This window comes from Maribacter sp. ACAM166 (assembly GCF_005771495.1).
Taxonomy (GTDB): domain Bacteria; phylum Bacteroidota; class Bacteroidia; order Flavobacteriales; family Flavobacteriaceae; genus Maribacter.
The window spans coordinates 57,672-112,758 of the sequence record NZ_VAUW01000013.1; the positions used below are offsets into that span (position 1 = coordinate 57,672).

Sequence of the window (55,087 nt, forward strand, 5' to 3'; positions counted from 1 at the left end):
ATGGTCCCCGCCGCCGCCGCCGCTCAACTCATCGAATCCAAGGCGGTCGAATCTTTCTTTGGCAAAAGCATAGTCTTCAATAGCTACTTTTTGTAAATTAAACTTTAGCATTTCATCATCCGCTATCATCGTTGAAGCGTAGGCTTCTATTCCCGAAAAAAGAAAATTTTCAAAAGCGCGATCATGGACCCTTACTTTTCTGCGTTTTGTAGAATCATCTTTAGTTCCTATAAAACCATCGGTCCATAAATTGGTACCCCAAGTTTGGGCACGATACCCATCATCTAGTCGGGTTTTAAGAATATAATCAAGACCCCATTTTGCCTCTTCCATTAACCTAAGGTAGAGTTCTTGATTGTTTTTCTCTTTCGCATTACTAGCCATTTCTAGTAATGAATAAGCTAATTCCCCAGTTTGTAATGTTTGTTGTGACATATCTGCCGCATCGTGCCAACCTCCATTCACAGGAAATACTTTTTCATTAAATGTACCATTCAAGTCGGCATGGCAAGCCCCGTGCTTACCAGGAACCGGATAACCACATCGTTCACAAAAGATAAAATTCAGTACTCGCCAAGCGGAATCGTCCCAAATGTTTTGGTTGATATAAAAAGGTTTGGTAGTTACCTCCCCAACCCGGATTGTATATTGACCCTCTTTTTTGAAATCACTAAAGTTGATGGTCTCAAAATCACCGATAAGGGTTTTCTTTCTATTGATTTTCCCATTGTAAACCACGTCATTTGTTGCGTGGTCAATCAACTCAAAATTACCATTGTGCTTTTCGACTCTCACAATAGCCGATTTATCACTCTGCACGCGGTATCCGGTGGTGGAGTGTATTATTCTATTTTTTGCAGGAGTCCAACCGCTGACTACTTCTGGGTTTTCAACGGTTTCTAGCGATACGGCATCAATATCAAATATCAGCGAATCGCCCATAGTTCGTTCTTTGCCAAATACTTCAATGGCGAATTTTAGTTTGGTTACTTTATCACGCGGTAGTTCAGGCATTTCTACAAAGACTTCGTTCCATTGTCCGTTGATCAAATTCATTTCATGGATACCTTCACGCCCATATTTGTCGGGGACTTTGATCTTTCCATCATTTTCTATATATAGATTCAGATAGATACTACGGTCACCTTCACAATTGGGATAGATGAACAGTCTTATCCGGTTATATTTTTCCCAGTTAGCCCCATTTACGTCGAAACTAGCCATCGAAGTGCCAAAACCTAATCCCCAATCTAAAAATTGAGGGTAGGTTGTGGGTGCTGTCAACCTCAGGCTGTTTTTTCCTGATATACTTCTCTCCTTTGTAAGTTTCAGTCCACCAATACCTTCGTGAGACCATCCATTCAGGTCTTCCATATCACTGAACAAATCACTCTTGACTACTTTTTTGGTTAATCCAAAAACTTCAAAAGACTTACTGTAATCAAGCGGTAGTGGACTATTGTGGAGATAGCCCGTATTGCGAATATCCTTTTTTAATTTTTCATCTATTTGAGCCCATAAAAAATTGGTGGCACAAAGAACCAATGCTAGTAAAATCAATATTTTTTTCATTATGTTCTATTTTTTGACATTCTTTTGTTATTCGAATACTCTGTTCACTTTATTGTTGATTATAACTGAATTCTTTGTTCAACACGCTAATTAGATAGAGTTTAGGGTCGCTGAAATAGGTCCAAAACATGGCACCTGCGAGTCCATGTTCTTGTATATAATCACATTTTAATTTTACCGATTCTTCATCATCGTACGTAATAAAATGTTTCTCTTTTTTATTAAACAGATAAGGAGCTTTTGACTCCTCATCCCAATAACGCACATACCCATTTTTATTTACTAGACTATCTTTTATAAAAGAGTAACCGCCGCCAGATTTTGGTGAAACGGGAATTTGATACAGCCCATTGTTGTCTGTACTTGCAACCACTTTTCCTTTGCCATAAAATCCTATGCCCATGACAACTTTTGAAAGATCAACACCTACTTTTTTCAGATTCTGTATAGTTAAATCTGCAGAATACAGATAGGGCCTGTTCTCTGGAGCATATAAATTTTGATGATGCGAAGACAAATTGTCGTACGTATTGTCAAAATCGTAGCTCATTACGTTTATGTAGTCGAGGTACTTTTGTGCAACCTCCATTTCGGTATGCTGTAAAAACTCTCTTGAACCACCAATAGCAGTTGTTACAAAATATTGTTTTTTGGTTTTTTTTCCCAATGCATCAAGTTGCTCACGTAAATACCTAAACAGGTTAGTGTAATTCTTTCCATCTTCTGACCTAAAAGTGTTATCATCACCCTTCATACCAGGGTATTCCCAGTCTATATCCACACCATCAAAGTTGTATTTCTCAACAATATCTACAGCGCTTTTAGTAAATTTCATGGTTAATTCATCGGTCAGCGTTGCGTCTGAGAAATGTTTGCTCCAAGTCCACCCTCCCACAGAAATCATCAGTTTCAAGTCAGGGTTGATTTTTTTAAGCTCGTTCAATTTCCGAAAATTAACCGTATCGGTCTTTTCATTGTGCAGCCAAGCAAGGTTATCTTTAATATCGACAAAGGCATAATTGATATGTGAAAGCCTTTTGGTATCAATTTTATTTGTTTCAATAAGGTTTCCATTATAACCCCCTACATAACCTATAATAACTGGTTTTTTGATGTTTTGCGCCATTAAACACTGAATACTAGACAGACCCAATACTAGGCTTAATGAAAGTTGAATAATTATTTTTTTGAAGTGCATACTACTATTTTTTGTTAGTGCTTAATTATCTTTCGTTAATCCTAAAGCCAAATATTCTTTGACTATAACCATTCTTGTAATCGCAATTTTCAATACTATTGAGCTTACCTAAAAACCATATCCAACATTCGCTGATGACACTACTTCAAAATGGCCATCTATTGAGAACTTGTATAGGTTCTGATTGTTCAACCCTATAAAGTATTTTTAAACTAAATCCGTTCTTTAGTAGTTCATCAACTATAAATTCCGAATTCACTTTATATAATCGTTTTAAAAATACGCTTGATTTTATTAGCGTTTATTGAGACTTTTGTGTCGATATGAAATGCATATCAAAAACTTAACTAGTTCTTTCCGAACCGAAAATAAGATTATTATATAGCGACAATTTTATTTTTATCTAAACTGCACATATTTGTTGATCAACGGCTCGTCTCTTTAGATAACCGTCATTGAAGGTTTGAATATAATGACATTACTCTTAAAGAATTTTGAAAACGATTGACATATCACTACTTTTCACCTAATTAAAATACACTTAATTTAATACGCTAAGGTGATCTGGAATATCGAAAAAAATATGAGACTAACCATATCTCGCAAGTACCATATCCTATTTTGGCTCCTTTATTTTGCTTTTAATTCAATTCGATGGGGCAGTTATTTTGACGATTATTGGTATTCCTTTAAATCGAATTTGATAGAGTTTCCATTACATATTATTATCGTGTATTTTAATATTTACTATTTAGTTCCCAAATTTATAATCGGCAAGAAATACAAATCTTACATTACCTCATTAATAATTGTCCTTGGAATAAACTACTTCGTAAGAATCGGCCTTGTTTACTGGCTTGTAACGACTGACACATCGCCTATAGTGCAAGGGGAGAGTGACTTATTCAGTTTTAATCATATTATTGCCATTACACTTGGAGAAATTTATGTGCTAGCATTGGTATCGGGCATTAAATTTACCATTGATTATGTCATTCAACTGAACAAGAACAATCAACTTTTAGAGCTTCAAACCGAAACTGAAATGAACTACCTAAAGGCACAAATTCAACCTCATTTTTTCTTTAATACCTTGAACAGTTTGTATGCCCTGACGTTGAAAAAATCTGAAAAAGCAGCGGAAGTGGTTTTGAAATTGTCAGAAATCATGGAATACGTTTTATATGATTTGAACAAAAAGAAAATACCTTTGCTTAAAGAAATTAACTATGTACGGAACTATATAGAATTAGAGCAGATTAGGAGGGGTGATTTGGTTGATTCTAATGTCGAAATTATAGGTGAAATAGATGATATATTACTTCCTCCATTTTTATTTCTTCCTTTTGTCGAAAATTGCTTTAAGCATGGCCAGTTGAGTTCAGGGAAAATATGTATTAAAATGACTTTTAAAAGGGATGAAAAAGAGCTTGAATTTGTATTAGTGAACAGTTATGAACAAGATAATTTTCCCAAAGTCAAGTCTGGCATAGGAATTATAAATGTAAAAAGAAGGCTTGATTTGAACTACGGAAATACGTTTCAACTGAAAAACTATCCTACTGAAAATGAATATATAGTTGTCTTAAAAATCCCCCTTAAATGAAAATAAATTGTTTGATAATTGATGATGAACCTCTTGCTATAAGTGTATTGGAATCCTATATTAAAAAACTGGATACTATGACCGTAGTAAATACGTATACCAATGCCATAGATGCCCTTCAGGATATAAAAAGCGGAAGTATTGATGTTGTTTTTTTGGATATCAATATGTCACGAATTACCGGCCTTGATTTTCTACGCACCTTAAAAATTTATCCTTTTATTATCATTACAACCGCGTATCGTGAATATGCATTAGAGAGCTACGAGCTTGATGTTCTTGACTATTTGGTTAAACCTATCCCTTTTAATCGATTTTTAAAATCAGCAAATAAACTTAGTGATAGGCTAAATGTAAGAAAAGAAGAAGTAGTACGCATGGCATCAGAACCCCATATTTTTCTTAAAATAGATAAGAAGATGGTAAAAGTCGTCTTAAATGAAATTCTCTATATAGAAAGTTTAAAAGATTATATTAAACTTCATACAACGACCGGTTACCGCATTGCATATAAAGCATTATCAAGTATTGTTGAAGAACTGCCTTCTGAAAATTTTATAAGAGTTCACAAATCATATGCTGTAGCAATCAACAAAGTAGAATCACTTGATGGTAATCGAATTGAGATCAAAAACAAAATCGTGCCTATTGGTAGAATTTATATAAAAAAGGTAAAGGAGCTAATTCTTAACGGCAATGTAATCTTTCCCAAGAATTTTATACCTCCTAAAAGCGGTGAGATAAATTGAGAACAACTGGGGAAGGACTATCTTAAATTTTTTAAACAGGAAATAGTTAGTTATGCTGCCCCAATTATTTTCTGTGATTATTGTAATCGCATCATATAAAAAAAGGGAGGCTATTTAATAATGACTTGAAACGAACAAGGTTGGTAATCCACTCTCTAGTCTTCTAACGAAGCTCGAAAAATATTTTTTTTTGCAACGTTAATCGAAGACAAACAGGATGGTTATTTACGTTAAGGAAATCATCAAAAATTAAAGTGTAATCCTTTCTAAAAAGGCGTGCATCAAAAATACTTTAGTTTGATAGCTAAGTAGCTTATCTGAAATCCGAATAAGAACGACTTAGGTCATTCATAATCTAGAAACATACGAACCTATTCATTATTACGAAAAACGAGAGAAAATCAAGTGTTGCACCTATGTTTTACCTCTAATAAAAAAGCCGAGATGTAAATCTCGGCTTTCCCTTGCTGTACTCGAGGCGGGAATATTCATTTAATATCAAATGAAACCATATGAGGCCAAATGACTGTAAATCAGTAATTTAAAATGTTAAAAATTTGCTTCGCTTTCCTTTTATTTCCTATTTTTAGATGAAAACCGTCACTCAACCGTCACTTTTATGTCTGTACAATTAAGAAGTAGAAAGCTAAAATCAGGAGAAAAAAGTTTGTATTTGGATATACACCATAATGGAGAACGATGGCGAGAATTTCTCAAAATCAGATTGTCGCCAAAAGACGCTGACCGAAATGAAAAGAAAAGGTTGGCTGACAGATTAAGGGCAAATCGTGAATTGGAAATACTATCCGATGAAACAGGTCACATACCACAGCATTTAAAAAATCAAAACTTCTTTTTGTTTGCTGAGCACTTCATCAATACGTATAAGTTTAAGGATGTTCGTATAGTGGCCAATGCGGTTGCAAAATTCAAATTGGCTATTGACAACCCTAGATTGAAAATTTCTCAGATAACTCCTTCCATAATGGAAACCTATAAAGATTATCTTATCCATAGTTCAGGACTTGCAGGAGAAACGGCTCATAACTACTTTACAAGATTCAAGAAAATTTTAAAGTCAGCTAAAATTCAAGGGTATATAAAAGTGATGCCTACGGAAGATATACGGTTCTCAAATCCTCACAAAGACGATACGTTGAGGAAGCAAGTGCTCGATGGTGAAGAATTACAGAAACTTGCCAATACACGTTGTGGCAATAAAGAAGTAAAGAAAGCCTTCTTGTTCGCTTGTTATACTTCGTTAGGTTTTGCCGAAACTAGAGAGTTGACTTGGGGGAATATCAATAAAAGTCGCCTAATTACTCATAGGAAAAAGACTGGAGAACTGATCAACAATCGATTGAACCAAACGGCTCTTGCTATAATCGGTATGCCTGGAAGGAAGAACGATTTTATTTTTAATGTTCAACATATTAGTATAAATGGCCTGAATAAAACAATCGGTTATTGGGTTCAACGAGCGGAAATCAATAAACATATTACTTTCTACTGCGCCAGACATACCTTTGCTTGTTTGCTGCTTATGAATGGTGCAAACCTAAAAACGGTTGCCGATGCTATGGGGCATAGCTCTACCAAAAGCACCTTAAAATATTTGAACTTCATCAACAAGCTCCAAGATGAGGCCATTGATAATCTTCCAGCTTTAGAGATTGCTTAATTATGAGCAGTAATCGAGCGCGGGCAAGATAAGGGCATGGAGCGTTTTTTTTACGCTCCATGCTGTTATGCGCGGTGCCGAGGGTGTTGGAAAACCTCAGGTTTTTCAACTTCCGCAGGAACATCGTGTAATAAGACTTAAGCCTTTTGATGTAAGTATTAATTAACTGTTAAACAAACTATTGCCCATATATACTGACTTTGTTGGAGTAACCAAAATGATAGTTGTAAAATAAGATTAGAAGCTATAATTTTATTATGAATGTCAAGTTTTTTGCGCAAAAAACTTGACATATCAGGCTTCTAGTTCTGTTTTTTAAAAAAAGAATTCAAACTGTAACTGTAAAAAAGCTACATATGTGATGCAACTAAAATTATCATAACTTATTAAAAAATGTCCAGTTTTTTAATAAATAAACTGGACATTTTAAATATCTTTGTAGAAACAATTTCCAATGAAAACCTCTGAATACATTGAAGATAAGATTAATAAGTTGCCCAAGGGGTATGTATTCACCTATATAGATTTTATGAATGAGGTGGCCAAAAGGGAAGCCGTGATCAAACATCTGAATCGAATGGCCACTTCCGGCAAGATTTATAAATTATCCAAAGGCAAATACTATAAACCCCAAGAAACGGTATTCGGTACTTTGTTACCTGACCAGAATCAAATTGTAAAAGATTTATTGGAAGAAGACGGCAAACTTGTGGGGTACATTACGGGGTATAGTGTTTATAATTCCCTAGGCCTTACCACACAAGTTAGTAATACGATACAAATTGGTAAGCGGGAAATAAGACCCTCTTTTAAAAGAGGCCGTTTTAGAATCTCGTTCATCAAACAAAAAAATACGATCAATAAAGAAAACATTCCGCTATTGCAATTATTGGATGCCATGCGTTACGTAAAGAAAATACCGGATAGCAATATTGCTAAAAGCTGCATTCGATTTATGGTATTGTTGCGCGAACTGAATAGTAGCGAACAAAGAAAAATCATAAAATTGGCTTTTAAATATTCCCCGGCAACAAGAGCATTATTAGGTGCGCTGCTAAGAGAGATTGATTGTAAGGCAGAAACTGAAATAAGAGATCTTCAAGATACATTAAACCCCATAACGGTTTATAATCTTGGCATTTCTGAAAAGGTGTTGTCAAATGCTAAATACTGGAATATAAAATGAAGTTGCACGAAAACGAAGAACTTTTCAGACAAGCGGTACAAGCAACCGCACAGCGGATGGGTATTTCAGATATCTACATCGAAAAGGACTATTGGGTATGCTATGCTCTAAAACTCATTTATGAAAGTGCCATCAAAGATGAAGTCATATTTAAGGGAGGCACGGCCTTATCAAAGTGTTACACGTACATCGACCGTTTTTCTGAGGATATTGACTTGGTCGTTTTGCGAAGAGAAGAAGAAACAGGGAATCAATTAAAAAACAAACTCAAAAAAATAACAAGGGAAATAACCGCACCGTTTACCGAAGTAGCTATGGAAGGAATTACCAATAAATTGGGGATGATTCGGAAAATAGCGTATAACTATCCCAAGATTTTCAAAGGTACTTATGGACAAGTAAGGCATGTAATTATCATAGAGGCGACATGGCTCGGCTACTTTGAACCTTATTCTAAGAGAGTCCTGAATACCTATATCTTTGATATGATGATGGCTACCAACCAAACAAGCATCGCTGAAGAATATGCACTATTGCCTTTTGAGGCTCTTGTGTTGGATTCCAGAAGAACATTTTGTGAAAAAATAATGAGTTTGGTTCGGTTTTCACACACCAAAACCCCTATTGTAGACTTGAATGCAAAAATCAGGCATATATATGATATTCATCAGCTACTAAAAGATGATACGATTCAAGCGTTTTTCTCTTCGGATGTTTTTGATAGTATGCTGCTAAAAGTAGCACATGACGATGTGCAAAGTTTTAAGAACAATAATGACTGGTTACAATACCATCCCAAAGAAGCCCTAATTTTTAAAAAACCTGAAGAAACGTGGAATAAGCTTAAAGATACCTATCAGAATGACTTTAAGTTTTTGGTTTATGGGGAGTTGCCAAATGAGGAGGATATTTTGATGACGATTATGAAAGTGGGAGAACGATTGCGAACGATTACTTGGATTGTTACTTTTTAGTATTGAGTTATTAAGAATTTATAATGCTAACGCACAATTTATACTAATTCCGATACATGGAAATTAATGAAAACCAACAGAATATATGTATATATAGCGGTTTAAAAAGTATTGGAGAAAAGATATCATCCCTTTATATGAATTCATTGAGCATTCTTCATAACAAATCCTTTAAATTCAAATTACAACTATAAGCACATCTTTTGCGTGAAATAGATGAAGAATTAAGGGATATTCTTGCCCCAACAATTGAAAAGGTAAAAATACTCAAGGACTTTTCACTAACAGATCGTGGAAATGAAGTTTCAATATTGGTTGCTTTAGATTTGCCTATTAATGAATTGAATTTAACCAGTAATAAAAGAATTATAGTAAATATTTTAAGCTATAGAAATTTCCTACAACCTTAATGAAATAAAGACAATTATTTTACTATAATTGACAAGTACTGTTCAAATTTAAATAATAAATAATTATTTAAATAACTGATTGTCAATAATTTAAATAATAATATAATAATAAAAATTTTGTGTTTTCAATTCTTTTTTATCCTACATTTAACTCACCTAATTTAACCTATGTAAGACGGTATCTCTTTTTTGAACGCGTAAGCCAGCTTTTGGGAAAAGCAGTGCTTACTACTTTTTTTCAACCTAAAAATAATTTAAATGAAAACAAGATTACTATCAATAAAGCTCTACTAATTCTATATATCTTCTAATTAGGAATAGAAGCTTGAGTTGTTTAAGATGCAGTTTTTGCTAAAGCACGAATTAATTTCAACTTTATTGTGATTAGATAAAAATTGATATATAAATGAATATAAGTCATATAGAGAAAGTGGCTTCATGAAAAGCCTTTTATTGGATAGAAAACTTGCCTCCACAAATCATTAAATCACCAACTAAATGAATATAAAAAATTTAAAATCTTTGGCGAATACCCTTATTAAACTGCTCCCTATTTACTTTTTATTTTTTGCAACAACAGCAAATTCTCAAATAACCAAAGGCAATTGGATGTTTGGCGGTGACGCCTCTTTTTCTAACAAAAATAGATATCAAAATCAATTTAAAGAACTTAGTAAATTAAAATTTACTGAATTTGATATTAATGCCAATGCAGGGTATTGTTTTGTAGATAAGCTTCAAGCAGGGGTTAGGCTTGGGTATTCGGATTATAAGGTACAAACATATACCGGAACAGACAGACATTTGTTGAATTATGGTATTTACTCAAGATATTATTTTCTAAAACCTGAAAAGTTGGTGAATATTTTTCTTGATGGAGAATATTTCCTTGGAAGTAAAGCTGTTGCTAGCGGTGAGCTTGAAGATAACATACATGGGTATGCAATCAGTGCCGGACCAACTATCTTTTTAAATAGTTCTGTGGCTATGGAATTGGGCCTGAATTATTCTTCCACAAAATTTACAGGGGTGAATGATACTACCGAAAACAACTTTCAAGTTAGTTTAGGCTTTCAAATATTTTTAACTAAAAAATAAAATCAAAAAATCATGAACCACATAAAATTACTTTTCGTGTTGTTTATCTTAACAATAACAACTTCTAATGCACAACTTGTGACATTAGATTATGCAACGTTTACACCAAATCCATCAACTACTTGTGACGTATTTGGTGTACTAATTCCTGTTCAAAATATTTTTCACGAAACTAAAAGAGGAGATGTAACCAAAAATTCTGGTCAAGGTGCTCTCGAGCTAAAATTTAATTATAATACTGGTGGAACAAATCAGAAAGGAACGGAATTTGCGATAACTGGTACTTTTAAAAAAGATTATAAGTATACTGTAAAAATAACTGCCAAAAACAATAATACGTATAACGAGCCAGCAGGTCTTAAATGTAATTTTGACCCAAGTGGTATCGATCCAGCATGCGATGGATTAAAGTTTGTAAATGCCAATAACGGCACATTCTCCTCGAGTAGTAGTAATTGGTTCAAAATTGTAAATGGTGCTACAGATTTCACGGAATATACATTTGAATCAGACTTTTTAAGCGCTGCACAATCTAGTTTAGGCATTGGCACTTTTAGTTTAAACAACATAATTTCAAGTTCACAACATTTACAAACAATTTACATCAAAAAAATTCAAATTTTTGAAGTGCCACCGCCACCAACATTTACGTTAACATCGAATGTTAATAGTATAGCCTGTGGTGTAACAACACCAATTGTGTTTACCGTGAATAATGTATACAATTCACCGGGCACTATGACCTATCAATGGGGCTACCCCGGTTGGTCGGGTACAGTCAATACCTCTATGAGCTCCGTATCCCTAACACCGAATTCCTCAACTACCTTACCTGGCACCGTTACGGTGACTCCTTCTTTAAATGGAGTAGCACAACCCACGCGAACTTCTGTAGTATCCCGTAGCGCGTTTACAAGTAATGCTTCGATATCGGGCAGTAGTACAGTATGTTCTAGTTCAACATATACCATGAGCGGTTTGCTGGCCGGGCAATCCGTAACCTCTTGGGTTGTATCTATCCCATCAAAAGCAACCTTGAGTACCACTTCCGGTAATTCAACGACCGTAACCAAAATTGGAAGCGGCCCCATTACGCTAACCGCCACAATTACGAATTCGTGCAATCAAACCATAACTAAATCTATAGATTTTCAGTTAGGTATTGTCAATGTTCCAGGGGCCATTTCCGGGCCAGCTTCAGTTTTGACCGGTGCGCTAGTAAACTATAGTGTTGCAAGTGTTCCAGGCGCTACATCCTATATTTGGTGGCTGCCCTACCCTTATGATACCTTTACCAACTTTAACTACTCGGGACAGAATTGGCAAAAACGTACGAATTATAGTTCTTCTAATTCCATACAAGTATTTACAGGTTTGGGAGGCAATCCAGGTCAAATTCAGGTAATGGCCGTAAATGCTTGTGGTACAAGTGGGGCAAGGAAGTTAAGTGTTACGCACGGTGGTGGCGGTGGAGGAATTCCAAGACCGGCCGGATCGGGCACTCAGATTTATCCGAATCCCGCCAAGGATTTTATCAATATAGAACTGAGCAACCAAGAAATCACAACCAATTCTGATATAAGGGCCATAATCTACGATACGAACGGTAAGGAACTGAAAAGTATCAAAATAATTAGTTCAAGCACTACGATCGGTATTGAAGATATTCCCTCAGGTATGTATATTATTGAAGTAAACATTGATGGGGAAAAGGAGAGCCACAAAATATATATGAACTAAAATAACCGTTTGCACCATAGCTAAAGCGGTTCTATAAAATATAGGACCGCTTTTTATTTTGTAAAGGGCCATAATAGGTTTTGAAGATTTAAACGGTCATGTTCAACTTTGTGACATAGCTACAACGATTGCCTAACATGTACTTTAAGCCATGAAATTGCCGAATTTATATAATAATCGGTTGATGAAAACACTGAACATTTTAAAAATCAGATTGATTGAACGAACTATGGTCGCCACAGATGAAGAATTATTACCTGCTATCGAGAACATACTCAATTCGACCGAAACGGCTGACCAATTAATACTAGATTCTCATCAAATTGAAATGCTTATATTGAACGAAACTGCTATTGCGAACGGTAATTTGATATCCGAAAGTGACCTTAAAAAAGAGGACTCTGAATGGATGGTCTACTAATATTTTAGACACAAATTGCGAAAATACAAAGAAACTACATTTTCAATTAGTGAAACAAGTGGAATAAAAGCAATCAATACGCTCAAAGATTGAACGTAGTGATTAGAGAGCGAACGTCATTGTTAAAGCAGTTTCCTGAAATGGGAAAGCATACGGACCTTAAAGATACTTGAGCTTTAATTTTGGCCCATTATAGTATTCTCTATCAAATTCAACAAGCCCAAATAATAATCACGGGATTTTGGAACAACAGGCAAGAGCTTTATGGACTTTTAAAATTTTTAAATATAACATAAAGAGGAGCAACATTTGATTTCCTATGAAAAGCACATGTCTCCAATGCGATGGTTTTAATAAACGGCTCTTTAATCACATTGCTTACCCAATTATTTAAAGAGATACATAGTTCTTAGAAAAAGTATTACCACGCTGCCCATAACGTTTAAATAACCATGATTCCATTCAACTAAAATTATAGTGTATCAAGCCCAGCATTAATCCGACTTTCAAATAAATTCCAAATAGTCATAATTGGTAGAAGCCCCCAAATCTTACCAAAACTTACCTGCGCCTGGATCCTGGCCGGTTTTTGTAGTGTTCCGGCAGATAAGCGTAAAGCAAAAACCGGATAGGGCGCATGCTACTTTTTGCTTTTGGGTTCTCTCCATTCTTGATAGCGTGCGCTTGCCTCCGGGCTGGCCTCGAGGAACGCCTTGAAATGCCCGACGGCCTTTTCTTCTCCCTGTCCATAAGCTTCCTGTTTTATATCGGAGATCCGTGAAACCTTGTAAACGGAGAAGCCCAACACCAAAACGATACAGGCGAACAGTCCACAAAACAGCTTTATGGCCCATTTCGGAATCGTCATGGACTTTTTAATGTAGGATACCACGTTCGCCATCAGTTTATGTTGGTCGTCAATGGCTCTCTTTTGATCGTCATTGTATCGCCTCAAAATAAAGTCGATATCCGAAGTGTCGGGCTTGATCTTGTAGTTCATCAGAAAAGCTTGCAGCTCTTCCATGCGACTGACCGAGTTTTCAAATTCTTTGATTTCCTCCGTTAACAATTCTGCTATTTCTTCTAGTTTTGCCATAGTTTTAGATTTCCATTCCTAATCCAATTGTTTTTTTGATGGCCAATTTAATCGCCTTTTGTGCAATGTTCGCTGCCAAGTTGGGGGAAACTCCGACTGTTTTGCCCAATAACGGCATGGTGTTTCCGTTACCTATTTTTTGAGCAGCATTTTTATCAAATCCGATTCGCTCCGCTATTCGCCCCATCGACATCGAACGATGTACGTCACTTCCCTTTAGGTTCTGACCTTGGTATTCAAATCGGAAACCCCGAAGCTGATTCGATTTACCGATGCTTGGAATGACTTCAACATTTTTTTGTTTCATGTACTTGATATACTGGTCAAAATCTTTGGGCTTCATTTCGGTAATCACCTTTTCATGGACTTGCTTTATTTCCTGGCGTACAATTTTCACTTCGTTCAATTTCCCCTGTTGCACTTCCCGTACCGTGGTCAACCCCATTTGCTTTGCTACTTTCTCGGCGGCCTGTTGGCTCCGCTTTCCGATATAGCTGTCCTTGTATGCCTTACCGTCAAAGTCGATGCGGTTTACGTATAAGTGGATATGCCGATGGCTTGTATTCTGATGCACAAAGGCAATGGCCTGTCGTTCCTGTAGTTTCATTTCTTTGATGAACCGTTCCGTAATTTCCTTCAGTTCCTTTTCTTTCAATTCCTGTCCATCTTCTATCGTAGGACTAAGGACGAAACTCAAGGTGTTCTTTTCACATCGGTGGTTCTGGGATTGTATGATCTTGAATTCCCGAGTGATCTCTTTGGGATCGTCCCCTGCCAGATATTCGCGATAGACCACCTTTGCATCTTTCTCCTCGTTCCAACCGTACCCCATGGAAGCTCCCGTATGCGATATGGATTTTCCCATGCCTATCATTTCTTGAAATTGTAAAGATGTTCCCGTATTTCAGTTGCCAACTGTATCACTTCATCGGCCAGTTTGGGATTTCGTTTTCGGTACATATTCCCGATACGTTTAAAGTTGACCTGATATTGGACCAGTAATTTGTACACCTCGATCTGTTCATCTGAAAACCGTTCGACGATCCGATGATCAAAGGCAGCACGACGACAATATTCACTTATAGAAAGTCCGCTCTTTTTGGCCTTGATCTTGAGCAGCTTTTTCTCATAAATGGAACATCGAAATTGTACAAATTCTTTTTTCACTTTGTGCTTTTTTATTCTTTTTCAATCGAAGTAGTCTTTTCTAAATCATATATCAAAAACTCATTTAATAGTTCCTATCCTTTTGCGACCAACGGGAGAAAAAGCAAGATTTGTCATGACAATGACACATCTTGAATTCTTACTCAGATGGGATTTTACCGTTACATTCCTTTTTCTCTTTTTCTTGCGATATACATCTCATTTATATCTTTGTACTCTTTATAAAAATAGGATCTGTCGATGCAGTATTCATGATTTTGCAGTAACCACTTCGTAGCTTCTTTTCCTGCCTTATCATTGTCCAGATACAGTTCTACATCCTTAAAAAATTCTATATACCGCATGGCACTTTTAATAAAGGACAGGGAATTTAAAATGAGAAAGGATTTGTTATCGTGACAAAAATTCGTGACCGATAGAAAATCGAACATTCCTTCCGTCACTACCAATTACTTACATCCATTGAACAGAAATGTAATATCCTTTGGGGAGGATGCACTCTTGAAATATTTATTGCGAAGTTCCCATCCACCGGAATCGTTCTGTAGTCCGATGCCGAAATAGTGGTTTCCCTTGCACGAATAATGTACTTCCTTACAGTATTTTTTAGCGGTTTCCAGTTTTACGTTCCGCTCGTTCAGGTATCCTTTTAGACCATAGTGCCAAATGGGATTTACACTTTTGACGACCAAGCCGTTCAAGGATTAAAATAGTGTCCATTGTTTTCCTTTTTTAGGGTTGTTAAATGAACAAAAGCGCTTTTGTTTTCTTTTGAAGAATTCCTTGGATAAAGGTAAAATAAAGGAAGGGTCGGAGCTTGATATATTGCTTTTAGTTATTCACAAAAACTTGATATACAATGTTTTATATCAAATCAGTTCATATGAAACCAAATAAAATATAGAAAAGTAAATTTGGTCTCAAATGGATTCAAATGACATCATTTGATTTTAGTCGAATGTGGAAGAATTTTGAGTTATTAACAATTTAAAATTGCAAATACAAAAATGTGAGTTTAAAAAGGGTGGAATATATTGTTTTGGGAGTGGTCGATTACATAATAATTATTTCACGTTTAAGACCAAAACGAGGGGCAACCCCATTTTGTTGGTCTATTTTATCCTCCAACAGGTTCGCCGCAATGCTTTTTAAAGGTCTTACCGAACGGGTGACGTTTTCCAAAGAATAATCGTCCAACTCATATTCAATGTAATAAGGAAGGTCGTTCGTTTGGATTTGGCCATAAAATGAAAAGCTAACGGATAAAATAAGTAGTGGTAGTAGTCTATTCATAACAAAAGTATTTAGGTTAAACGATTTTAAAAGTTCTACACGCTTAACTAAAATACAGTGCTATGCCTTAATCTTTTTTCAAATGCATATACTCACCTAGCTCATATTGAATTATCAGCGTGTCCGTTTTTATAACATAGGTCAATTTATAATCTTGATCAACTTCATCATAGGATTGCACAAGGGATTCCATAAACTTTCTGCCCCAATCAGATTCGGCAATTTCCGTAGTATTAAGCATATTCAATGTCAATTTATTCGATTCAACGGAATACGAACCAAAAAATTGGTTCCTGCCTGTTTCTCCACTAAAGTTGTTTTCTTCAAAGTTTATCATTACGGTTTCATCACCATTAAGAAAATCAACAATTACATCAGCATCGCCCTCGGCATAGCCGATTAGTTTCCATGTCCCTAATAGGTTTTCAACCTGTTTGGCAGTATCATCGTTAGAGCAGGATAGTCCCACAAGGAACAGCAGAAAAATCGATGTATTTAATATTGTACCTCTCATATAATAAATATATCAAAAAATGAATTGCATAGCTAAATACTTACGTTATTCTAAAGATAATTCTACTTTATTATAAAACTTCCAAGAACTTTTTTTGTTTTAGATGTTTTCTTTGCTTTTTTGTTGTCACTTTTTATTTGTTTTCTAGTGGTAGATAATCATTGGACATTACCCCTTTGTTTTACAACCCCTATAACGATTTTAGTATAGAAGTTCTGAGCTGTTGAAAGCCCAGTGTTAGCTTGGCCTTATCGTGCTAAAAGACTAGAAGTCCCATAGTATGAACTTACCTTTCTATCACTAACACATTCCGAGTATGGTGTTACTGGGCTCGTGATGCAAAATTTATCGTGATCTAAAATAAAACCGTCACGCACCACCAAATTTTTTGCGCAATAGAATTTTTAAAAACATCCTAAAATGGTTTTTTTTTGAGATTGAGATAGTTATTTGACGCTTAAAATTATCATTCATAAATCCTATGTCAATAAATTTCATGGAAAATCAGGGTAAAATTATTCTAGCTACAATTAAATTCTTAGCTGTCTTATTAGATAGTACCGTAAAATGGTCAATTTATGAAATGGGTTCAGCAAAGTACCAAATTTCGTAGTGGAGTGTTCCATTCTTGGTCTTTTAAAGTATTCTTGTTAATAAACCTTTTATGGAACACTCGCTGACAAAAAAAACCTTGTAAAGGCTTTAACCAATATTCAGATTCAACTCAGGAATCTAATTAGCCGCTACCTTCATTTTTCATCAATAAACTTGGTTTAGATTTCGATTGTTCCAATTTAGCGATAACTAAGGTGTTTAATATTGTGTGAACATCGGCACTATTTTATAGTTGGATTAAATAAAATAACTATAATCAGCCTTAATTTTCCTATCTTCCACTAAAGAAAACAAAAGGTGAAAATAGGTTCAATATTCAGAAAACCGTCACTAAACCGTCACTTCAAAAAACACAAAACCCTGTTAATCAATTGATTAACAGGGTTTAAAAGTACTCGAGGCGGGAGTGTCATTAATTCCTTTCAGCCTCGTATTCACAGGCCTTTGAAAGCATTGAAATTGGAGTGCACCCGAATCTGCAACCTTTAACATTATTTTATGTTCTTCTATTACAAACTCCAATAAAACACTTAAAATAAAATTTAATTTTTTTGAAAGTCTGATAACCAATTATAGCGGCTCGTCATAATTTTTAACCACTACGCCCTTTGTATTATTTAGATAGCCAGAAATTGGCCTAGCTGCTTCGTGTCTTATTTCATAACCATTCTCAACAATATTTTTAGCTTGCGATTTCCAGTTTCTAACGTTTAATTCCCTTTGTAATTTCCATTTTCTCGCATGGTAATAGGCGTAGAATTTTCTACCCTCCATTTCAGGCCAATTATTTTCTTTAAAAAAAATTAAAACGGCCAATTCATTTTTTGGCTTGGCTTGTTTATTTAAGTTTTCTTTTGTTTTAAGTTTATAAAAAGGTACCAGATTTTGGCCTGGTTCTGGGACGCTGTTGGCCATTTTTTGATACGCAGGTGTCCCAGAGCTTGTACCACTAGCTGTCCCGAATATGGACATCTTCACTTTTGAACCTCTTGCTGGGTGAAAAGATGGAAAGTAGTTTAGGTAGCCCCAATCATTCAAATCTTTCAGATAATTATGATAGGTCGTTTTTGACTTGAACTTTGCTTTTTCCATAATGAACTGCCTATTGATGGTAAGCGTCTTTTTGAAGAATTCACGATTCCATTTCTGAAAGAACGCCAGGTATAATGTGATATGGCCTTGTTTGATTCTCTTGTCATTGTTGAATCTTTCGAAGACGGCATTTAGGTGGGCGATGTAGTTTACTTTTTCCATCGGTTCTTAAGGATTTCGTTATCACTATTTTTTTCACGATACTGCACTTGCTTTTTCTCCGTGCTATACTTTTTCTCTATGAGCAATGCCTTTTTTTCTGGGACTGATTGTTCGAAAAGTGAATACAACATTGCTGCAGTAGGTTTGGTCTGAGATTTTTCAATATCCTTTAGTATGGCAATCATTCCGTTCATACGTTTCTTGATAAGTAAGGACATTCTCATTTCCAAGGTCTCCATTCGCGGTCCCAAAGATTCTGCAGGAGAAATTCCATTCTCCTCAAAAAAGTCCAACATGAGCATCAAAGTCATGGATTGTGACTTTGACATTTTCTTACAGAATTTTCGAAATCTGGTTGCAACCGAAGTCTTTATGCCAAGCTTCTCAAATCGCTCTTTTCTTAATTCTTTATCCATTTTTTCTGAAATTTTATACCGTTTTTATTGGGTTGTAAGCGTTTTTTCTGAAAATCGGGCTCAAATACCAAAATTCCCAAAAGAGACAATACTCCCGAAACCCCTATTCTCATTGCTGATGGAGAAAAAAATCAAAACGAAACATCGCGCCAGCGTGTTACCCTCTTGCTTCTCCATCCCTTCATTTCATTTCGGGATTTCGAACTTTTCATCTTAAGCTAAAAAGCGAATCGAAAAATACGATCCGACCACTTTTTTTAACATGGCATATATCTGTTTTTGATGAATCCTTCGTGTTCAAAAGAAAACGATGATATTTATACAGCTTTTTACAGTATTGAATTACCACAAAATCGAGGCCATATTCAATGGTCTATTTTGGTGTCAAATAGTTGCCAAAATGACATTTATCCAACTACTTATTATATCCTGAGCGTTTTCCTTTTCATTTTTTAAAAAGGCAGGAGGGTATCTTTGAATTGTATATTTTTTGAAATACGACAGAATTAAAAATGGGTGTCCATCTCTTCCAATTACTTCCCATAGAGCCTTCGCTGTTACCTTTTCTGTAACGACACCTAAAATTTCGATTGCGTAAGGACTTATAATAGAGAGCGAGCGAACGGTTATGCAGTCCGTCTCGAGCTAAATTTTAAATCTTTGTAAAGAAAAGTGGATAGTCGGTTATTGTTTTAGCGAACTTGATTTCGGATGTTTACTTGGAAATGGAATGTTTCTTTCAAGCGCAGCGGAAAGAATTAATGAAATGAAAAGTCCAAATTTAGGATTGTATTCAAAACCTATTGTAGTGAAGCTCGTTTCATGTAATGGAGCTTTTCAGCGAAATGAAAGGAAATGTGCTGAGCGGTATTTAAAAATCCTTAAGGTGCTTAAAATTTAATGGAACATAATAAAGTTCAAATAAAGGTGGAATTAGAGCAGGTTTTAAAGCGTAGAATCGAGATAAGAAAGAATGCACTTAGTGAGTTTTTAGTGAATAGAAAGCAAACTAATGAACAAGTATAAATACAAGGATGCTTAAACCTAATTAGCATTGAGAAATATTGTAAATCTTACTAAGCCAAAAGACGACTAGTTTGATAGTTTTCATGGTTCTGTTTGCTGAACATATACTTTTTAATAGAAAACTGTAATTTGTTAAATTCCTTTAATTTTCTTGAGAACGTAGTAAAAATCTACTTTTCTTACAAAAAATTACCTATATTTAAGTAATCTTGATGTAAATACGTTAACGTTATTTTTACTCGTAGTTGATTCCCCATTGACACAAATAGATGCCACCTATAAATCCTATAATTGTTTGTTTGGCAATCGCAAAACTTAACCAATCTTAAAATCAATTATTAAACCCTAAATAGAATGATGTATCTATGCAATGGTCCATGAAAGACCTTCTCTTTACTAAGAAGTTTCGCATCCCAATTGATCTACTGATAAAGCACATTGTATAAGAACGGGGGTTCACTAACATCCTAATTTCTGCTTCCCATTGTAATAATCGATGGGACTAATTTAGGGTTAAGTACCTGAAATTTCTATCAACAAAAAGAATTTATTCAAATAAACAACAAACTCTAAAATGAAAATAATATTCACTCAAAAGCTAAAGCAAAAAACTAGAATTTTTTTGCTGACTGTAACATTATTGTGTTTCGGTCTGGCGAAAGCACAAACAATATCCGGAACCGTTTCGGATGAAACGGGACTATTACCTGGCGCCAATGTTTTGGTCAAGGGAACCACCACAGGTACCCAAACAGATTTTGATGGCAATTATACACTACTCGATGTGGGTAGCGATGCCGTTCTTGTATTCAGTTTTATTGGTTACAAATCAGCCGAGGTGGCTGTTGATGGACAAACTACCATTGATATAACCTTGGAACAAGATGCCTCTAAATTAGATGAGGTTATTGTAACGGGATATGGAACACAAACTAGGGGTGAAATTACTGGAGCGGTTGCATCTGTAGACGTAAACGAAGCCGTGAAAGTACCCGTTCAGAATGCCGCGGAATTATTACAAGGAAGAGTTACGGGAGTAACTGTTACACAATCAGGTACGGCAGGTGATGCACCCAAAATTAATATTCGTGGTTTTGGTTCTAGTAACAATACTGACCCATTGTTTATTATCGATGGTGTTCAAACAGATAATGGTAATGTGTTAAACAATATTAACCCTGCCGATATCAAGCAAATGACCGTTTTAAAAGATGCCGCTGCAGCGATATATGGGGCAAGAGCTTCTAATGGTGTTGTTATAATTACCACCAATGGTGGAGGTTATAATATGAATAAGCCTATAGTTTCTGCTGATTTCTACACAGGTTTTGCTGAAATCACGAATTCGGTAGATTTATTGAACGTAGACCAACATGCAGCTGTATTATGGGAAAGTCTAGAAAATCAACAGGCAATAAATGGCCTTACCACACCTCCTTTTCACGCCCAATACGGTGGAGCAGATGGTAACTCAGGGCCAGTAGTTCCTGCCACTGTGCAAGGGGCTACCATAAATGGTGTGCCATTTACAACCACAGTTAAACCCAATGGAGGTACTGACTGGATTGAGGCTATCACACAAACCGCGGCAGTAAATAATGCTTCTTTTTCTGTATCTAATGGTGGAGAAACTGGAAAATACTATTTGTCCAGTTCGTTTTTACAACGACAAGGGGTTATTAGAAATACTGACTTTTATCGAGGGAGTACAAGATTAAATTCTGAGTTCAGAGTAGGTAAAAATAAAAGACTGACCGTTGGGGAACACATTAATGTATCTTACACAAAGGCTTCAAGAGGTACAACTACTGCTACTGAGTTGGCTATGAGAATAACACCCTTGATACCGGTTCGAAATGATGCTGGCGAATTTGCAGGGACTGAAGGTCCAGAATTAGGAAATTCAGGTAACCCAGTTGCTGATTTGTTCAGGGCTAGAAATGATTATGAAAAGAACTATAACTTTCTTGGTGATATTTATGCAGATTATAAAATAACAGATAAATTAAGTATTAAAACTGTAGCTGCAGCAGGTTTAAATATTTTAAATACAAGACAATTTGTAGCAGTTAATCCTGAAGCCAAAGAATCTCGTGACAACGCGACGCTAACAGAAGGAGATGCAACAACGTATAACTGGTCTTGGACTAATACAATAAATTATAGAAACACTTTTGGAAAACATTCGATAAATGCTCTTGGTGGTGTTGAGGCAATTCAGGAAAGAGGAAAAGGAAAAAGAATTTCAAGAAGTACTTTCTTAAATGAAGACGTGAACTTTGTTTTGCTAAGTAACGGTATTGCAACTGCGAATGTAGATGAAGCTGTAGATGGCTCGACTACCTTGTTCTCTATTTTTGGAACGGCCAATTATGATTATGATGGTAAATACTTTCTTACCGCTACCGTGCGTAACGATAAATCATCTCGTTTTATAGGTGATAATCAAAGTCAAACGTTTCCATCGGTAAGTGCAGGTTGGGAACTAACCAAAGAAGATTTCTTTAACGCCGATGGCTTTCTCAATAGGCTTAAATTAAGAGCATCTTATGGTGAATTAGGTAACCAAACATTACCAATTAGAAACCCAGCGCAGAACGGCTTTTTTCAATCTCAGCAATTTGCAGATTATGCTTTTGACGGAGGACAAATTCGAGATGGGGTTTTATTAACTCAAGTAGGTAATCCAGATTTAAAATGGGAGACTTCAACCTCTTTAAATCTAGGTGTAGACTTTTCTATCCTTGACAGTAAACTGTCTGGTTTTGTTGAATATTTTAATATCGAGACTAAAGATTTAATTGTGAGAGACCTTAATGCGGTAAGTTTAACTGCAATTGATGCAGGTGCACCCTTTGTGAATTTCGGAACCGTGCGAAATAAGGGAGTAGATATACAATTGAATTGGAACGATAATATCGGTGAAGATTTTAACTATGGTATTAGCGCAAATCTTTCTACGGTTGATAACGAGGTAACCGAATTCAAAGCACCGCTGCAAGGAAATTCAAGTGGAATTAGAAAAGGACAGGTAACCAGGACAGAGGAGGGAGATGAACTTTCTTATTTCTTTGGAAGAAACGTTATAGGTCTTACTGCTGAAGGTAGGTTCATATACGAAGATGTGAACGGAGATGGCGTAACAGACACCGCTGATCGTACCAAAATTGGATCACCCCATGCTAATTTTACCTATGGTGCCAATTTCAATGCAAGCTATAAGAATTTGGATATTTCGTTCTTCTTTCAAGGATCACAAGGTAATGATTTATGGAATTACAATAAAATATTTACCGATTACGGGTTCTTTTTTAATGGAAATAGAAGTACCAGAACATTGGATGCACGTTCGGCAAGTAATCCGAACGGTTCATTTGTTGCCTTATCAGCAACTTCACAAAACAATGAAGACGAACCCAACTCCTCTTATGTCGAAGACGGTTCATACCTTAGGCTTAAAAATTTAACTATTGGTTATACCTTGCCTAAGTCAATCCTAGAATCTGCTGGAATTTCTTCTGTACGGCTTTACGTAACAGGTACAAATTTGTTTACAATAACCAATTATACAGGATTTGATCCAGAAGTTATTCCAATTGACAACTTAACCTTAGGATTGGATAGACAAATTAATCCACTTCAGCGGGTCATAACTCTTGGTGCTAATTTAAAATTTTAATAATATGAAAAGAAAAATAATTTATTTTGCAATGCTAATAGGAATTTTAGCTTGCAGTGACGATTTTACTGATTTACCACAAATTGGTGCATTTGAAGAAGAATTTCTTCAGACGGAAGAGGGGGCTAATTTATTCCTTGCCTCTGCCTATTCTATGCTTACAGGCCGTTCTAATCTTTCAGTGGGCGATAGCCGTATGAGAAGTGGCGATAACTGGTTTCATGATGTTTTAGGTGGTGATGCCCACAAAGGGAGTACTGACAATGATCTATCTAGTTTGTTACGACTTGAACTAGGCGAGTGGGATCCTAGTAATGAACAACTTCCTCGAAAATGGGCTACACTCTATGCGGGTGTTAATAGGTCTAACGCTGCGATCAATGCCGCCCTGGCAGGAGGTTTGATTCAGGTAGAAGCGCAAGCACGGTTTATACGTGCCATTTACTATATTGAATTGACAAAAATGTGGGGTAATGTTTCTGTGGTATCGGAAGAAAATTTTGCAGCACTAGAGTTTAACCAACCAAATTCTGGTCCTGCATGGGCAGTGATTGAAAGCGATCTTCAATTTGCTATAGCAAATTTACCTACTAGAGTGAACCAACCAGATGCTGGTAGACCAAGTACAGAGGTGGCTATGGCATTTTTAGGCAAGGCACAGTTATATCAAAGTAATTATACTGGAGCTTTGGCATCTTTTAATTCGGTAATCAATTCGGGTGCTTACAGCTTAAACGCTAATTATCTTGATAACTTTAGGTTGGAAGGTGAGAACGGCCCAGAATCTATTTTTGCCATTCAATTTTTGGCCGATGGCGGCGCGTCTTTTAATGCTAATCCATCAACTTTAAATTTCCCTAGAGGTGGCGGCCCATTTACCTGTTGTGGTTTTTACCAACCTTCTCAAGATTTGGTAAATGCGTATCAAACAGATGCTGCTGGGTTGCCCTTATTGGATACCTATAACCAACCTGGCAATGATGTAACGAACGATCATCTATTAGCATCTTCAGATGCTTTTACACCGCATACCGGACCTTTAGATCCTCGTTTAGACTATACTGTTTCACGAAGAGGATACGACTTCAATGGTTTTGGAATACATACAGGCCAGGATTGGATTCGTGCGCAAGATTCGGATATCTCTGGCCCTTATATCTCCAAGAAAAATATCCATCAGGCAGGAGATGGAAATGTATCACCTGTTAATAATCGTAATAACGGGGTTAATTATAATATGATGCGGTATGCAGATTTACTGTTGATGGCTGCCGAAGCAGAAATTGAAGCTGGCTCGTTGGAAAATGCTTTTGACTATGTAAATCTGGTTAGAATGCGTGCAAAAAATGGTGAAAAACTTCAAGCTGATGGTGTAGATGCGGCAAATTATGTGGTAGAACCTTACACTACTGCATTTGCTGATCAAGCGTTTGCTCGCAAGGCGGTACGTTTTGAACGCCGTATTGAGTTAGGTATGGAAGGGCATCGCTTTTTTGATTTGGCCAGATGGGGCGTTAGCAAAGAAGTTTTGGATGCATACTACGAAAACGAAGGTAGAACAATACCTAATTTTGGTTCAAAAGTTGCACCTTTTGATGAGGCCCATGTTGTTTTTCCAATTCCCACAGCTGCCATTGATTTAAGTGAGGGTAATTTAACACAAAATCCAGGATATTAATTTTAATTCTGTAAAATTCAGGAATCACAAATACAGGCTGTTAAGAGTTTATAATAGTTTTGTTAGTTTGAGTTAGTTTTTTAAAAAGCTCCTACTTAATCCTAGGAGCTTTTTTCTTTGTTATAAGCTAGTATTTCGAATTATGCACTTTCTTTAAATTATCAAAGGTTTAAAGGAAGGATTAATAATCTAAGATGTTTTCACTCAACAATGAAAGATGTAAATATTAAACTCGTACTTGAAGGTAAACTTTTCGAAATACCTTAATAATTGAGAAACTAGAATCCTTAGAACAACCATGACCCATTTGTAAGATGCAACCAACTAATAGAAACCAAAGACTTTATTCACTTGATGCACTTCGAGGCTTTGACATGTTCTGGATTATAGGTACTGAAGAAATCTTTCATAAGCTTGCTGAAATTAATAGGACACCATTTTGGGAGGGTCTGGCTGAACAATTCCAGCACCCGGCCTGGCATGGGTTTGCTTTTTATGATTTAATTTTTCCTTTATTCCTTTTTTTGGCAGGCGTGGCCACACCTTATTCTATCGGGAAACAAATTGAGATAGGTACGAGCAAACAGACAGTATTACTTCGAATTATCAAAAGAGGATTGATTCTTGTGCTCTTAGGCATTATTTACAACAACGGTCTTGAAATTCGTCACTTAGAAGAAGTTCGCTTTGGAAGTGTTTTAGGCCGAATTGGATTGGCCTATATGTTCGCCAACATCATCTACCTATATACTAAACAACGAGGGCAATATATTTGGTTTGTCTCACTCCTATTAGGCTACTGGTTTTTACTGCTATTCAATTCCGCACCTGGGTATCCGATGGGCGACCTGACTATGGAAGGAAATTTTGTTTCATACCTTGACACTTTGATTATGCCTGGTAAATTGTATCGGGGTATACACGACCCTGAAGGTCTAGTATCTACTATTCCTGCAATCGCGACAGCCCTGCTCGGTATTTATGTTGGAAATATATTAAAGAACACCCCAGTTGAAAAAAACAAAGCTACCGCTATCCGATTAATGGTAATTGGTATTTTACTTATTATAGTGGCCCAACTTTGGAACTTAGTTTTTCCTATTAATAAAAACTTGTGGACGAGTTCCTTCACCTTGCAATGCGGCGGTCTGAGTATCATCTTAATGGCTATCTTTTACTATGTCATCGATATCCTTGGACACAAAAAATGGGCATTTTTCTTCAAGGTAATTGGCATGAATTCCATATTGATCTATATGTCCGTTGCTTTTATTGATTGGTCGTATACGACATTGTCGGTATTCAAATGGTTAGGTCAAATTGTTGGAGAACCTTACAACGTGGTTGTTTTGGGTTTTTGCGGCCTAGCTGTTCAATGGGCCTTTTTGTACGTTCTTTATAAAAAGAAAATCTTTTTACGCGTTTGAAAATTTAGAGACTGTTATTATTTTTATAAGATGATAGTGAATTCATTATTTTGGGGGAAGTTCAAAAAAAAAAAATGATACATTTTGTTTCCATAGAATGCGTCATCTTTATATTCTAAATCATATTAATTGTTAACAAAAATCAATGAGCTTTTGGTCTAATTCGAGACAGAATTTTAGGTAGTCAATTCCTGAAATCTGAAAAGCAAAAAACTAAATATCATGAAAAAAATAATAATTAGTATTATCAGCTTTTTATTTATGGCAAATACTGCATTTTCGCAAGATCAAAAGATAAATGTAATTGTCTTTGGAGCGCATCCTGATGATTGCGACCAAGATACAGGAGGTACTGCGATACTTTTTGCGCAGCTAGGACACAGAGTGAAGTTTGTTTCGCTTACCAATGGAGATGCTGGCCATTACGCCATGGGAGGCGGCGAACTTGCCAAGATTAGAATTGCCGAAGCTATGGAGGCAGGAAAAAGGTTTGGTGTCGAATATGAGGTTTTAGACAATCATGATGGCGAACTTATGCCCACCTTGGCCAATCGATTAAAAGTGATACGAGAAATTCGAAAATGGAACGCTGACATCGTAATTGCCCCCAGACCCAATGATTATCACCCTGATCATAGATATACTGGTATTCTGGTTCAAGATGCCGCCTATATGGTGATTGTTCCGAATGTTGCTCCCGAGGTACCACCTCTAAAAAAGAATCCTGTTTTTCTTTACTCGGAAGACAGATTCCAAAAACCGAACCCTTTTGAACCAGACATTGCCGTAATCATCGATCCGGTTTTTGACAAGAAAATTTACGCCATGGCAGCTCATGAATCGCAGTTTTTTGATTGGCTTCCATGGACTTCGGGTAATCTGGATAAGGTGCCGAAAGATGAGAAAAGCAGACTAGATTTTTTGGCCAAATGGCGCGCATTTACCCCAAATGAAACCACTTTAAAAACTTTAAAAAAATGGTATGGAGACAAAGCAATTGGTGTCAAACATGCTGAAGGGTTTGAAATATGCGAATACGGAAAACAGCCATCTGATGAAGAATTAAAAAAGCTTTTTCCGATGCTTAGAAAATAATTAATTAGAACTGAGCGACTTCTAAAGTTTAAATAAAAAATCGATTTCACCTAAGTCTGCTATTTCGAAATGTATTTTGAACCCTGTGGATACAGATTTATTTATTTCGAATGCTATTCAATTCTGCCAATAGCTCTTTTACCAGTTCTGGTTTTTCATTATATAAATTAGTGGTTTCCGATGGGTCGTCTTCCAAATTATAGAGCTGCCCTTCCGGCTCTCCTTCTTGTGGTTCCACTTCCACGGGACTAGAAAAACCGCCCGAACCTCTTTTTTCGATGAGTTTCCAATCTCCTTTTCTTAATGCAAAAAAACCTTTTGAAGAGTGATGTACTATAGGCATAGCTTCCGTTACCAAATCTTCATTTTCTAAAAGTACAGTGAGAATGCTCTGGCTATCTTCTGCCGTGTCATCATTCAATGTAACCCCCATCACATCAGCACAGGTCGCCATTAAATTGGTAAGTGTTGTTCTGAAATTACTCTTACTTCCTGTTTTCACCTTTCCCGGCCATTTAACTATAAACGGAATCCGGTGTCCTCCCTCATGGATATCCGCTTTCATACCTTTGTACTTATCAGCAGCCTTATGATCAAACCGCTCTATAAAATCAGGCTTCCAGAAGGGGCCATTATCACTAGCAAATATCACAATGGTATTTTCTGAAATACCACTTGCATCCAAACTCTTAAGAAAATCCCCTACTTGGGCATCTACCATTTGCACAAAATCACCGTATTGACCGGCTCCAGAACTTCCATCGTAATTTTCTTTCGGCACCCATGGGGAGTGCGGCGCTGCCAAAGGTAAATATAGAAAAAAGGGCTTTTCATTCTTCGAATGGGATTGGACAAATTTTTTGGCCTTATCAATAAACTTTGGTAAAACCTCATAGAAATCAAAGCCTTTTGCAATACGTCCTGGGCGCCAAAATGCACCTGTAGCATACGACCCTGTAGCAAGGTCATTGCCCGGTGTATGTTCATTTGGCAACGCCGTTAAAACATCATTTTCTAAGTAGCAATAGGGTTCCATATCCAAGGAGGCTGGCAAAATATAACTATAATCGAATCCATGATTTAGAGGCCCGTCAGTAGGCTTTTTAGTGAAATCCACCCAGTCCCCATTCATTTGAGTGACCATACCATATTCATTGACCGATGTAGTCTTATGGTTTATTGAATCTTTGAATTCATCCTTTAGTACCCAGTCCAATCCAAGATGCCACTTGCCAACAACTCCTGTGGTATAGCCATTCGCTTGCAAAAGTGAAGCAACTGTTGTTCGCTCCCTTTCTAATAACGCCTTCCCATATCCCCTCAGCACACCTTGCGGCAATCTGCTCCTCCAGCAATATCTTCCAGTAAGGATACCATATCGAGTGGGTGTACAAACTGAAGAGGGAGAATGCGCATCAGTAAATTGCATTCCTTCGGAAGCGAGCTGGTCGATATGAGGTGTTTTTATTTTAGAGGCCGAATTGTAAATTGACACATCTCCATAACCCAAATCATCTGCCAAAATATAGATAATATTGGGATTCTTTATTAGCTCTTTGTCCTTACATGATTCACCCAATACTCCTATGAGTACCATTAAAGTAATCATTCCAAATATTTTTTCTTTCTTCATTGAGGTGTAATCGTAACGTGTTAATTTTAAAACCTTTATAAGCAACATATTTTCTTTCTTTGAAATTAACTTAAAAAAATATACTTGACTTATATTTTGTAATTATATTTTATATTGATGATAACAATGAGGTTTTTTCATTCTATATTTTTACGATTCAATTTTAATAACGTAATGCAGATGGAAATTTTAGACTGGATACAGAATTGGTTTAAGGATAATTGTGACGGGGATTGGGAACATGGTGATTGCATCTAAATAAGCACTTTAGACAATCCAGGGTGGGAAATAAAAATCGACATTTCGAATACTTCAATAGCTAATATCAATATAAATTGGATACTTAACGAAAATGGAAAACAAGATTGGTATCGCGTGAAAATTGAGAACCAAAAATTTAATGCTGCAGGAGACACTGGAAAATTGAAATTTATATTAGGCTTATTCAAAGAGATGATTGAGAAAATCGAAAATTAATACAATTGCGAACAAAGAACTGACCTAAAACCAAAATTCAAATAAACGATGAACGAACCACAGATGAAAAGGGAAAAATTCTTAATCAAAATATTGACATGGACACCTTCGTTGGTATTGATCTTTTCTATATTCCAAACGCATTGAATAAATTGCTTGACCCAAGTTAAACTGGTAAGATTGTTGAAAGTAGTGCTGTGATGATTACAGCTAGTGTTTTTATATTGGTTGGAACCGCTCTATTCCTATATAATAGAACAATGCTGATTGTAACATCAATGTTAGTCCTCTATATGATTTCTATTGTATTGGTTGACATCTATAGAGGGAAACCCTCTGTAGATCTAATACTAATTCTTATTGCAACTGTATTCGCGGCTTACATGAGAAAAGGCCCATGCTGCCTTTAGAGGAAGGTAAGCTTAACTGATTACATTTTTTGTAAAATTCCAGTATTTTTAGTATTTTAGTCTAATATTTTATTATAAAAAATCAAGTTATGCTAGACATTGTTTACAATTACCAAAATCTACTTGATAATATAGACACTTATATAGAAGCCAGTAAGTTCAAAAAAGAATATCTCATAGAGCAGCTTGGGGTCTCGAGAGCTACTTTTTACAATAAAGTCAAGAAGAAGAATTTTACCATTGATGAAATGGTCGTATTGAGCACGATCCTTTTTCCAGAAGAAGCTAAGGTCTTTGAAATTAAGGAAGCACTAAGAGAAAGTCGAGAGGATAGTAGGTTTGGAAGAACTAAGAGCCATAAAGATGTTATGGGCGATGTTCGTAAAAAACTGCGTGCATGAAAATAATATGGACTAGAAAGGCCAATACCTCCTTTAATGGTATAGTTGATTATCTGTTAAAAATCTGGACGATGGAGATAGCTATCAATTTTGTTGACATTGTGGATCATACGATTATCTTAATCGCTAAAAACCCAGAAATGTTCAAGGTCTCCGAATATGACAAAATAAGTAGAGCGGCATTCATTACCAAGCACACGACTATGTTCTATAGAATATTGGACGATACTATTGAGATTGAATTCTTCTGGGGGAATTTCGATAATCCAGAGAAAATAAACGAATTGCTAAAGTTTAAATAAAGGATGGTTTTATTTTTTCTAAGACCCGTTTATATTTGCTAGTACATTTTCATTTTCAAACCTTAATCTAAGATTTTTCATATCCTCTGAAAGTTTAGTATCCAAAATTTTGGCGTAGTGTTGCGTAGTTTTCAATGACCTATGGCCTAGCATTTTACTAACCGACTCGATTGGAACACCATTGGATAAAGTTACTGTAGTTGCAAAAGTATGTCTAGCCATATGAAAGGTCAATTTCTTAGTTATCCCAGTTAGGTCTGCTATTTCTTTCAAGTACCCGTTTGTTCTTTGATTACTATAAACTGGAAGTAGCTTAGTATCTGTCCTTGGCAGGTTGGCATATTTACTTATAATTTGTTCTGCAATTGGTAAAATTGGAATACTACTTAAAGATTTAGTCTTGGTTCTTTTCACTTTTATCCATCGTCTACTATCCATACCAATAACAATATCGTCTTCCTTAAGTTTTGCAACATCAACATAAGCTAGACCCGTGTAACAACTAAAAATAAAAACATCTCTAACGTGTTCTAATCTGGGGATAGAAAAATCACTTTGTATGAGTCTAACAAGCTCATCATTATTTAAAAATTCCTTATCGATAGTTTTTGGACGAAGTTTGAAATTGTAAAATGGATCTTTCTCCAACCATCCGTTCGCATAGGCAACCCGAACAATTTTCTTAAAATAAGCGACATATTTCAAAGCTGAATTATGTGAAAGGCTTTGTTCTGCTTTTAAAAAATAAATAAATCCATTGAGATATTTGACATCTATCTTCTTTACCGGGTAATCATTTGAACCAAAGTTAGTACTGATATATCTACCAAGGTGCTTCTTAGTTGTCTTATAGCGCTGAAGCGTCCTAAAAGAAAAATCTTTTCCCACCAACCTTTCCATTCTTAGATTATGTTCTTCGAACAGCTCTAAAATTAGTTTCCGATTAATATTTATCCCTACATATTCATCTCTTATACTTGCTGCGGATACAACATCCATATCTTCATGTAATAGATTTTGATAAATATCATAAATCTTATTTTTAATAACATCTAGATGACGATTAGTTTGCCTTGCTTCGGTGGAGTATCCTTTTACCTTGTTGGCTTTTGCATTCCATTTAGATAGAGGCACTTTCCTCATCGTACTAACTTCTGCTCTTTTCCCATTAACAGTTATTCTGAGATAAATAGTGCCCGTGGCTGGATCACTAATCCCCTTTTTTCGAATATAAAACAGTACGGACAGCAAATCTTGCATGATTTTTTGAATTTTTGACACTTAAATGTAAGAAATAAATATCAAAACATAACGACATAACATGCTGAAAATAAGATAATTAAAATCAATTCGGGCGCACTAAATTATATATCGGTAGTGCGCCCTAATTAGACACCTTTTAGATAGGTTTAGATGATGCCAATTGACTTCATTAAAAATGAAAAACCCTATAAACGCTGCCATTTATAGGGTTTTGATTCAATTTGATAGTTAATTAGTACTCGAGGCGGGAATCGAACCCGCACTCCGAAGAACTGGATTTTGAATCCAGCGCGTCTACCAGTTCCGCCACTCGAGCTTGATCGCCGTCAGGGACAGCATTTCAAAAGATAAGACTGCGAAATTAAAAAATTATTTCCTTTCTATCACCAAAAATATGAACATTTATGCATTAGCAATCAAATTTAATTTTTAGATTTGCACCTCCTTAAAAAACAGGGACTTCTGTGTGTTAATTAGAACAACTGTTTGGAAAACAACTAGAAAGCCATGGCATACCAAGTTCCACAACCGAAAATATTTGCATGTACTCAAAGTACGGTTTTAGGACAAAAAATTGCCAAGGCCTACGGTACTAAGCTCGGTAAAATATCATTTTCCCGTTATAGTGATGGAGAATTTCAACCCTCTTTTGAAGAATCAATACGAGGAACACGAATCTTTATTATCGGTTCTTCTCATCCAGGTGCAGAAAATTTAATGGAAATGTTATTGATGATTGATGCTGCAAAAAGAGCATCGGCACGTCACATAACAGCCGTTATGCCATATTTTGGCTGGGCAAGACAAGATAGAAAAGATAAGCCTAGAGTGCCTATCGCAGCAAAACTTGTTGCTAAAATGCTAGAAACAGCTGGTGCCACTAGAATTATTACAATGGATCTACATGCTGATCAAATACAAGGATTTTTTGAAAAACCGGTTGACCATCTTTTTGCCTCTACCCTATTTTTACCTTACTTGAAAAATCTTGGTTTGGACAACCTTACCATAGCTTCCCCAGATATGGGTGGTTCTAAAAGAGCCTATGCCTACTCTAAAGCGTTGGATTGTGATGTTGTTGTTTGTTACAAACAAAGAGCTAAAGCTAATGTTATTTCCCTTATGGAACTTATCGGTGACGTACAAGGCAAAAACGTAGTGCTCGTTGACGACATGGTTGATACTGCTGGAACATTGACAAAAGCTGCAGATTTAATGATGGAACGTGGTGCTGTTAGCGTAAGAGCAATTACAACGCACGGTTTATTATCTGGCGATGCTTACGATAAAATTGAAAAATCTAAACTATCGGAATTAATCATTACCGATTCTATTCCAGTAGAAATAAAAAGTAACAAAGTAAGAGTGCTGAGCTGTGCTGAGCTATTCGCTGATGTAATGGATAAAGTACATAACAACACCTCTATTTCTTCCAAATTCTTAATGTAGTTACGGAAGAAAAAACATACCAAAGAATATTAATTTTTAATACATATAATGAAGTCAATTACAATTAAAGGATCAGAAAGAGAAAGCGTGGGTAAAAAGGCAACGAAGGCCCTACGTAATGCTGGAAAGGTACCTTGCGTAGTATACGGAGGGGATAAACCATTACATTTTTCAGCAAACGAACTAGCGTTCAGAGACTTGGTTTACACTCCAAATGCACATACAGTCGCAATTGAATTGGATGGAGGAGCTTCTCTTAAAGCAGTTATGCAGGATATACAATTTCATCCTGTAACAGACAGCATCATACACATTGATTTTTATCAATTATTTGATGACAAAACGGTTACTATGAATATTCCTGTACGATTACAAGGAAATTCACCAGGAGAACGTAACGGTGGACGCTTATTATTTAGAAAACGTAAACTAGCTATCAAAGCATTACCTGACAAATTACCAGATTTCTTTGATGTTGATATTTCCAAATTGAAAATTGGTGCGAATATTACAGTAGCATCATTGCTAAACGATGATTTTACCATCTTACATCCAGACACTACAGTTGTAGTACAAGTTTTAACTGCTCGTACGGCAGTTCTTGATGAAGAAGATGAAGAAGGAGAAGAAGGAGAAGAAGGTGCTGAAGAAGCTGAAGAAGCTTCTCAAGAATAAACATCGTATTCTAAGATTTACTTTAAAGCATCTCGATACTTGTATCGGGATGCTTTTGTATTTTTAAACCCTTAATTAAGTTTACCATGCTCGGTTTTTTTAAATCACTTTTTATAAAACAGCGTAGTATCCCTGAAGAGAAAGACCCCATGAAAAAATATTTGATTGTCGGCCTTGGCAATATTGGAGACGAATATGCAGAAACGCGCCACAATATCGGCTTTAAGGTGTTAGACGAACTAGCAAAAATAAAAGAATTCACCTTTGAAACCGCTAAACTGGGAGCTATTGGGTCATTTAGGATTAAGGGCAGAACAGTCGTCTGTCTCAAACCATCTACCTACATGAACCGCAGCGGTAAGGCGTTGAAATATTGGATGGATAAAGAAAATATTCCACAAGGGAACATTCTAGTAATTACAGATGATATCAACTTACCCTTTGGCACCATTCGAATAAAGACCAAAGGAAGTGATGGTGGGCATAATGGACTAAAGGATATTCAGCTATTTCTACAAACCATTACCTATAATAGATATAGATTTGGTGTTGGTGCAGATTTTGGAAAGGGAAGGCAGGTCGATTACGTGTTAGGGCAATGGAACGATGATGAAAAGGAAACTATGCCAGAGCGCTTAACCAAATCAGCAGAGGTAATTAGTTCATTTGTTCTAAGTGGTATAGCCCGAACTATGAATCAATATAATAATACCTAGATTACAACACTTTAAAATTATATATTCCTGAGTTAGATTTGTTCCCTTCAGCATCTATTACGACAACACTCCAATAATACATCGTATCTGAAGTGACCGATACTTTTATACTTTTTATGGCTGGTTGAAGCGCTCGTATCAAATCGACTGGTGGAGTCTCAACAGAGAAATATACATCATAACGTACAATATCTTCATCTAAATCAGATGCTGACCAAGATAACGTTACCTCATTATTGATATCCTTAAATACATTTTCTGATGATGCCGGACTTACTATCGTTGCCGGAAATGGAGCAAAGGTAGTCCTAGAACCCGCATTATAAAAATTCCAAATCTCACTAGAAACGGTCTGTTCTACTTCACTATTTCTTGAACGCACCAACCACGAAAACTGCTCTCCTTTTGCCAATGGTAATTTTGCCGTCGTATTTGAAGAAACTATAGTCTGTACGGCACCACTAGTAGTGTTGGTGACCCTAAGTTCGTATGTTTTGGTGTTATTAGCTGCAGACCAATTAAATTCGACCTGACTGGTTTCCTTTCCTAAACTCTGACCAGTAGTACACTCAGAATTTTGATTGGGGAAAATTAATTGTACAGCTTCGGGCGGCTTAGAATCGCTTTTCTTTTTACAGCCCATAAAGGCTATACCTAAACATATACCTAAAGATAGTGAGCGTATCATTCTTTAATTACTTTTGAGGTTCCCTTTATTGTCTCACCTGCATATTGTATGTAGTAGATACCTGTAGACATCGAACTAAAATCTATCTCTATTTTTCCTTCTTGTGGCGCAATTGTCGAACTTGAAATCCATCTACCATCTGCACTAAATATACGTACCTCAACATTTTCTTGCGTAGGTCCAAAATATACATGAGCAATATCCCTAACCGGGTTTGGAAATACGATTGGTTCTTCAAAAAAGACGACTTGCTCTTCATAAACACCTTGACAGGGAATAGTAGTAAATACCTTTAACGTATTCAGTCCTTTTTCTAAATCTAAAACAACATTCGCTACCTCAGTCTGCACTGAAATACCATTAAGCTCAATCGTATATAGAGATGACCCATCTAATAAAAGTGATATTTGACTACCATCTAAGCCTATTTTAGAGGTAACATTAAGTGGTAAAGGTTCCGTTATCTGAATTTCGACACAATATTCTTCATACGTAATCAAGCCATCGGTACCCCTAATGCAAAGCGAATACATACCCGAAGCTAAATTCGCCAAATTAAAGGAATTTGAAAAATTTTGAGTAAGGTCAACACCATTACCAGTAACCGTAACTTGATAATCTAAAACAAGCTTAGGTGTCAATAATAATGCACCATCATTATTAGCTCGACAGGTTTCACTTTCTATACTCACACTAAAGTTTTCACTGGGGAATCGATAAATAGGGCAGCCAGAGGCATTAACTTCTTGCCCCACTGGGGTATCAAGACACAGGTCATCTCCATCATCAAAAACACCATCTTTATCTGTGTCGGGTCTAAAATCACCTTCCACACAAACTTCAAGAGAGAAATTCTTCAAACGCCCCCCATCAGAAGGAGCATTATCCTCAATTTTTAATATCCATTCTCCTAATATTGATTCACCATTAAAAGAACTTAAGCTACCTAATGGCTTGACCTCACCACTTATACCTGGATTAATAGCGCAATTAAACAAGGGGCTGTCATCATCAAAAGTGGCGATTATATTACGTGATTCTCCACATGAACTTGAAACCAAGGTTACGGTTGTACCGGATGGTGACGTAAGACTTATAACCAAATCTGCTAAAAAGGTATGCTCGAGATCTATGATTACATTTATATCAGCCACCGGCAAATCCTCATAAAATATAATTTTAGAACTCACGATTGGTGTACCGCTACTAGAAATTAAAATAGGCAACCCAGTTGCATCCTTGGTGGTACAATTGAACTCTATCGTGGAAAAACTAAAGGGACTACTAAAAACACCCTCCCCACAATCATTTTTCGGCTTAACCCTCCAGAAATATTGACTATTATTATTTAATAGGGAAGGCGGGTATGCATTGGTGTTAACGTTAGCAATTTCTACAATTGTGGTAAAACTGACATCTGTAGCGATTTCTACATCATATGACGTATTTCCGATTTGGTCATTCCATTGTAAAACCAGATCTTTAGAAGCATCCTCGAACCCGTCTACAGGAGCCGTTAACTGTACAACATCAAAAGTAGTATCGTAGACCCTTAACTGCAGTGTAATTTCTTTCGAAACGGTTGCCGCACTAGCCAAGACCCGAATTGGATAAATGCCCACGGCTAAATTGGATATACCTTGAAAATCAAGAACAACCGGAGTATCTGTTGATGTAGCTGTCGTTGGGGTAAACAATGCAGTTAATCCACTTGGTAAGGAAAGTGCACTAAATGTACTTTCCTCATCAAACCCCAAGTACGTTTCATACTTAAAAGGAATACTAATATCGTTAGGCTTGCATACATCAAATTCTACTTCCTCAAAATTTAATACTATTTCTGATGGGGTGATGGTAAAACTGGCAGCATTGACTGCAAAGAAAATATTTTCATCAGCCTTTACCATAATACGACCAGTACTGGTATCAATACTTGGTACAATAATACTTTGACTACCATCATTCAATATATTTTCTGCTACTGCAGTAGGATACGTGAGTCCACCATCTGTAGACAGAAATATAGAAACTGTTTCTGCACCGATTGGAGCTAGATTTGTTTTAGCCACGTCCCAAGATATAGTTTGTATTGTTCCGGCAACAAATGATTCTGGGTTACTTTGTGTGGTTACAATAAAAGGACCCGCTTCATTTATTACGGATACTCGTAACTCGTCTGAAATCGATTGACCTCCATTTAAAGCATTGTCACGAACGGTTAATGAAAAGTTCATGCTACGACCAATATTTGAAACCGTCTCCCATGAATCACCTGTTGTGGGTTGGGTTTGAGTCAATTCTCCGTTTAAAATACGGTTCAAGTTTGGAAAATACCGGTATGGCGTTAGGCTTGGCGGGAACGATCTAAAATTAGCACCTGCCGGATTACTGGGTCCGAACGTTGCCTGAGTTACTACACCATTATCAATTTGATCCCAAGTATAACTAAGAATATTGAAGGTGTCGACATCATTTGCTTCACCATCTAAGACGAAAGCGGTTGCTATTGGTACGTTATAATCTAACAACGATGTTATCGTAGGCGGCGTATTAGTCAACACTTGAGATTGCCCACAAGAAACCGTTTTCAAATAATCTCTAATCTGCACCACACTTACATAATGGAAATAATCATCACTATTATCGGCCACATTGTTATCCCCCGTTATACCAGCATAGCCCATTATAGTGGTGCCACTAGCTGGCTCTACTTGTACGGTCGTGCCTTCTGATATATGCGAAAACGAATGGTTTGCCCCAAATTGATGTCCCATTTCATGGGCTACCAAATCAATATCGAACGCATCTCCTGTGGGTGAAGATAATGTAGTGTATGCACTACCCTTTCTACCGTCTTTACATACAGCACCTATAAAACCAGAATTTCCATCCAACGTATTATCCTGTTGATTGAACAGATGCCCAATATCATAATTTGCTTCACCGATAACACTCGTAAGCGTGTTTTGAACTTGTGAGCTTAAACTACCTGTGTAAGGGTCATTTTCAGGATCTGTATAAATCACAAAATCAGTAGTGTCAATTAATTCGAGGTTGATTGCCAAATCACGTTCAAAAACACCATTTACTCTCGTTAAAGTGGCGTTGATTGCGGCAAGTGCATCTGCTTTTGCTCCTCCATGAAATTGAGTATATTCGCCAGATGCTGAAATGGCAACCCTAAAAGTTCTCAGGGTTTGATCATCAACCAACTTTGCCGTTCTATTCTGGGAATACTCCATCACACTTGGCATCGTTCTACAGATAAAATCTAAATCACGCTTCTTTTGCTCTGTTCTTCTATACAAAACATAGCTATCATCTGCCGCTTTCTGCATAAACAAGGCGCCCTTTTCGCCTACTTTATTAAACATACTTTGAACCCCTTTATGTGATACACTAAAACGCACTTGAATTGCGACATCATGTAGTGCTGATCCTTTATACGATTTAATAGAAGGATATTTTTCTGCTAGTTTTTTAGAAAAAAGATGTGCATCTTCTATTAGAAATGGAATCTGATTGCCCTGCTCATTTGGAAAATAAATTATCTTAGTATCTCCTTTTACTGAAAGGGCTTCAAGAAATTGTTCTTTATTCAAGATAAAGGCCTTTCCTTTTTCAACCTGTAGACGTTGCTTGGAAAATTGTTTACCGAGTGCATTTAATTCCGTATTTTTCCAATATGTACTTTGAGCCACACCGGAAAAGGAAAGAAATACTATGGTAATTGAAAAAACTAGGCGTAATTTTGCAACCATTAAGGGGCTTTTATCTCAGAATCAAATATAAGTCTTTTTATTTTCTATCATAGGTGATCACAGTACGCAACATTTCCAAATACAACGAAGAATATCCCACCGTCATTACTATCGGTACTTTTGACGGAGTGCATATAGGTCATCGGAAAATACTTGATAAAATCATACATCATGCCAAGGGTACAGAACTTAAATCTTCAGTACTAACTTTCTTCCCACATCCTAGAATGGTTTTACAAAAGGATGCAGACATCAAACTTTTGAATACCATTGATGAAAAAATCATCATTTTAGAAGGACTAGGCCTCGATGTTTTAATTATTCATCCGTTTACAAAAGACTTTTCTAGGCTATCTGCCACAGCATTCGTGCGTGATATTTTGGTCAACACCTTAAATATAGAAAAGATTATTATTGGTTATGACCATAGATTTGGTCGAAATAGAAATGCCAATATAACAGATTTGATAGCATTTGGTACTGCCCTAGATTTTACGGTAGACGAAATACCCGCTCAAGAAATCGACGATGTTTCTGTAAGTTCTACCAAAATCAGAAAAGCATTAGAAGAAGGAGATGTTCAAACGGCCAACAGCTATTTAGGTTATGAATATATGCTTACCGGTGTAATTGTTCGAGGAAAGGGAATTGGCAAGCAATTAGGCTACCCTACAGCGAATCTATCAATTGCAGAGAACTATAAATTAATACCTAAAAATGGTGCCTATACTGTTAAAAGTACTTTAGACGGAAAAACGGTTTATGGAATGATGAATATTGGGTACAACCCTACTGTAAGTGGCACCGAGAAATCTATAGAAATCAATTTCTTTAATTTTGATGCTGACTTATATGAAAAAAAAATACAAGTAGCTATTATAGCCCGATTACGTGACGAACACAAATTTGAATCGGTAGATGCTTTAAAAGTTCAATTGGGCAGGGACAAGGAAAATTCACTTAAATATATTCAACGATAACATGTTGAACAGGTTATTATTTCAGCAGATAGATAATAGCCCATTAATCATTTTCCGTATTTTCTTCGGTATTCTTATTTCACTCGAGTGTTTTGGTGCTATTGCCACAGGTTGGGTAAAAAGAAACCTCATAGATCCCAAATATAACTTTCCTTTTATTGACTTTGACTGGCTTCATCCCTTACCCGGTTCGGGCATGTATTTTTATTTTATTACTATGGGAATTTTGGGACTGTTCATCGCCTTTGGCTTTAAATATAGGGTCAGTATAATAACATTTACACTCTTATGGACCGCCACTTACTTAATGCAAAAAACCGCCTATAATAATCATTATTACTTGCTTATTTTAATTTCCTTTTTAATGTGTTTTTTTCCGGCTCAGAAAGGTAAATCGATTGATGTAAAATTGAATTCGCAACTTGAAACAGATTCAATGTACAGTTATATAAAATGGGCAATTGTTCTTCAACTATTTATCGTTTATGTATATGCATCAGTCGCCAAAATTTATGGCGATTGGCTAAATTTTAGCATGATTAACATATTGATGCAGCCTAGAAAGGATTATATTTTGGTTGGCGAACTATTGCAACAACCTTGGGTACATACCATTATAGGAACGGCAGGTATACTTTTCGACTTACTCATAATACCCGCATTACTCTGGAAACCAACTCGTAAGGCCGCCTTAATATTATCCATCTTTTTTCATCTATTCAATTCTATTATCTTTCAGATAGGTATTTTTCCTTATTTGGCACTAGCGTTCAGTGTGTTCTTTTTTGACCCTGAAACCATTCGCAGTATATTTTTTAAATCAAAAAAACCATTTGCCTCAACCAAACTTATTTTCCCTAATTATAAAAACAGTTTACTTTTAGGGGCAGCACTATATTTTAGTATTCAACTACTCTTACCTGTACGACATTTTGCCATTGAAGATGATGTTTTATGGACGGAAGAAGGGCACCGAATGAGCTGGAGAATGATGTTGCGAAGCCGAATAGGGAAAGGGAACTTTAAGGTAGTTGACAATACTACTCACGAAGTGTTTGAGATAAAACCAAAAGACTATCTAACTCCTGGCCAAGAACGTAAAGTATTTACATACCCAGATTTCGCATGGCAATTTGCTCAGTATTTAAGAATGGAATTCCGAAAAAAAGACAAAAACGTTTCCGTGTTTATAGAAAACTCCAAAGTGAGCATTAATGGCAAGCCATATGTTCCCTTTTTAGACTCCAAAATAGATTTAGCCTCAGCATCTTGGAAACCACTACAGCATCATACATGGATTCTACCTTCAAATTTGAAGCCGAGCAATAAATGATTTTACTAGAATTTAACGGCACGCTGGCATAGTTGAAGCGGCATACCCCAAGGGTCACGTAACATTACCAAATGACTACTATCTTCCTTTAAAACTTCTTCAAAAAAACTAGCCCCAGCCTTGAGCAATCGTTGTTTGTCCTTTTCTGCATTTTCAGAAACAAAAGCTACATGGAACGTTAACGGGTGCCTTTCCCTAAAATCTTCAGCTAATGCGTCTTCACGTTTATAGAATTCAATTACGACCCGACCTGTACTATCGGCCAAAAAAGTCATAAACGGAGATTCTTTCTGCTGGTTTGCTATTGTTAGTCCTAAATGGCTACAGTACCAATTGACTACCCCATTAATATCAGCAACATTTAATGCAAAGTGTTCAAAAGTCATTTTAATCGATGATTAGACCATAAAAGTATCTAATTTAAATCTAAGATTAACGTAAATTTACAGCCAAATACAACCTAAAATGTTACAATTACAGACCATACGTGAACATAAGGAAGAAATTATTCTAGCCCTTGGAAAAAGAAATATTGACGCCGAAACTCTCTTAAACAATGTTCTTCTATTGGATGAAAAAAGACGAACCACCCAAACGCAATTGGATAATGTTTTGGCAGAATCCAACACCCTTTCCAAAGAAATTGGTGTATTATACAAAACAGGTAAGGCGCAAGAAGCAACTGTTTTAAAAGAGCGAACGGTCAATTTAAAAGAGGAGTCCAAACAATTGGGTGAAGATTTGAATACAGCAGCAGAAGAACTTCAAAGCTTATTGTACCAAATACCTAATGCTCCCCATATTTCTGTGCGTAAAGGCAGTAGTGAAGAAGATAATGAAGAGGTATTTAAAGAAGGTAAAATTCCTACTTTAGAGGCCACTGCACTACCGCATTGGGAGTTGGCAAAAAAGTATGATATTATAGATTTTGAATTAGGAGTTAAAATTGCAGGGGCAGGCTTTCCTGTATACAAAGGAAAAGGTGCCCGTTTACAACGAGCATTAATAAATTACTTTTTAGATAAAAATACTGAAGCAGGATACACGGAAATACAGGTTCCCCATTTAGTGAACGAACTATCTGGCTATGGAACGGGGCAGTTACCTGATAAAGAAGGTCAAATGTACCATGTTACCGAAGACGACCTCTATTTAATACCTACTGCAGAAGTGCCCGTAACCAATATTTTTAGGGATGTTATCTTAAACGAAAGTGATTTTCCAGTCACCTACACGGGCTATACACCTTGTTTTAGGCGTGAAGCTGGTAGCTATGGCGCACATGTACGTGGCTTAAACCGTTTACACCAGTTTGATAAGGTGGAGATTGTACGCGTAGAGCACCCAACTAAATCTTATGAAGCTTTAGACGACATGGTAGAACATGTAAAAGGCATTTTAAGAGACCTAAAGCTCCCCTACCGTATTCTACGTCTATGTGGTGGTGATTTAGGCTTCACGGCAGCCCTAACCTTTGATTTTGAAGTGTTTTCTACCGCTCAGGATCGTTGGCTTGAAATTAGTTCTATTTCCAATTTTGAGACCTACCAGGCCAATAGACTAAAATTAAGATTTAAAGACGAAAACGGAAAAAGTCAATTGGCGCATACTTTAAATGGTAGCTCTTTAGCCTTACCTCGGGTATTGGCTGGCATATTAGAAAATTATCAAACTCCAGACGGTATTAGGGTACCAGAGGTATTGGTGCCGTATTGTGGATTTGACTTGATTAATTAATTATTTGGCGTTCTCGAGGCCACGACAACAAATCTAGTAGACTTTCAATATTCGCAAGACTTCGGGTGTAACTTTTGTCTACACCTGAGTAGTCTTTGTAGAGTCATGCCTCAACCACTTGTGAATAAACCTCATATCTGTACTGGACTCCAACAGACCGATAGCGTAGCTATGAAGCAAATACTTTTAGGTATGCGCGTATTTTCATGACAGTCTAAAGATTTCCTGAACACTCCCTTTAGCCTACAGCCCAACGCATTGGCCTTCCAATAAATATGCCTTAGGCTTAATTGTGTATACTATTACCTTAGCTTGGGTATTACTTAAACGGGTAGTGGCACCATTTTATGCTTTTTTCACTTGCCCTTCTGCTACATGCGCCACCATTCGACAACTATCTATACGGTTCAATTTAATGGACCGTATTTCAGAAGATCTAAGGTGTTTTAGGTTGTTTACTTACGCAAACTAACGAAATACTTCTTTTTTACTTAGCACTTTGGGTAAAGTAACCGGTTTTTAGGCCTTGGTATATCAAAAAAATATTTATCACCTATGTTCTACCTTTTCAAAATAAAATTTGACAGTATTAATCTTACTGTTTATTTTACGCTTGCCCAATTTTCCTTAATAGACACAATAGAGAAAAGTAATCTTTAAGGCTTTTGGCAGAAAATTCGTTTACCGGATAGTCTGTAATTAGCTTCTATAAATGCACAAATTCGACAACATAAATACCTATAACAAGTTTGCTATAAATATTTAGTCATAATTGAGCATGAAATTGAATTAATGCTGCTCCCCTTTTGTGGACTATTTGTATTCGGTATTTATGAAAAAAACAATAATGTCATATGTATCTCATTTGCTGTCTTTACTAGTTTTGAAGAAGTGAATCTTTAAGTAAGAATCTTAAAAGAGCATGCCGATTGTTAAGTTAATCTGTGGATTTTAAGACAGTATTAATAAGGTTTCATTCTTAAACCTGTAAACTGCCGATTAACAATTAAAACAATTATATATGAGTACAACATACTTGAATACAAAGTCAAGAGGGATAGCCAAAACAGTAGCTGAATTCTCCAAACAAGATGGTCAGAGTAACAGGGAGTTCCGAGAATTTATCAATGAACAAGTGGTGAAACATAGAAAAGAGGGGATGGACGTATTCAAGTCTCCAAGACCAGGAGATGACCAAAAGAACGAATAACTTCCTATCCATAACGGAAAAAGGAGTACATAACAAAGAACTAAAAGGCTATTTAGGAAATCTAAATAGCCTTTTAAATACTTATGTAAAAAAGCATTAAAAACTATAAAGTATGACAAATTAATACTGCCAAAACTGTTTCTGAAGAAAAAATAAGGAAAGATTTTTTCACCTTTCAAATTACCAAAACCTTGCAAAGGTTCTAATCTCATAATACCATAATTGAGCTACACTTATGGAAATCAGAATGAAAAATACATCTCAATTCAGGATATAGGAAGCATCATTTAGAACGTGTTTTATAGAAACGCATTTTGAGGTTTCTGTAATGAAAAGAATATCAGGAACAAACAAGTATCGATAAGGATATGTCAAAATATGGTATAATCTATCTGCCTTAACGAAAATCCAAAAAAAATATCAGCAGGTATAAAGAAATATAATATTTCACAAAATATGATTAATAAGTTCCTGCAATAAAAGGTGAAGATTCTGATTCCAAAAAATAGATTAAAGAAGGAAAATTAACTACTTGGTGTTTATTGATTAATGAAACAATTCAATACCTAACTCAAGCAAATTCAAATAAGAGATTCTTATGCTCAATTTATGCCTGAACCATAGCTTCCCTTTTCATCCACATGTAAGTTTAAATCTGCGAGTTTAAATGCAACATTCGCATACGAATCCTGACTTGATTTAATGTTCGGTTCTTTCGTACTCGTGAGACCTCTAGGATACTGCCCTACCTTATTTCGTGGAAACACAACGACCTTGGCTGACTTATCTACTTTACCACCCCGTGGATATAGAGACCGTGCCAAATAATAACATCTTCTTTCTCTCAATCTCTACCGTATCTACATAAGCCCCCTTTTGCTGTTTAATTCTAAAATTTATCTATATTTATAAAGTCCGCAAAATCAGTTTATTTTGCTTTGAGACAAAAAAACAAAATAAACTGTTTTGCTAGATATATAGCTGAAAGTAATCGCATTTTTGCTCCCGCACTACTTTTAGCTTTGACATTCTAAGAAACATTTAATATTCAAATCATGTTCTTAGTAAGATTACAGAAAATAAAAAATTTTACACTCCTCTTCCTTATAATAACAACGAGTACTGTGGCACAGGATTTTAACGCTACAGCAAAAGGAGACGACAATGCGATTTTTCAATCTAAATTCTCCTCAGAGGAGTTAAAGAATGCTCGTGTAAAATTGATTCCCTTTCCACAAAATGTTCAATGGGGAAAAGAACAATTGAACATTAATAATCTTCAAGTAAAACCTTCTAAACTTTTTACCAGTCTTTTAAATGATGAGCTGAAAGATATCTGTGCAGAAAGCGGAATTCAATTAATTGATGATGCCGATTTTCAATTAAAATTCTCCTTCAATCAAGAGATTCCTGAAGAAGGTTATGAACTGGATATTACGAAAGAAGGAATTCATATTTCGTCATCGACGGAAACGGGTAATTTTTATGCGCTTCAAACACTGCGGCAGCTAATAGAAATCGATAACAATTCTCGCAAAATTCAACCGTGCAAGATTCGAGACGAACCGGCATATCCAATAAGAGGATTCATGATCGATGTTGGGCGTAATTTTCAAAGTATTGCCTTACTGAAAAAACAGCTCGATATAATGGCAAAGTACAAAATGAATACATTTCATTGGCACCTTACCGATGATCCAGCATGGCGCATAGAAAGCGTTAAGTACCCTCAACTTGTTGCTTTTGAAAACCATTTGGTCACAAGAGATCCCGGCAAATATTATACTTACAATGAGATTCGAGAACTGATTTTGTATGCGAATAAAAAGAAAATCTCCGTAATACCTGAAATTGATATGCCTGGACATAGTGACTCTTTTACTAAGACTTTGGGATATTCAATGGAATCGCCAGAAGGAATGAAGGTTTTAGAGAATATACTAAATGAATTCTTTAAAGAAATTCCAAAAGAACTTGCTCCTATCATCCACATTGGTTCGGATGAAACGCATATTAAGAATCCAGAGGAATTTATCACGAAAATGGTGTCGATAGTTGAAGGCGATAATCGAAAAGTGATGATATGGTCACCAGGGCTAGAAGCTAAAAAAAGTGTCATCAGACAAACTTGGGGTTCGGCCGATGCTGTTCAAGGTGATTTTGAAGAAATAGATTCTAGGTTGAGTTACATTAATGCAGGTGAACCAATGACCCAAATTAATCGGTTGCTATTTAAACCTATAGGAGCAGATTCAAAAAATAAAATACTTGGTGGGATAATATGTTTATGGCCAGATGTTAATGTTCACAATGAAAATGATGTTTACCAGCAGAATCCTGTTTACTCATCATTATTAACATATGCTTGGTCTACGTGGACGGCTGATATTACATCATCGCCTGCGAAGTATAGATTTCAAGTCCCACCCATTAGTACAGAGGCAGGAGCATATTTTAAAACCTTCGAGCAGTATTTACTAGCGCACAAACATCGGTACTTCAAGGATGAGCCATTCCAATATTTTTCCCAAAATGATAAACATTGGCAACTAATAGGGCCATTTAACGGGAATGATGGAGACAATACTTTGATGAATCAAAAAAGTGAAACCTATTTGTATAAGAATCAAACTTTAGCATGGATTCCAGCAACTGGTAATACGCTTATAATGAAACAGCGGTGGGTGAATACTGGGTATTTTTCCGAATCAGAGCCTGGTCAAACAGTGTATGCTCGAACATATGTGTACAGTGATACGGAAAAGGTCATTAACGCATGGATTAATTTCGAAACGCCAGCACGCTCAAACCGGGTATATTCAGGAATTCCAAAAAACGGTGAGTTGGATGCCAATGGCGGAATGATATCTATAAATGGAACGCAGATAGCTGGTCCAAAGTGGCAGAATCCCGGCTGGAAAACAACACGGCAACAAGGATGGGGTTTACCTATTGAGCAAGAAACTCCTTGGGCGAATGAAGAACTTTATTGGCTAAGAAAGCCAACTAGTCTACATCTTAAAAAAGGATGGAACAAAATTTTTGTAAAAATTCCCTATAAGACAGAATTCCAGAATTGGATGTTTACATTCATTCCGCTGGATATGGATGGGTTATTATTTTCAATTCGAGAGGATTGATATTTAAACTACATTATATTACTATGATTGGTTCATTAGTTACTGAAACACTGAGTGTGATCTGGAATCATTACTAGACATCCTATTTATACCTTTGAAATTGTAGTGACTCTCAGGAGCTTGATAATCAAATGTTATATCGGATAAAGGTGATAGAAAAACTAGTTATAATAACAAAGCTTTCCTGCGGTCAATATGACCGAGCATGATTACAGATTTTAATTACACCCCATCGGTGGTCACTTTTCATAACTATGGGGATTGGTCTGTTGCAGGCGGGTGATTATGGAGCAGCACCTTGATAAACTGAATCCAGAATTCAAAGACGCGATTAAATATCTCACCCTTGGTCGTTAAAGGGGTTATTTATTGTATTTCACCAAAACAGTCAGCAACTAAACTCTCAAGAATTAAAAAAAACGAATTTACCACGGTAAAGGTCTAAAGCATTCTATTTCCGTACTTTCAAAACGAATACCAAATTGTGACGATTCACACAAGCAACTTGCAAGTACGCAATAGTCAGTTTACATAAGTTGTTGCGATCTACTTAACATCACCTTATAGCATTCTACGTATCTTTGAATATGCGTAATCTTCTTTTTTTTGTTTCGTATATATCGATGGCAACTTTTGCCTGGGCGCAAGATGATTTTTTGGCGAAACAATATTTTGCTGATGGTGATTTTGAAAAGGCCGTGGTATTCTATGAGAAATTGGTAGAGAAAAATCCCCGTAGAACAGCATACGTACAAGATTTAGTAGCATGCTATCAGCAATTAGAACGCTACGAAGAGGCAGGTGATTTCCTTAGAGACAAATTAGAAGACAAAAACCCCTACCCTACTTTGTTCGTTGATTTAGGGTATAACCATACACTTCAAGAACAGAAGGAAATGGCCCAAACCAATTACGAAAAAGCTTTGGGCGTCATTCAAAAAAATCCGAATTATGGCTATGCTATCGGACTCCAATTTCAAAAATACAGCTTGTTAGACCTAGCAATCAAGGCATTCGAAAATGCTATGCAATTGAATCCCGGGTTAGATTACAACTATCCATTGGCGCGTATTTATGGAGAAAAAGGCAACGTTGAAGCTATGTATAACGCCTATCTCAATTTGCTTAGCGATGGTAAGACCTCCAAGTCGAATATTCTTAGAAGTATCGATGATTTTATAACCGAAAATCCTGAGGATACCAATAATATTATTTTAAAGAAAGTATTGCTTGAACGGGCACAAAAAAATCCCAATATCATTTGGAACGAACTACTCAGTTGGCTCTTCGTACAGCAAAAACAATTTAGCAGTGCCTTTAGGCAAGAAAAAGCCATTTTTAAACGTATTGAGGGCAGCTATACCATACGATTAGAAAATTTAGGGGATTTTGTCCTTCAAGATGAGGAATATGAAGTAGCGAAAGATATTTATCTATATATCATCGAAAATACGAGCAATGAAGTTACCAAATTGGATGCGGAACTAAACTTAATAGACATTCACCTTATAACCTCATCGGGAAGCCAGTTAGATGCTATTCAAAAAAAATACGAAGAACTCATAGATTTTTACGGATATAAAACACATACGTTACAACTTCAGGTAGCCTATGCAAATTTTCTAACGTTTAAAAAGAATCAACCTGAGCCTGCAGAAAGACTTTTGAAAAACAGTCTTGACCTACCTCTTAACCTACGAGGAACAGCATATTTAAAATTAGCTTTAGGCGATATTTTAGTGTATGACAAAAAGTTTAATGAAGCACTTATTTATTTTTCACAGATACAGCAAAAATTAAAAAATGATGTTCTAGGGCAAGAAGCCCGTTACAAGGTTGCCCAGACCAGTTTTTATAAGGGAGATTTTGATTGGGCCTTAACCCAGTTAAAGGTACTACGAAGTTCAACTTCACAATTGATAGCAAATGACGCCATGCAATTGAGTTTATTAATTTCTGATAATTCATTGGAAGATTCAACCCAAACCGCCTTAAAGAAATATGCAAGAGCAGATTTTCTTGCGTATCAGAACAATACCGAAGATGCCATAACTGCCTTGAACGATATTATTGAAAACCACAAAGGCGAAAAAATAGAAGATGAAGCTTTGTTGAAACAAGCGCAGTTATTTGAGTCACAGAAAAAATATAAGGAAGCTCAATTCAATTATGAAAAAATAATTACGTTTTACAGCAAAAGTATCTTGGCAGATGATGCCCATTTTGCAATAGCAGAATTGTACAGGAAAGTCTTCGATAATCCGTCGAAAGCTAAAGAGCATTATGAAACTATCATCTATAACTACCAAGACAGTTACTATTTCCCTCAAGCAAGAAAGAACTTTAGAATTTTAAGGGGAGATGCTATTAATTAAAAAATTATTCAAATAACTTAATTTTCAGGCCATGTCAAATTAACTTTTAATTTGATATAAAATCTTAACCTTGAACTAGAATTACACACATGTATATATACAACATTACCACCAATATTGAAGAAGCTTCCCATCATGCTTGGGTAAAATGGATGAAAGAAATCCACATTCCAGAAGTACTCTCTACAGGCAAATTTTTAAGTGCAAAATTCTCGAAAGTTTTGGTAGAAGAGGATATGGGAGGTGTTACCTATTCCATACAATATACCGTGATGGACAAAGCCACTTTGAAGCGCTATTACGAAGAGGACGCTCCTAGATTAATAGAAAATGTTCAGAAAAATTTCGGAAGTAAATTAGTTTCCTTTAAAACAGAATTAGAAGTCATTGATGAGTATTTTGTTCAACGGGCAACCGCAACTCATTATATGTTCACCTACGGAACGTTACAAGAGACAGAGGTACAATTAGGTGTCTTCTCTAGACCTTTAGTGGGTTTTGAAGATGAGCTACGCAAGTATATGATTGCTGATAAAAAAATAGCAGATTTATATCCTACAGTGCAGCATACCGGGAAAGAAGACGATACAATAAAAGGGCAAGTTTACACCCTTTCTAACCAAGAACTGCATAAGGCAGATGTTTACGAAGGCGAAGCATATCAACGCATTCAGATTCAACTTAGCTCTGGTAAAAATGCATGGGTGTATATTTCAAAATAAGCTTGGCTTTAAAAAGATAGTATGGGTACGGAAAAGAATAAAGGAGATAAATATATGCATAACAAGCATTACGGCAAAGGCCCCGTAAAAGCAAAGAAATATCTCGGTCAACATTTTTTGAAAGATGAAGATATCGCCAAACAAATTGCCGATACGCTTTTACAAAAAGACTACAAGAATGTTATTGAAATAGGATCAGGTACAGGAGTGCTAACCAAATATCTGCTATCTCGAGATATCAATTTGGTTGCGATGGACTTAGACCCAGAATCTATAATTTACCTTAATGACACATTTCCTATAGAGCATCATACGGTATTGGAGGGAGAAGGTTCTTTTAAAGTCATTGAAGCCGATTTTTTAAATTATGACCTACAAACTTTGTTTGGCAACGAACAATTTGGGATTACAGGTAACTTTCCCTATAATATTTCTACCCAGATTGTATTCAAAATGCTGGAACTACGAAATCAGATTCCTGAATTTTCGGGTATGTTTCAAAAAGAGGTGGCGCAACGAATTTGTGCAAAAGAAGGTAGTAAAACATATGGAATCCTATCCGTTTTAGCTCAAGCCTTCTATGATGCGGAATATCTTTTTACCGTACAGCCCGAAGTATTCGACCCACCACCAAAAGTACAATCGGGTGTATTGCGACTTACTCGTAAAACCAACTTTCAACTTCCTTGTGACGAGCAATTATTCAGAAGGGTAGTAAAAACTGCTTTTAACCAGCGTAGAAAGACGTTACGCAACAGTTTAAAAACGTTTGACCTATCTGATGTTCTCAAAGAAGATACTATATTTGACCAACGACCGGAACAACTGTCCGTAACAGATTTTATAGCATTGACGAAGAAGATAGCAGATGAAACCCTTTAAACTTACAGAAGAACTTGTAAAAGATATAGAACAGCATATTGAGAATCAAAATAATGCTGAACTCACTACCTTGTTTCAAGATGTCCATTATGCGGATATTGCTGAAATCATCAATGAGCTAGATGATGATGAAGCTACTTATCTGATTAAATTATTAGATAGCGACAAAACCTCAGATATTCTTACAGAATTAGATGAGGATGTACGTGAAGCCATATTAGGCAATCTTTCTTCAAAAGAAATTGCAAGTGAACTTGGAGAACTTGATACCGATGATGCTGCAGATATTATTGGTGAGCTACCAAAGGAACAGGTACAAGAGGTTATCTCTAAAATTAAGGACAGGAAACACGCCAAAGATATTGTAGACCTTTTGCGTTATGCAGAAAATTCTGCTGGAGGACTTATGGCAAAGGAGCTCGTGAAAGTGAACGAGAATTGGAACGTGTTAACCTGTGTTAAGGAAATGCGGGCACAAGCGGAAAATGTAACCCGTGTTCATTCCATATATGTAGTAGACGCTGAAGACAAGCTTAAAGGACGGTTATCTTTAAAGGATTTATTAACTACTTCTACCAAAACGCACATAAAGGATGTTTTTATTAAAAACGTAGATGCTGTTAATGTCAATGAAAACCCTGAAGAGGTTGCTAGGATTATGAGCAAGTATGACCTGGAAGCGATACCTGTAATTGATGAAATAGGAAGACTTGTCGGGCGCATTACTATTGACGACATTATTGATGTTATCAAGGAAGAAGCTGAGCGTGATTACCAAATGGCGGCAGGTATATCAAAAGATGTTGAGGCCGATGCCAGTATTTGGGACCTTACACGCGCACGTTTACCATGGTTAATTTTAGGACTTTTTGGAGGTGCGGCAGCAGCCGTAATCATGGGCGGTTTTGAAGAAATGTTTCGTGAGTATACCGTTTTATTCTTATTCACGCCTTTAATTGCAGCGATGGCTGGTAACGTAGGTGTTCAATCTAGCGCCATTATTGTACAAGGTTTGGCAAATGACGATATTAAAGGCAGCATAGGTAAACGTTTGATAAAGGAAATGTTACTGGCCTTATTGAATGGCTTTATTTTATCATGTTTATTGTTGGTTTTTACATGGGTATGGAAAGGTGACTTTTTAACCTCATTGGCAATTTCCATATCACTTATTGCTGTGATTGTTGTAGCAGGCTTTATTGGCACTTTCGTACCGTTATTTCTTCATAAACGTGGTATAGACCCTGCAATAGCAACCGGACCATTTATCACTACAAGTAACGACATTTTCGGAATCCTGATTTACTTTTCAATAGCAAAGCTCATTTTAGGAATCTAATAAACAAGCAATCCTGTTTTTAGAATTCTATCACTTTACGTATCTTCATTTGGGGAATAAAACAAATCGATAAGCAATTCAAAGTGATAGTCTAGCTTTTGACATATACTATGGTTTTTAGGTTATAAATAAAAATAATGAAAAGCATAAACCTTAAAGAAAAATATGAGTTGGTTGATGCCTATTGGCATCCACATCAAATTGGTGTTGTAGATAATATGCAGGTCTTATTGGCCAAAATAAAAGGTGAATTTGTCTGGCATGCACATAAAAATGAGGACGAACTTTTTCAAGTAGTTAAAGGCATTTTATATATGCAATTTCGAGACCGAACCGAAGTAGTGAATGAAGGTGAAATTATAATAGTACCTAAAGGTGTTGAACATTGCCCCATCACTAAAAATAGCGAGGTCGTACATGTTTTGTTATTCGAAAAGTTAACGACCTTACACACTGGTTCTGTCGAACATGAAAAAACCCAAACCGTTTATCCTAAACTATAATTACCCAGAAAATGAAAGTATTACATGTCGATATTAACCACCCTTTAATAATTGAACAATTCAGTGAATTGGGTTTTCAGAATGATGAAGATTATACCTCGTCAAAACAAGAAATTGAAAACAAAATTGAAAACTATGACGGCCTGATTATCCGAAGTAGATTTACTATCGACTCCCAATTTTTGGAGAAGGCAAAGAACCTTAAGTTTATTGGTCGCTTAGGCGCCGGTCTAGAAAATATTGATATCAAATACGCCAAATCACTAGGTATATTTCTTGCCGCAGCACCAGAAGGAAATCGAAATGCTGTAGGTGAGCATGCACTGGGTATGTTATTATCCCTATTTAATAAATTAAACAAAGCAGACCGTGAAGTAAGAAGTGGCAAATGGGATCGCGAGGGCAATAGGGGCATCGAATTAGAAGGTAAGGTCGTTGGTATTATTGGGTATGGAAATATGGGTAAGGCCTTTGCCAAAAAACTAAAGGGATTTGATGTGAATGAAGTTATTTGTTATGACATACAAGGCGGCGTTGAAGATGAGAATGCTCGTCAGGTTGGCATATTAGAACTGCAAAGTCGTACAGATGTATTGAGCCTACATGTACCACAAACAGAACATACAGTCGGCATGATTCATACTGATTTTTTAGAAAAATTCCAGAAGCCCATTTGGATTTTGAATACTGCAAGGGGTAAATGCATTCAAACAATAGATTTGGTTCAAGCCTTGAAATCTGGCATAGTACTAGGAGCGGGATTGGATGTTTTGGAATATGAAAAAGCTTCTTTCGAAAATATGTTTTCAGAGGATAATCTACCCGATGCTTTTAAGTATTTAATACACTCAGATCAGGTCATACTTTCACCGCACGTAGCCGGTTGGACTGTAGAAAGCAAGATAAAATTAGCACAAACTGTAGTCGATAAAATTAAAGCTAAATTTATAGTTTAATACCAATCCTGTCCTAAACGTTTTCAAGAATGAATAACTTTACTGTTTTCATTGACCTAAAGCTACCGTTTTGGTTTTTTTCAGAATAGAACCCCCTGTACGATATTTTGTTTAGGCGGCGGATGGTCTTGAAAAGGGTGGTCGAGCCATTTTTGGAGGTCTACCTTAACAAAAAGGTTGAGTCTTATAAAAGCGACCAGATTTGATAAGTACCATTTGTATTTTGCCATAGCTTTCAGT

At 36.2% G+C, this 55,087-nt stretch carries 47 protein-coding genes and 1 tRNA gene (1 of these 48 running past the window's edge); 30 read left to right on the top strand and 18 right to left on the bottom strand.

All coding sequences use genetic code 11. The annotated features are described in order from the left end of the window. A protein-coding gene (locus tag ES765_RS10920) for a glycoside hydrolase family 9 protein (protein ID WP_138114195.1) crosses the window boundary here: on the bottom strand, positions 1-1,572 show its 5' portion. Its footprint begins 876 nt before the window's first position; 1,572 of the gene's 2,448 nt are visible here — the first part of the coding sequence; its start codon is at positions 1,570-1,572; its stop codon lies beyond the left edge, outside the window. A gap of 49 nt (positions 1,573-1,621) precedes the next feature. Further along, positions 1,622-2,770: a glycoside hydrolase family 18 protein gene (locus tag ES765_RS10925; RefSeq protein WP_212744234.1), complete on the bottom strand. Its 1,149-nt coding sequence runs from the start codon at positions 2,768-2,770 to the stop codon at positions 1,622-1,624. Between the two features lie 583 nt (positions 2,771-3,353). Between ES765_RS10925 and ES765_RS10930 the strand changes: the two genes are divergently transcribed. From ES765_RS10930 to ES765_RS10970, 9 genes are all read left to right on the top strand, one after another. After that, the gene (locus tag ES765_RS10930; RefSeq protein WP_138114198.1) at positions 3,354-4,376 is read left to right on the top strand and encodes a sensor histidine kinase; all 1,023 of its coding nucleotides are present in this window, start codon (positions 3,354-3,356) and stop codon (positions 4,374-4,376) included. Further along, positions 4,373-5,125, top strand: coding sequence for a LytR/AlgR family response regulator transcription factor (locus tag ES765_RS10935; RefSeq protein ID WP_138114201.1), 753 nt, complete (start codon positions 4,373-4,375; stop codon positions 5,123-5,125). Before ES765_RS10930 ends, ES765_RS10935 begins: the two co-directional genes overlap by 4 nt. A gap of 619 nt (positions 5,126-5,744) precedes the next feature. Further along, positions 5,745-6,806, top strand: coding sequence for a site-specific integrase (locus ES765_RS10940; protein ID WP_138114204.1), 1,062 nt, complete (start codon positions 5,745-5,747; stop codon positions 6,804-6,806). A gap of 454 nt (positions 6,807-7,260) precedes the next feature. After that, the gene (locus tag ES765_RS10945; protein ID WP_138114207.1) at positions 7,261-7,992 is read left to right on the top strand and encodes a DUF6088 family protein; all 732 of its coding nucleotides are present in this window, start codon (positions 7,261-7,263) and stop codon (positions 7,990-7,992) included. Then, entirely contained in the window at positions 7,989-8,966 is a 978-nt protein-coding gene (locus ES765_RS10950; RefSeq protein WP_138114210.1) for a nucleotidyl transferase AbiEii/AbiGii toxin family protein, read from the top strand. Before ES765_RS10945 ends, ES765_RS10950 begins: the two co-directional genes overlap by 4 nt. 203 nt (positions 8,967-9,169) lie before the next feature. Next, positions 9,170-9,376 (top strand): hypothetical protein, encoded by a 207-nt coding sequence (locus ES765_RS10955; protein WP_138114213.1) that lies wholly within the window; start codon positions 9,170-9,172, stop codon positions 9,374-9,376. Positions 9,377-9,874: 498 nt separating this feature from the next. Next, positions 9,875-10,474, top strand: a complete 600-nt coding sequence (locus ES765_RS10960) for an outer membrane beta-barrel protein (RefSeq protein WP_138114215.1) — start codon at positions 9,875-9,877, stop codon at positions 10,472-10,474. Positions 10,475-10,486: 12 nt separating this feature from the next. Next, positions 10,487-12,214, top strand: coding sequence for a T9SS type A sorting domain-containing protein (locus ES765_RS10965; RefSeq protein ID WP_138114218.1), 1,728 nt, complete (start codon positions 10,487-10,489; stop codon positions 12,212-12,214). 184 nt (positions 12,215-12,398) lie between these two features. Next, positions 12,399-12,635 carry a hypothetical protein gene (locus ES765_RS10970; RefSeq protein WP_138114221.1) on the top strand — a complete coding sequence of 79 codons (237 nt, stop codon included), beginning with the start codon at positions 12,399-12,401 and terminating at the stop codon, positions 12,633-12,635. A 640-nt stretch (positions 12,636-13,275) separates the two neighbouring features. Here the strand turns inward: ES765_RS10970 and ES765_RS10975 are convergent. From ES765_RS10975 to ES765_RS11015, 9 genes are all read right to left on the bottom strand, one after another. Continuing rightward, positions 13,276-13,731 (bottom strand): DUF6730 family protein, encoded by a 456-nt coding sequence (locus tag ES765_RS10975; protein ID WP_138114224.1) that lies wholly within the window; start codon positions 13,729-13,731, stop codon positions 13,276-13,278. Positions 13,732-13,735: 4 nt separating this feature from the next. Continuing rightward, positions 13,736-14,605 (bottom strand): relaxase/mobilization nuclease domain-containing protein, encoded by an 870-nt coding sequence (locus ES765_RS10980; RefSeq protein ID WP_138114227.1) that lies wholly within the window; start codon positions 14,603-14,605, stop codon positions 13,736-13,738. After that, the gene (gene mbpA, locus ES765_RS10985; protein WP_138114230.1) at positions 14,602-14,898 is read right to left on the bottom strand and encodes a mobilization protein MbpA; all 297 of its coding nucleotides are present in this window, start codon (positions 14,896-14,898) and stop codon (positions 14,602-14,604) included. The genes ES765_RS10980 and mbpA overlap by 4 nt, the downstream gene beginning before the upstream one ends. 161 nt (positions 14,899-15,059) lie before the next feature. Beyond that, positions 15,060-15,341 carry a toprim domain-containing protein gene (locus ES765_RS10990; protein WP_138114233.1) on the bottom strand — a complete coding sequence of 94 codons (282 nt, stop codon included), beginning with the start codon at positions 15,339-15,341 and terminating at the stop codon, positions 15,060-15,062. 6 nt (positions 15,342-15,347) lie between these two features. Beyond that, the gene (locus tag ES765_RS10995; protein WP_171017286.1) at positions 15,348-15,599 is read right to left on the bottom strand and encodes a hypothetical protein; all 252 of its coding nucleotides are present in this window, start codon (positions 15,597-15,599) and stop codon (positions 15,348-15,350) included. Between the two features lie 352 nt (positions 15,600-15,951). After that, positions 15,952-16,191: a hypothetical protein gene (locus ES765_RS11000; protein WP_138114239.1), complete on the bottom strand. Its 240-nt coding sequence runs from the start codon at positions 16,189-16,191 to the stop codon at positions 15,952-15,954. Between the two features lie 67 nt (positions 16,192-16,258). Next, on the bottom strand, positions 16,259-16,705 hold the full coding sequence (locus tag ES765_RS11005; RefSeq protein WP_138114242.1) for an META domain-containing protein: 447 nt from the start codon (positions 16,703-16,705) through the stop codon (positions 16,259-16,261). Between the two features lie 1,185 nt (positions 16,706-17,890). Continuing rightward, positions 17,891-18,574, bottom strand: a complete 684-nt coding sequence (locus ES765_RS11010) for a hypothetical protein (protein WP_138114245.1) — start codon at positions 18,572-18,574, stop codon at positions 17,891-17,893. Continuing rightward, positions 18,562-18,990, bottom strand: coding sequence for a BfmA/BtgA family mobilization protein (locus ES765_RS11015; RefSeq protein WP_138114248.1), 429 nt, complete (start codon positions 18,988-18,990; stop codon positions 18,562-18,564). Before ES765_RS11015 ends, ES765_RS11010 begins: the two co-directional genes overlap by 13 nt. Before the next feature lie 1,600 nt (positions 18,991-20,590). Here ES765_RS11015 and ES765_RS11020 point away from each other — a divergent pair. From ES765_RS11020 to ES765_RS11035, 4 genes are all read left to right on the top strand, one after another. After that, positions 20,591-23,695, top strand: coding sequence for a SusC/RagA family TonB-linked outer membrane protein (locus tag ES765_RS11020; protein WP_138114251.1), 3,105 nt, complete (start codon positions 20,591-20,593; stop codon positions 23,693-23,695). A gap of 4 nt (positions 23,696-23,699) precedes the next feature. Next, positions 23,700-25,373, top strand: coding sequence for a RagB/SusD family nutrient uptake outer membrane protein (locus tag ES765_RS11025; protein ID WP_138114254.1), 1,674 nt, complete (start codon positions 23,700-23,702; stop codon positions 25,371-25,373). A 314-nt stretch (positions 25,374-25,687) separates the two neighbouring features. Then, positions 25,688-26,800 (top strand): acyltransferase family protein, encoded by a 1,113-nt coding sequence (locus ES765_RS11030; RefSeq protein ID WP_138114257.1) that lies wholly within the window; start codon positions 25,688-25,690, stop codon positions 26,798-26,800. Positions 26,801-27,022: 222 nt separating this feature from the next. Continuing rightward, entirely contained in the window at positions 27,023-27,895 is an 873-nt protein-coding gene (locus tag ES765_RS11035) for a PIG-L deacetylase family protein (RefSeq protein WP_138114260.1), read from the top strand. A 97-nt stretch (positions 27,896-27,992) separates the two neighbouring features. On the opposite strand, the gene ES765_RS11040 is transcribed toward ES765_RS11035, so the two are convergent. Then, complete coding sequence (locus ES765_RS11040; protein WP_138114263.1) at positions 27,993-29,528, bottom strand: sulfatase family protein; 1,536 nt, start codon at positions 29,526-29,528, stop codon at positions 27,993-27,995. A 258-nt stretch (positions 29,529-29,786) separates the two neighbouring features. Between ES765_RS11040 and ES765_RS22295 the strand changes: the two genes are divergently transcribed. The 3 genes from ES765_RS22295 to ES765_RS11060 all read left to right on the top strand — a co-directional run bounded on the left by ES765_RS22295 (position 29,787) and on the right by ES765_RS11060 (position 31,118). Next, positions 29,787-30,005 carry an immunity 53 family protein gene (locus ES765_RS22295; protein WP_262710683.1) on the top strand — a complete coding sequence of 73 codons (219 nt, stop codon included), beginning with the start codon at positions 29,787-29,789 and terminating at the stop codon, positions 30,003-30,005. A gap of 499 nt (positions 30,006-30,504) precedes the next feature. Further along, the gene (locus tag ES765_RS11055) at positions 30,505-30,816 is read left to right on the top strand and encodes a helix-turn-helix domain-containing protein (RefSeq protein WP_138114266.1); all 312 of its coding nucleotides are present in this window, start codon (positions 30,505-30,507) and stop codon (positions 30,814-30,816) included. Continuing rightward, positions 30,813-31,118, top strand: coding sequence for a type II toxin-antitoxin system RelE/ParE family toxin (locus ES765_RS11060; protein ID WP_138114269.1), 306 nt, complete (start codon positions 30,813-30,815; stop codon positions 31,116-31,118). Before ES765_RS11055 ends, ES765_RS11060 begins: the two co-directional genes overlap by 4 nt. Positions 31,119-31,136: 18 nt before the next feature. Here the strand turns inward: ES765_RS11060 and ES765_RS11065 are convergent, their stop codons facing one another. Together ES765_RS11065 and ES765_RS11070 are read right to left on the bottom strand one after the other, a co-directional pair. After that, positions 31,137-32,378 carry a site-specific integrase gene (locus tag ES765_RS11065; protein WP_138114272.1) on the bottom strand — a complete coding sequence of 414 codons (1,242 nt, stop codon included), beginning with the start codon at positions 32,376-32,378 and terminating at the stop codon, positions 31,137-31,139. A gap of 239 nt (positions 32,379-32,617) precedes the next feature. Next, positions 32,618-32,697: transfer RNA gene (locus tag ES765_RS11070), tRNA-Leu, on the bottom strand. A gap of 191 nt (positions 32,698-32,888) precedes the next feature. Here ES765_RS11070 and ES765_RS11075 point away from each other — a divergent pair. From ES765_RS11075 to pth, 3 genes are all read left to right on the top strand, one after another. After that, positions 32,889-33,830: a ribose-phosphate pyrophosphokinase gene (locus tag ES765_RS11075; RefSeq protein WP_138114275.1), complete on the top strand. Its 942-nt coding sequence runs from the start codon at positions 32,889-32,891 to the stop codon at positions 33,828-33,830. Positions 33,831-33,878: 48 nt separating this feature from the next. Further along, on the top strand, positions 33,879-34,505 hold the full coding sequence (locus ES765_RS11080) for a 50S ribosomal protein L25/general stress protein Ctc (RefSeq protein WP_138114278.1): 627 nt from the start codon (positions 33,879-33,881) through the stop codon (positions 34,503-34,505). An 86-nt stretch (positions 34,506-34,591) separates the two neighbouring features. Continuing rightward, entirely contained in the window at positions 34,592-35,221 is a 630-nt protein-coding gene (pth, locus tag ES765_RS11085) for an aminoacyl-tRNA hydrolase (RefSeq protein WP_138114281.1), read from the top strand. A gap of 1 nt (position 35,222) precedes the next feature. On the opposite strand, the gene ES765_RS11090 is transcribed toward pth, so the two are convergent. Both ES765_RS11090 and ES765_RS11095 read right to left on the bottom strand, forming a co-directional pair. Continuing rightward, positions 35,223-35,909 carry a hypothetical protein gene (locus ES765_RS11090; RefSeq protein ID WP_249356329.1) on the bottom strand — a complete coding sequence of 229 codons (687 nt, stop codon included), beginning with the start codon at positions 35,907-35,909 and terminating at the stop codon, positions 35,223-35,225. Continuing rightward, positions 35,906-39,670: a reprolysin-like metallopeptidase gene (locus ES765_RS11095; RefSeq protein WP_138114284.1), complete on the bottom strand. Its 3,765-nt coding sequence runs from the start codon at positions 39,668-39,670 to the stop codon at positions 35,906-35,908. Before ES765_RS11095 ends, ES765_RS11090 begins: the two co-directional genes overlap by 4 nt. Positions 39,671-39,723: 53 nt before the next feature. On the opposite strand from ES765_RS11095, the gene ES765_RS11100 reads away from it, so the two are divergent. Together ES765_RS11100 and ES765_RS11105 are read left to right on the top strand one after the other, a co-directional pair. Then, on the top strand, positions 39,724-40,650 hold the full coding sequence (locus ES765_RS11100; protein WP_138114287.1) for a bifunctional riboflavin kinase/FAD synthetase: 927 nt from the start codon (positions 39,724-39,726) through the stop codon (positions 40,648-40,650). Between the two features lies 1 nt (position 40,651). Further along, a complete protein-coding gene (locus ES765_RS11105) occupies positions 40,652-41,983 on the top strand; it encodes an HTTM domain-containing protein (RefSeq protein ID WP_138114290.1) in 1,332 nt (443 codons plus the stop codon). 5 nt (positions 41,984-41,988) lie between these two features. On the opposite strand, the gene ES765_RS11110 is transcribed toward ES765_RS11105, so the two are convergent. Next, on the bottom strand, positions 41,989-42,369 hold the full coding sequence (locus ES765_RS11110) for a VOC family protein (RefSeq protein ID WP_138114293.1): 381 nt from the start codon (positions 42,367-42,369) through the stop codon (positions 41,989-41,991). Between the two features lie 79 nt (positions 42,370-42,448). Here ES765_RS11110 and serS point away from each other — a divergent pair, with 79 nt between their 5' ends. After that, positions 42,449-43,720: a serine--tRNA ligase gene (serS, locus tag ES765_RS11115; RefSeq protein ID WP_138114296.1), complete on the top strand. Its 1,272-nt coding sequence runs from the start codon at positions 42,449-42,451 to the stop codon at positions 43,718-43,720. A gap of 1,021 nt (positions 43,721-44,741) precedes the next feature. Next, positions 44,742-44,930, top strand: a complete 189-nt coding sequence (locus tag ES765_RS11120) for a hypothetical protein (protein WP_138114299.1) — start codon at positions 44,742-44,744, stop codon at positions 44,928-44,930. A 602-nt stretch (positions 44,931-45,532) separates the two neighbouring features. Here the strand turns inward: ES765_RS11120 and ES765_RS11125 are convergent. Then, a complete protein-coding gene (locus tag ES765_RS11125; RefSeq protein ID WP_138114302.1) occupies positions 45,533-45,778 on the bottom strand; it encodes a hypothetical protein in 246 nt (81 codons plus the stop codon). A 276-nt stretch (positions 45,779-46,054) separates the two neighbouring features. Between ES765_RS11125 and ES765_RS11130 the strand changes: the two genes are divergently transcribed. The 7 genes from ES765_RS11130 (at position 46,055) to ES765_RS11160 (ending at position 54,847) form a co-directional block, all read left to right on the top strand. Further along, positions 46,055-48,070 (top strand): family 20 glycosylhydrolase, encoded by a 2,016-nt coding sequence (locus tag ES765_RS11130; protein WP_171017287.1) that lies wholly within the window; start codon positions 46,055-46,057, stop codon positions 48,068-48,070. A 587-nt stretch (positions 48,071-48,657) separates the two neighbouring features. Next, positions 48,658-50,445 (top strand): tetratricopeptide repeat protein, encoded by a 1,788-nt coding sequence (locus ES765_RS11135; protein ID WP_138114308.1) that lies wholly within the window; start codon positions 48,658-48,660, stop codon positions 50,443-50,445. Positions 50,446-50,534: 89 nt separating this feature from the next. After that, positions 50,535-51,167, top strand: coding sequence for a DUF4286 family protein (locus ES765_RS22690; RefSeq protein ID WP_138114310.1), 633 nt, complete (start codon positions 50,535-50,537; stop codon positions 51,165-51,167). 21 nt (positions 51,168-51,188) lie between these two features. Then, the gene (rsmA, locus tag ES765_RS11145; protein WP_138114313.1) at positions 51,189-52,049 is read left to right on the top strand and encodes a 16S rRNA (adenine(1518)-N(6)/adenine(1519)-N(6))-dimethyltransferase RsmA; all 861 of its coding nucleotides are present in this window, start codon (positions 51,189-51,191) and stop codon (positions 52,047-52,049) included. After that, complete coding sequence (gene mgtE, locus ES765_RS11150; protein WP_138114316.1) at positions 52,036-53,388, top strand: magnesium transporter; 1,353 nt, start codon at positions 52,036-52,038, stop codon at positions 53,386-53,388. Before rsmA ends, mgtE begins: the two co-directional genes overlap by 14 nt. Before the next feature lie 137 nt (positions 53,389-53,525). Further along, complete coding sequence (locus ES765_RS11155) at positions 53,526-53,891, top strand: cupin domain-containing protein (protein ID WP_138114319.1); 366 nt, start codon at positions 53,526-53,528, stop codon at positions 53,889-53,891. Between the two features lie 11 nt (positions 53,892-53,902). Further along, positions 53,903-54,847, top strand: coding sequence for a 2-hydroxyacid dehydrogenase (locus ES765_RS11160; RefSeq protein ID WP_138114321.1), 945 nt, complete (start codon positions 53,903-53,905; stop codon positions 54,845-54,847). Positions 54,848-55,087: the final 240 nt, after the last annotated feature.

Excerpts from the sequence above, each read along its gene's own strand:
- ES765_RS10940 (WP_138114204.1), top strand. The coding sequence starts at position 5,745 with ATGTCTGTACAATTAAGAAGTAGAAAGCTAAAATCAGGAGAAAAAAGT.
- ES765_RS10930 (WP_138114198.1), top strand. The coding sequence starts at position 3,354 with ATGAGACTAACCATATCTCGCAAGTACCATATCCTATTTTGGCTCCTT.
- ES765_RS11005 (WP_138114242.1), bottom strand. The coding sequence starts at position 16,705 with ATGAGAGGTACAATATTAAATACATCGATTTTTCTGCTGTTCCTTGTG.
- ES765_RS10965 (WP_138114218.1), top strand. The coding sequence starts at position 10,487 with ATGAACCACATAAAATTACTTTTCGTGTTGTTTATCTTAACAATAACA.
- ES765_RS11135 (WP_138114308.1), top strand. The coding sequence starts at position 48,658 with ATGCGTAATCTTCTTTTTTTTGTTTCGTATATATCGATGGCAACTTTT.
- ES765_RS11015 (WP_138114248.1), bottom strand. The coding sequence starts at position 18,990 with ATGGATAAAGAATTAAGAAAAGAGCGATTTGAGAAGCTTGGCATAAAG.
- ES765_RS11040 (WP_138114263.1), bottom strand. The coding sequence starts at position 29,528 with ATGAAGAAAGAAAAAATATTTGGAATGATTACTTTAATGGTACTCATA.
- ES765_RS22690 (WP_138114310.1), top strand. The coding sequence starts at position 50,535 with ATGTATATATACAACATTACCACCAATATTGAAGAAGCTTCCCATCAT.
- ES765_RS10960 (WP_138114215.1), top strand. The coding sequence starts at position 9,875 with ATGAATATAAAAAATTTAAAATCTTTGGCGAATACCCTTATTAAACTG.
- ES765_RS11120 (WP_138114299.1), top strand. The coding sequence starts at position 44,742 with ATGAGTACAACATACTTGAATACAAAGTCAAGAGGGATAGCCAAAACA.
- mgtE (WP_138114316.1), top strand. The coding sequence starts at position 52,036 with ATGAAACCCTTTAAACTTACAGAAGAACTTGTAAAAGATATAGAACAG.
- ES765_RS11025 (WP_138114254.1), top strand. The coding sequence starts at position 23,700 with ATGAAAAGAAAAATAATTTATTTTGCAATGCTAATAGGAATTTTAGCT.
- ES765_RS11080 (WP_138114278.1), top strand. The coding sequence starts at position 33,879 with ATGAAGTCAATTACAATTAAAGGATCAGAAAGAGAAAGCGTGGGTAAA.
- ES765_RS10970 (WP_138114221.1), top strand. The coding sequence starts at position 12,399 with ATGAAAACACTGAACATTTTAAAAATCAGATTGATTGAACGAACTATG.
- ES765_RS11055 (WP_138114266.1), top strand. The coding sequence starts at position 30,505 with ATGCTAGACATTGTTTACAATTACCAAAATCTACTTGATAATATAGAC.
- ES765_RS11075 (WP_138114275.1), top strand. The coding sequence starts at position 32,889 with ATGGCATACCAAGTTCCACAACCGAAAATATTTGCATGTACTCAAAGT.
- ES765_RS11000 (WP_138114239.1), bottom strand. The coding sequence starts at position 16,191 with ATGAATAGACTACTACCACTACTTATTTTATCCGTTAGCTTTTCATTT.
- ES765_RS10925 (WP_212744234.1), bottom strand. The coding sequence starts at position 2,770 with ATGCACTTCAAAAAAATAATTATTCAACTTTCATTAAGCCTAGTATTG.
- ES765_RS11035 (WP_138114260.1), top strand. The coding sequence starts at position 27,023 with ATGAAAAAAATAATAATTAGTATTATCAGCTTTTTATTTATGGCAAAT.
- ES765_RS10950 (WP_138114210.1), top strand. The coding sequence starts at position 7,989 with ATGAAGTTGCACGAAAACGAAGAACTTTTCAGACAAGCGGTACAAGCA.
- ES765_RS10980 (WP_138114227.1), bottom strand. The coding sequence starts at position 14,605 with ATGATAGGCATGGGAAAATCCATATCGCATACGGGAGCTTCCATGGGG.
- ES765_RS11030 (WP_138114257.1), top strand. The coding sequence starts at position 25,688 with ATGCAACCAACTAATAGAAACCAAAGACTTTATTCACTTGATGCACTT.
- ES765_RS11065 (WP_138114272.1), bottom strand. The coding sequence starts at position 32,378 with ATGCAAGATTTGCTGTCCGTACTGTTTTATATTCGAAAAAAGGGGATT.
- serS (WP_138114296.1), top strand. The coding sequence starts at position 42,449 with ATGTTACAATTACAGACCATACGTGAACATAAGGAAGAAATTATTCTA.
- ES765_RS11060 (WP_138114269.1), top strand. The coding sequence starts at position 30,813 with ATGAAAATAATATGGACTAGAAAGGCCAATACCTCCTTTAATGGTATA.
- ES765_RS11160 (WP_138114321.1), top strand. The coding sequence starts at position 53,903 with ATGAAAGTATTACATGTCGATATTAACCACCCTTTAATAATTGAACAA.
- ES765_RS11090 (WP_249356329.1), bottom strand. The coding sequence starts at position 35,909 with ATGATACGCTCACTATCTTTAGGTATATGTTTAGGTATAGCCTTTATG.
- ES765_RS11110 (WP_138114293.1), bottom strand. The coding sequence starts at position 42,369 with ATGACTTTTGAACACTTTGCATTAAATGTTGCTGATATTAATGGGGTA.
- rsmA (WP_138114313.1), top strand. The coding sequence starts at position 51,189 with ATGGGTACGGAAAAGAATAAAGGAGATAAATATATGCATAACAAGCAT.
- ES765_RS10945 (WP_138114207.1), top strand. The coding sequence starts at position 7,261 with ATGAAAACCTCTGAATACATTGAAGATAAGATTAATAAGTTGCCCAAG.
- ES765_RS10935 (WP_138114201.1), top strand. The coding sequence starts at position 4,373 with ATGAAAATAAATTGTTTGATAATTGATGATGAACCTCTTGCTATAAGT.
- ES765_RS11010 (WP_138114245.1), bottom strand. The coding sequence starts at position 18,574 with ATGGAAAAAGTAAACTACATCGCCCACCTAAATGCCGTCTTCGAAAGA.
- ES765_RS11020 (WP_138114251.1), top strand. The coding sequence starts at position 20,591 with ATGAAAATAATATTCACTCAAAAGCTAAAGCAAAAAACTAGAATTTTT.
- ES765_RS11155 (WP_138114319.1), top strand. The coding sequence starts at position 53,526 with ATGAAAAGCATAAACCTTAAAGAAAAATATGAGTTGGTTGATGCCTAT.
- pth (WP_138114281.1), top strand. The coding sequence starts at position 34,592 with ATGCTCGGTTTTTTTAAATCACTTTTTATAAAACAGCGTAGTATCCCT.
- ES765_RS11105 (WP_138114290.1), top strand. The coding sequence starts at position 40,652 with ATGTTGAACAGGTTATTATTTCAGCAGATAGATAATAGCCCATTAATC.
- ES765_RS11095 (WP_138114284.1), bottom strand. The coding sequence starts at position 39,670 with ATGGTTGCAAAATTACGCCTAGTTTTTTCAATTACCATAGTATTTCTT.
- ES765_RS10975 (WP_138114224.1), bottom strand. The coding sequence starts at position 13,731 with ATGGCAAAACTAGAAGAAATAGCAGAATTGTTAACGGAGGAAATCAAA.